Annotated in this window: 53 protein-coding genes, 2 pseudogenes and 1 riboswitch (2 of these 56 running past the window's edge); of the genes and pseudogenes, 22 read left to right on the forward strand and 33 right to left on the reverse strand. The window is 62.9% G+C overall.

From position 1 onward, the window contains the following. Both RCH09_RS02950 and RCH09_RS02955 read left to right on the forward strand, forming a co-directional pair. Positions 1–476 carry the 3' portion of a DUF1800 domain-containing protein gene (locus RCH09_RS02950; RefSeq protein WP_326939541.1) on the forward strand. 1,096 nt of this gene lie to the left of the window's left edge, so 476 of the gene's 1,572 nt are visible here — the last part of the coding sequence; its start codon lies off the left edge, out of view; the stop codon is at positions 474–476. A gap of 25 nt (positions 477–501) precedes the next feature. After that, positions 502–1,737, forward strand: coding sequence for a DUF1501 domain-containing protein (locus RCH09_RS02955; RefSeq protein WP_326939542.1), 1,236 nt, complete (start codon positions 502–504; stop codon positions 1,735–1,737). A gap of 5 nt (positions 1,738–1,742) precedes the next feature. On the opposite strand, the gene RCH09_RS02960 is transcribed toward RCH09_RS02955, so the two are convergent. The 3 genes from RCH09_RS02960 to ompR are packed head-to-tail and all read right to left on the reverse strand — an operon-like array spanning position 1,743 to position 4,453. Then, positions 1,743–2,318, reverse strand: coding sequence for an MSMEG_1061 family FMN-dependent PPOX-type flavoprotein (locus RCH09_RS02960; protein ID WP_326939543.1), 576 nt, complete (start codon positions 2,316–2,318; stop codon positions 1,743–1,745). 10 nt (positions 2,319–2,328) lie between these two features. Beyond that, positions 2,329–3,732 carry an ATP-binding protein gene (locus RCH09_RS02965; RefSeq protein ID WP_326939544.1) on the reverse strand — a complete coding sequence of 468 codons (1,404 nt, stop codon included), beginning with the start codon at positions 3,730–3,732 and terminating at the stop codon, positions 2,329–2,331. Continuing rightward, positions 3,701–4,453 (reverse strand): osmolarity response regulator transcription factor OmpR, encoded by a 753-nt coding sequence (gene ompR / locus RCH09_RS02970; protein WP_326939545.1) that lies wholly within the window; start codon positions 4,451–4,453, stop codon positions 3,701–3,703. Before ompR ends, RCH09_RS02965 begins: the two co-directional genes overlap by 32 nt. Before the next feature lie 160 nt (positions 4,454–4,613). On the opposite strand from ompR, the gene RCH09_RS02975 reads away from it, so the two are divergent. Beyond that, a complete protein-coding gene (locus RCH09_RS02975) occupies positions 4,614–4,916 on the forward strand; it encodes a hypothetical protein (protein ID WP_326939546.1) in 303 nt (100 codons plus the stop codon). Positions 4,917–4,934: 18 nt separating this feature from the next. Here the strand turns inward: RCH09_RS02975 and arfB are convergent, their stop codons facing one another. The 11 genes from arfB to dapC all read right to left on the reverse strand — a co-directional run bounded on the left by arfB (position 4,935) and on the right by dapC (position 15,415). After that, a complete protein-coding gene (arfB, locus tag RCH09_RS02980; RefSeq protein WP_326939547.1) occupies positions 4,935–5,351 on the reverse strand; it encodes an alternative ribosome rescue aminoacyl-tRNA hydrolase ArfB in 417 nt (138 codons plus the stop codon). 18 nt (positions 5,352–5,369) lie between these two features. Beyond that, positions 5,370–5,666, reverse strand: a complete 297-nt coding sequence (locus RCH09_RS02985) for a Dabb family protein (protein ID WP_326939548.1) — start codon at positions 5,664–5,666, stop codon at positions 5,370–5,372. 19 nt (positions 5,667–5,685) lie between these two features. Beyond that, on the reverse strand, positions 5,686–6,510 hold the full coding sequence (locus RCH09_RS02990) for a Rossmann-like and DUF2520 domain-containing protein (RefSeq protein ID WP_326939549.1): 825 nt from the start codon (positions 6,508–6,510) through the stop codon (positions 5,686–5,688). A 77-nt stretch (positions 6,511–6,587) separates the two neighbouring features. Next, positions 6,588–7,640 carry a CaiB/BaiF CoA transferase family protein gene (locus tag RCH09_RS02995; protein ID WP_326939550.1) on the reverse strand — a complete coding sequence of 351 codons (1,053 nt, stop codon included), beginning with the start codon at positions 7,638–7,640 and terminating at the stop codon, positions 6,588–6,590. Next, positions 7,641–9,626, reverse strand: coding sequence for an ATP-binding cassette domain-containing protein (locus RCH09_RS03000; RefSeq protein WP_442784994.1), 1,986 nt, complete (start codon positions 9,624–9,626; stop codon positions 7,641–7,643). Between the two features lie 97 nt (positions 9,627–9,723). Continuing rightward, positions 9,724–10,602: a 50S ribosomal protein L3 N(5)-glutamine methyltransferase gene (gene prmB, locus RCH09_RS03005; protein ID WP_326939551.1), complete on the reverse strand. Its 879-nt coding sequence runs from the start codon at positions 10,600–10,602 to the stop codon at positions 9,724–9,726. 93 nt (positions 10,603–10,695) lie between these two features. Then, positions 10,696–11,823: a succinyl-diaminopimelate desuccinylase gene (gene dapE, locus RCH09_RS03010; RefSeq protein WP_326939552.1), complete on the reverse strand. Its 1,128-nt coding sequence runs from the start codon at positions 11,821–11,823 to the stop codon at positions 10,696–10,698. Positions 11,824–11,827: 4 nt separating this feature from the next. Next, positions 11,828–12,181: an ArsC family reductase gene (locus RCH09_RS03015; RefSeq protein WP_326939553.1), complete on the reverse strand. Its 354-nt coding sequence runs from the start codon at positions 12,179–12,181 to the stop codon at positions 11,828–11,830. Positions 12,182–12,193: 12 nt separating this feature from the next. Continuing rightward, positions 12,194–13,330: a PilT/PilU family type 4a pilus ATPase gene (locus RCH09_RS03020; protein WP_326939554.1), complete on the reverse strand. Its 1,137-nt coding sequence runs from the start codon at positions 13,328–13,330 to the stop codon at positions 12,194–12,196. Positions 13,331–13,355: 25 nt separating this feature from the next. Then, complete coding sequence (gene dapD / locus RCH09_RS03025) at positions 13,356–14,180, reverse strand: 2,3,4,5-tetrahydropyridine-2,6-dicarboxylate N-succinyltransferase (protein ID WP_326939555.1); 825 nt, start codon at positions 14,178–14,180, stop codon at positions 13,356–13,358. A 32-nt stretch (positions 14,181–14,212) separates the two neighbouring features. Next, positions 14,213–15,415 carry a succinyldiaminopimelate transaminase gene (dapC, locus tag RCH09_RS03030; RefSeq protein ID WP_326939556.1) on the reverse strand — a complete coding sequence of 401 codons (1,203 nt, stop codon included), beginning with the start codon at positions 15,413–15,415 and terminating at the stop codon, positions 14,213–14,215. Positions 15,416–15,580: 165 nt separating this feature from the next. Here dapC and smc point away from each other — a divergent pair, with 165 nt between their 5' ends. From smc to RCH09_RS03045, 3 genes and pseudogenes are all read left to right on the forward strand, one after another. Then, positions 15,581–19,111, forward strand: coding sequence for a chromosome segregation protein SMC (gene smc, locus RCH09_RS03035; protein WP_326939557.1), 3,531 nt, complete (start codon positions 15,581–15,583; stop codon positions 19,109–19,111). Positions 19,112–19,214: 103 nt separating this feature from the next. Further along, positions 19,215–19,511 (forward strand): annotated as a pseudogene (locus RCH09_RS03040) (PsiF family protein); the annotation flags it as partial. A 60-nt stretch (positions 19,512–19,571) separates the two neighbouring features. Beyond that, positions 19,572–19,664: pseudogene (locus tag RCH09_RS03045) on the forward strand (PsiF family protein); the annotation flags it as partial. A 3-nt stretch (positions 19,665–19,667) separates the two neighbouring features. On the opposite strand, the gene RCH09_RS03050 reads toward RCH09_RS03045, so the two are convergent. Beyond that, positions 19,668–20,873 carry a hypothetical protein gene (locus tag RCH09_RS03050; protein ID WP_326939558.1) on the reverse strand — a complete coding sequence of 402 codons (1,206 nt, stop codon included), beginning with the start codon at positions 20,871–20,873 and terminating at the stop codon, positions 19,668–19,670. Between the two features lie 277 nt (positions 20,874–21,150). Here RCH09_RS03050 and RCH09_RS03055 point away from each other — a divergent pair, with 277 nt between their 5' ends. Continuing rightward, on the forward strand, positions 21,151–22,017 hold the full coding sequence (locus tag RCH09_RS03055) for a transglutaminase-like domain-containing protein (protein WP_326939559.1): 867 nt from the start codon (positions 21,151–21,153) through the stop codon (positions 22,015–22,017). A gap of 2 nt (positions 22,018–22,019) precedes the next feature. Here RCH09_RS03055 and RCH09_RS03060 read toward each other — a convergent pair whose 3' ends face one another. After that, entirely contained in the window at positions 22,020–24,146 is a 2,127-nt protein-coding gene (locus tag RCH09_RS03060) for a DUF1631 family protein (protein WP_326939560.1), read from the reverse strand. Positions 24,147–24,346: 200 nt separating this feature from the next. Here RCH09_RS03060 and pnuC point away from each other — a divergent pair, with 200 nt between their 5' ends. Beyond that, a complete protein-coding gene (gene pnuC / locus RCH09_RS03065; RefSeq protein ID WP_326939561.1) occupies positions 24,347–24,931 on the forward strand; it encodes a nicotinamide riboside transporter PnuC in 585 nt (194 codons plus the stop codon). Continuing rightward, positions 24,928–25,473: an ATP-binding protein gene (locus tag RCH09_RS03070; RefSeq protein WP_326939562.1), complete on the forward strand. Its 546-nt coding sequence runs from the start codon at positions 24,928–24,930 to the stop codon at positions 25,471–25,473. Before pnuC ends, RCH09_RS03070 begins: the two co-directional genes overlap by 4 nt. Here RCH09_RS03070 and RCH09_RS03075 read toward each other — a convergent pair. The 13 genes from RCH09_RS03075 to RCH09_RS03135 all read right to left on the reverse strand — a co-directional run bounded on the left by RCH09_RS03075 (position 25,455) and on the right by RCH09_RS03135 (position 43,113). Further along, positions 25,455–26,693 (reverse strand): di-heme oxidoredictase family protein, encoded by a 1,239-nt coding sequence (locus RCH09_RS03075; RefSeq protein ID WP_326939563.1) that lies wholly within the window; start codon positions 26,691–26,693, stop codon positions 25,455–25,457. The two genes, RCH09_RS03070 and RCH09_RS03075, sit on opposite strands and share 19 nt — an antisense overlap. Before the next feature lie 206 nt (positions 26,694–26,899). Beyond that, complete coding sequence (locus tag RCH09_RS03080; RefSeq protein WP_326939564.1) at positions 26,900–27,862, reverse strand: HAMP domain-containing sensor histidine kinase; 963 nt, start codon at positions 27,860–27,862, stop codon at positions 26,900–26,902. A gap of 168 nt (positions 27,863–28,030) precedes the next feature. After that, on the reverse strand, positions 28,031–28,321 hold the full coding sequence (locus tag RCH09_RS03085) for a hypothetical protein (RefSeq protein ID WP_326939565.1): 291 nt from the start codon (positions 28,319–28,321) through the stop codon (positions 28,031–28,033). Next, positions 28,312–29,004, reverse strand: coding sequence for a response regulator transcription factor (locus tag RCH09_RS03090; RefSeq protein ID WP_326939566.1), 693 nt, complete (start codon positions 29,002–29,004; stop codon positions 28,312–28,314). Before RCH09_RS03090 ends, RCH09_RS03085 begins: the two co-directional genes overlap by 10 nt. A 60-nt stretch (positions 29,005–29,064) precedes the next feature. After that, positions 29,065–31,209: a TonB-dependent siderophore receptor gene (locus RCH09_RS03095; RefSeq protein WP_326939567.1), complete on the reverse strand. Its 2,145-nt coding sequence runs from the start codon at positions 31,207–31,209 to the stop codon at positions 29,065–29,067. A 54-nt stretch (positions 31,210–31,263) separates the two neighbouring features. Then, positions 31,264–31,364, reverse strand: a riboswitch (TPP riboswitch). A 331-nt stretch (positions 31,365–31,695) separates the two neighbouring features. After that, on the reverse strand, positions 31,696–32,007 hold the full coding sequence (locus RCH09_RS03100) for a hypothetical protein (RefSeq protein ID WP_326939568.1): 312 nt from the start codon (positions 32,005–32,007) through the stop codon (positions 31,696–31,698). Positions 32,008–32,150: 143 nt separating this feature from the next. Continuing rightward, positions 32,151–33,227, reverse strand: coding sequence for a transporter (locus RCH09_RS03105; protein WP_326939569.1), 1,077 nt, complete (start codon positions 33,225–33,227; stop codon positions 32,151–32,153). Continuing rightward, the gene (locus RCH09_RS03110) at positions 33,224–33,829 is read right to left on the reverse strand and encodes a C39 family peptidase (RefSeq protein ID WP_326939570.1); all 606 of its coding nucleotides are present in this window, start codon (positions 33,827–33,829) and stop codon (positions 33,224–33,226) included. Before RCH09_RS03110 ends, RCH09_RS03105 begins: the two co-directional genes overlap by 4 nt. 9 nt (positions 33,830–33,838) lie before the next feature. After that, the gene (locus tag RCH09_RS03115) at positions 33,839–35,884 is read right to left on the reverse strand and encodes a tetratricopeptide repeat protein (protein ID WP_326939571.1); all 2,046 of its coding nucleotides are present in this window, start codon (positions 35,882–35,884) and stop codon (positions 33,839–33,841) included. Positions 35,885–36,073: 189 nt separating this feature from the next. Then, entirely contained in the window at positions 36,074–36,790 is a 717-nt protein-coding gene (locus RCH09_RS03120; protein WP_326939572.1) for a Crp/Fnr family transcriptional regulator, read from the reverse strand. A gap of 24 nt (positions 36,791–36,814) precedes the next feature. Then, positions 36,815–37,228 carry a hypothetical protein gene (locus tag RCH09_RS03125; RefSeq protein WP_326939573.1) on the reverse strand — a complete coding sequence of 138 codons (414 nt, stop codon included), beginning with the start codon at positions 37,226–37,228 and terminating at the stop codon, positions 36,815–36,817. A 47-nt stretch (positions 37,229–37,275) separates the two neighbouring features. Continuing rightward, on the reverse strand, positions 37,276–40,578 hold the full coding sequence (locus RCH09_RS03130) for a TonB-dependent receptor domain-containing protein (protein WP_326939574.1): 3,303 nt from the start codon (positions 40,576–40,578) through the stop codon (positions 37,276–37,278). Between the two features lie 285 nt (positions 40,579–40,863). Then, positions 40,864–43,113, reverse strand: coding sequence for an adenylate/guanylate cyclase domain-containing protein (locus RCH09_RS03135; protein ID WP_326939575.1), 2,250 nt, complete (start codon positions 43,111–43,113; stop codon positions 40,864–40,866). Between the two features lie 269 nt (positions 43,114–43,382). Here RCH09_RS03135 and RCH09_RS03140 point away from each other — a divergent pair, with 269 nt between their 5' ends. Both RCH09_RS03140 and RCH09_RS03145 read left to right on the forward strand, forming a co-directional pair. After that, the gene (locus RCH09_RS03140) at positions 43,383–44,090 is read left to right on the forward strand and encodes a phosphatase PAP2 family protein (RefSeq protein ID WP_326939576.1); all 708 of its coding nucleotides are present in this window, start codon (positions 43,383–43,385) and stop codon (positions 44,088–44,090) included. Positions 44,091–44,238: 148 nt separating this feature from the next. Beyond that, the gene (locus RCH09_RS03145; protein ID WP_326939577.1) at positions 44,239–44,775 is read left to right on the forward strand and encodes a DUF2058 domain-containing protein; all 537 of its coding nucleotides are present in this window, start codon (positions 44,239–44,241) and stop codon (positions 44,773–44,775) included. Positions 44,776–44,831: 56 nt separating this feature from the next. Here RCH09_RS03145 and RCH09_RS03150 read toward each other — a convergent pair whose 3' ends face one another. Beyond that, the gene (locus RCH09_RS03150; protein ID WP_326939578.1) at positions 44,832–45,179 is read right to left on the reverse strand and encodes a carboxymuconolactone decarboxylase family protein; all 348 of its coding nucleotides are present in this window, start codon (positions 45,177–45,179) and stop codon (positions 44,832–44,834) included. Between the two features lie 376 nt (positions 45,180–45,555). Between RCH09_RS03150 and RCH09_RS03155 the strand changes: the two genes are divergently transcribed. Both RCH09_RS03155 and RCH09_RS03160 read left to right on the forward strand, forming a co-directional pair. Further along, positions 45,556–46,443: an MBL fold metallo-hydrolase gene (locus RCH09_RS03155; RefSeq protein ID WP_326939579.1), complete on the forward strand. Its 888-nt coding sequence runs from the start codon at positions 45,556–45,558 to the stop codon at positions 46,441–46,443. A 59-nt stretch (positions 46,444–46,502) separates the two neighbouring features. Further along, on the forward strand, positions 46,503–46,703 hold the full coding sequence (locus RCH09_RS03160) for a YgaP family membrane protein (protein ID WP_326939580.1): 201 nt from the start codon (positions 46,503–46,505) through the stop codon (positions 46,701–46,703). A 44-nt stretch (positions 46,704–46,747) separates the two neighbouring features. On the opposite strand, the gene RCH09_RS03165 is transcribed toward RCH09_RS03160, so the two are convergent. Further along, complete coding sequence (locus RCH09_RS03165) at positions 46,748–47,965, reverse strand: sigma-54 interaction domain-containing protein (protein ID WP_442784996.1); 1,218 nt, start codon at positions 47,963–47,965, stop codon at positions 46,748–46,750. A gap of 318 nt (positions 47,966–48,283) precedes the next feature. Between RCH09_RS03165 and RCH09_RS03170 the strand changes: the two genes are divergently transcribed. From RCH09_RS03170 to RCH09_RS03205, 8 genes are all read left to right on the forward strand, one after another. Continuing rightward, positions 48,284–49,168 (forward strand): MBL fold metallo-hydrolase, encoded by an 885-nt coding sequence (locus RCH09_RS03170; protein ID WP_326939582.1) that lies wholly within the window; start codon positions 48,284–48,286, stop codon positions 49,166–49,168. A gap of 41 nt (positions 49,169–49,209) precedes the next feature. Next, positions 49,210–50,880 (forward strand): TIGR01244 family sulfur transferase, encoded by a 1,671-nt coding sequence (locus RCH09_RS03175; RefSeq protein ID WP_326939583.1) that lies wholly within the window; start codon positions 49,210–49,212, stop codon positions 50,878–50,880. Between the two features lie 63 nt (positions 50,881–50,943). Beyond that, positions 50,944–51,375, forward strand: coding sequence for a YeeE/YedE family protein (locus tag RCH09_RS03180; RefSeq protein WP_326939608.1), 432 nt, complete (start codon positions 50,944–50,946; stop codon positions 51,373–51,375). A 10-nt stretch (positions 51,376–51,385) separates the two neighbouring features. Then, the gene (locus RCH09_RS03185) at positions 51,386–51,820 is read left to right on the forward strand and encodes a YeeE/YedE family protein (RefSeq protein ID WP_326939584.1); all 435 of its coding nucleotides are present in this window, start codon (positions 51,386–51,388) and stop codon (positions 51,818–51,820) included. A gap of 28 nt (positions 51,821–51,848) precedes the next feature. Beyond that, positions 51,849–52,646, forward strand: a complete 798-nt coding sequence (locus RCH09_RS03190) for a sulfite exporter TauE/SafE family protein (RefSeq protein ID WP_326939585.1) — start codon at positions 51,849–51,851, stop codon at positions 52,644–52,646. A gap of 102 nt (positions 52,647–52,748) precedes the next feature. Then, entirely contained in the window at positions 52,749–53,336 is a 588-nt protein-coding gene (locus tag RCH09_RS03195) for an RBBP9/YdeN family alpha/beta hydrolase (RefSeq protein ID WP_326939586.1), read from the forward strand. 45 nt (positions 53,337–53,381) lie between these two features. After that, positions 53,382–54,236, forward strand: a complete 855-nt coding sequence (locus tag RCH09_RS03200) for an NAD(P)-dependent oxidoreductase (RefSeq protein ID WP_326939587.1) — start codon at positions 53,382–53,384, stop codon at positions 54,234–54,236. A gap of 42 nt (positions 54,237–54,278) precedes the next feature. Continuing rightward, positions 54,279–54,662 (forward strand): tautomerase family protein, encoded by a 384-nt coding sequence (locus RCH09_RS03205; RefSeq protein WP_326939588.1) that lies wholly within the window; start codon positions 54,279–54,281, stop codon positions 54,660–54,662. 215 nt (positions 54,663–54,877) lie between these two features. On the opposite strand, the gene RCH09_RS03210 is transcribed toward RCH09_RS03205, so the two are convergent. Further along, complete coding sequence (locus RCH09_RS03210; RefSeq protein ID WP_326939589.1) at positions 54,878–55,387, reverse strand: nuclear transport factor 2 family protein; 510 nt, start codon at positions 55,385–55,387, stop codon at positions 54,878–54,880. Positions 55,388–55,392: 5 nt separating this feature from the next. After that, entirely contained in the window at positions 55,393–56,133 is a 741-nt protein-coding gene (locus RCH09_RS03215) for a glucose 1-dehydrogenase (RefSeq protein WP_326939590.1), read from the reverse strand. 148 nt (positions 56,134–56,281) lie between these two features. On the opposite strand from RCH09_RS03215, the gene RCH09_RS03220 reads away from it, so the two are divergent. Beyond that, positions 56,282–56,434, forward strand: partial view of a TetR/AcrR family transcriptional regulator gene (locus tag RCH09_RS03220; protein ID WP_326939591.1) — the 5' end (the start) only. It continues 384 nt past the right edge of the window; 153 of the gene's 537 nt are visible here — the first part of the coding sequence; it begins with the start codon at positions 56,282–56,284; its stop codon lies off the right edge, out of view.

A 56,434-nucleotide genomic window follows, 5' to 3' on the forward strand; every position in this document is an offset into this window, starting at 1 on the left:
TGGTCGGCGCCAAGTTCAAGACGCCGTATCAATATGTGGTGTCCAGCGCGCGCGCCGCCAATCTGAATGTCGTCAACGTGCGACCGTTGCTGGGCACACTGTCCCAGCTTGGTATGCCGTTGTATGGCTGCCAGACGCCGGACGGGTACAAGAACACCGAGGCGGCCTGGCTCAATCCGGACGCGTTGACACGGCGCATCAATTTTGCCACGGCGTTGGCATCGGGACGCCTGCCGTTGGCCAAGCCGACCGATGCCGACGATGCGCCCGATATGGGCAAGCAAAAGCTGGAACGGGCCACCGAGCCGCAGCGCGGCGACAACAATCGCTGGACTAGTGCGCCGGTCGACGCGACGCTGTTGCTGACAACGCTGGGCCCGGCGATTTCGACGCGCACCCGCGATACCGTCGCTGGCAACCAGAGCGGCATCCGCGCCGCCTTGCTGCTCGGCAGCCCTGATTTCATGCGCCACTGAACGGCACCATTTCGAGGAGATGAACATGCAACGTCGCGACTTCATGCAGGTGCTGGCAGTGGGAGCGGGTGGCCTGATATTGCCCGGGTCGAATGCCTGGGCGGTGACGCGCGCAGCGTCGGACAGTCAACGCAAACTGATCGTCATCATGCTGCGCGGCGCGGTCGATGGCCTCAGTGTGGTGGCGCCGTATGGTGACGCCAATTACGCGCGCCTGCGGCCGAACATCGCGATTGCGCGTCCCGGCCAGGAGAATGGCTTGCTGGACCTGGATGGCTACTTCGGGATGCATCCGGCGCTGCGTCCGTTGCAGGATCTTTGGCAGCAACAGCGGTTGGCCTTTGTCCATGCGAGTGGTTCGCCTGACGCAACACGTTCGCATTTCGATGCGCAGGATTATCTGGAGTCTGGTACGCCGGGCCGCAAGGGCACGCAGGATGGCTGGATGAACCGGCTGCTGGCCGCGTTGCCCGGCCCTGCTGTCCCAACCCGGGCGATCAGCATCGGGCCAGTCATGCCGCGCATTCTGAGCGGCCACGTCAGCGCGATCAACATTGCTTCTGGTGCGGCAGCGGGACGACCGACCTTGCTGGACCGTCCGCAGGTGGCGGGCGCTTTCGATCAGCTTTATGGCGGCAACGACAAGTACGCCAGCATTTATCACGAAGCCCAGACCGCGCACAAGGAAATGATGTCGTCACTGGACGAGGAGAACAAGGTTGCCGATGGCGGCGCGCCGCTGCCGAACGGCTTTCCGGCGGATGCCGCGCGACTGGCCTCGCTGATGAAAAACGACGGTCGCATCCAGTTCGCTTTTGTCGCGCTGGGCGGATGGGACACGCACGCCAACCAGGGCAACGGTACCGGGCAGCTGGCCAATCGACTGGCACCGCTGGGGCAGGGACTGGCGACCCTTGCGCAGCGGCTGGGGCCGGTGTTCGATGACACCACCATCGTGGCCATGTCGGAGTTTGGTCGCACCGCGCGGCAGAACGGCAATAACGGCACTGACCACGGGCATGGCAATGTGATGTGGGTGCTGGGCGGCAAGGTTGCCGGCGGCAAAGTCTATGGCGATTGGCAAGGCCTGGGTGAGGCGCAGTTGCATGAGGGTCGCGACGTGCCGGTGTCGACCGATTTTCGCGCCGTGTTGGCGCAGATCAGCGAGCGGCATTTGAAACTGTCGGACAAGCAGCTGCAACTGGTGTTTCCGGACCTGCCGCCGCGCCGGTTGGCGGCGGAGTTGATCCGCGCAGGCTGAGTCGACTAGCGCCCGGCGCTGCAGCCGACGGCCTGGTCGAGCCCGTCGGTGTGGGCATCGAGCGCCGCGCCAGCCGCGCGGGTCGGATCGGCCTGCCATAACCCGGCCCGCAACACCGCGCGCGAGCATTGCGTGAACGCTTGCGCAACGGTCACGATCAACACGCTGCGCGGCAGTACGCCATCGACTGCGAATTGCTGCAGCAAGGCCGGATCGTTGTTGATGCGTGCGTGTCCGTTGACGCGCAAACATTCGTTGACGCCCGGGACCAGGAACAGCAAGCCGACTTGCGGATTCTCGATGACGTTGCGCAAACTGTCGATCCGGTTATTGCCGCGCCGATCCGGAAACATCAGCGTGCGCTGGTCGACGATCGTGACAAAGCCCGGTTGGTCACCGCGTGGCGAGCAGTCCATCCCGGCGCTGCCGGCGCTGGCAAACAACATGAATGGCGACGCGCCGATGAAACGCTGACTGGCCTCATCGAGGTAATCGCGTTCCTTGCGTTGCGCGTCCTCGCTGGGTTGCTGGTACAGCGCATTGAGCGCCGCCAGCGTGGATATGACATGGTCGTGTGGCATCGCGCTCCGTTCAGGCTGCAGGCAGATTGATTTCGACGATCAGGCCGCCGTCATGGCGGTTGCGTAAATGCAGGCTGCCGCCGTGGCGCTTGATGACCCGCTCCACGATCGCCAGTCCGAGACCTGCGCCGTTGGCCTGTCCGCGTGCGGTATCGAGTCGCGTGAAGGGGCGACGCAACCGGTCCATTTCATGAGCAGGAATGCCATCTCCGTGATCACCGACTTCGATCACCACTTCACCTTTTTCGATACAGCAAACCAGGTCAACGTCGGTGACTTCGCTGCCATTGGTTTTTCCGTAGCGACGCGCGTTCTCGATCAGGTTGTTGATCACGCGCTTGAGCTCGACCGGATTGCCCATCACCGCAACGTGTTCATCAAGGTGGGGTGTGATGCGCACGTCAGGCAGGCGCTCCGCGTCCTGCGCGGCCTGATGCAACATGAGCGTGACGTCGATGCGCTTGAAGCTGGCGACATCGGTCGGCTTGGCGTAATCGAGGAACTGCCCGATGATGTCATTCATCTGCCCGAGGTCCGATTGCATGCCGTGGCGGGCGTCGTCGGGCAGCCGGGCCATCTCGACTTCGAGCAGCATGCGCGAGATCGGCGTGCGCAGATCGTGCGAGATGCCGGCGAGGATGACGGCGCGGTCGGATTCGATGCGGTTCAGGTCTTCCACCATCTGGTTGAAGCTCTGATTGGCTTCGCGGATTTCGAGCGGCCCGCGCTCCGGCAATGGATCGAGCTGGCCGCCCTTGGCAATCGCGCGTGCTGCCGCAGTCAGGCGTGCCAGCGGCTGGTTGATCAGGCGCGAAATGAAGACTGCACCGACCAGCGCCAGCAACAACGTCACTGCGGCCCAACCGAGCCACTGAATTCCGGCGGAACGGTCGAGCCGATCCCGATCCAGCATCAGCCAGTAATCATCGTCGTCGATCTTGAAGCTGACCCAGAATCCGGCAATATCATTGACCTTGCGGGCGAAGCGCGTATCGACGCCGAGCTTGCTCTTGATGCGTTCCTGCAGCAGCGGCGTCAAGGCGGTGTCGCGCGGTGTCTCGACGATATCGGTATCTTCCAGCGGATAGACGCGGATGCCTTCGTTGCTCGCCAGATCAAACAGCAACTCGCTGCGCAGATCCGGCGCCGAATGCGTCAGCGCCGCACGCGTGATGGTGACGACGGAAATGATTTGATTGGCAAGCTGCTCGGCGCGCGGTGTGCGGTCAACCAGACGCACGCTGGTGATCCAGGCCGCCATGCTGATCGTGATCAGCGATGCCAGCAGGACGAAGGTGCGCCAGAACAGGCCGCTCTTGAACCAGGCGAGTCGACCCGCCCCGTTGACGTTATGCGAAAAGGAGCCGGCGGCGTCGCTCAGTTCAGCGCGGCTGGCCTTCAGGAATAAAAACATAGCCAAGCCCCCAGACAGTTTGAATGTAGAGCGGGCTGGAAGGATCCGGCTCGATGAGTTTTCGCAAACGGGAAATCTGGACGTCCAGACTGCGGTCATAGACCTCGTATTCCCGGCCACGCGCCAGCTCCATGAGTTTTTCGCGTGACAGCGGTTGGCGCGCATGGCGCGCAAATACCTTGAGAACGGAAAACTCACCGGTCGTCAGTGGCACGCTGACGCCGCTTTTCTTGAGCGTACGCGTGCCGAGATCGAGTACGAATTCGCCGAATTCGAAAGATTGCGGACGTTCCGATGGCGCGCCTGGCAATTCGTCGGGCTGTTTGCGCCGCAGTACCGCAGTGATGCGGGCCACCAGTTCGCGCGGATTGAATGGCTTGGGCAGGTAATCGTCCGCCCCCATTTCCAGACCAACGATGCGGTCGACATCCTCGGCCTTGGCGGTCAGCATGATGATTGGTGTCAGATCGCCGGCGCCCCGCAGGCGGCGGCAAATCGACAGGCCGTCTTCGCCCGGCAGCATCAGATCCAGCACCAGCAAGTCATATCGTTCGCGCAGCCAGAGCTTGTTCATGGTCTGGGCGTTTTCGGCGGTGACGACATTGAATCCCTGTTCTGCCAGGTACCGGCGCAGCAGGTCGCGCAGGCGGATATCGTCATCGACAACAAGAATTTTTGGCTGATGGGCGTTGGGTGTAACGGGGGATGGTGTGGTATTCATGGCTGTATGGTAACGTCAGAAATCCGTTGCGTAACGCCTTGATTCAGGGCATTACAAAATATTACATACTTTACGGCTTTGCTCTGATGGTGATGGGGAAAGCGGCATAAACTTCAGCCTCAATCCGGATTGTCTTGCGGATAGCTTCAAGGATAGTCAAATGAACGCCGCTGTCAAAATCTCGTCACTTGGTTTGATTCTTCTGCTTGGAAGTGCGGCAGTGCTGGGCAATGATCGCGACGAGCGTTTGTTGCGCCGCGAAGCCCGCATCGAGCAGCGTCAACAGGCCCAGCCGGACAACCGTGGACGGCAGCAGGAAGCGCGTCCGGACGTCAGGCCGGAACCGCAGAATGTCCCACAACAGGCTGACCCGTCCAAACGGAATGGCCGCATGAGTCCGGACGAGCGGCGCGCCTTGCGCCGCCAGATTGATCAGGCCGGGCACGACATCTACAAGCGCTGACATTCATCCGATTCTTTTTCATTCCCGCACCTTGCCGCGCAGTGCCTTGATCGCGCCGCGACCGGTCTTGGCGTCGACGCGGGCGCGCTGGGAACTGCGGGTTGGTCGCGTCGGTCGACGCAGCTCCGGCACCTCCAGCGCACTCTGAATAATTTCCTGTAAACGTCGTAACGCCTCGGCCTTGCTTTGTTGCTGGCTGCGCCCGTGTTGCGCCTTGATGATCAGGACGCCCTCACGCGTAATGCGTTGATCGTGCATCGCCAGCAGCCGCTCCCGGCAAAATTCCGGCAACGACGAGGCGGCGATGTCGAAGCGTAAATGGATCGCGGTCGCGACCTTGTTCACGTTTTGTCCGCCCGGCCCCTGGGCACGAATCGCAGTCAGTTCGATTTCGTCCAGGGGCAGGCTGATGGCGTCGTTAATCTCGAGATTCATTTTCTGCAGTTCAAATAATCAATTTGTGTCGTACACCTGCACCCGCGCAAACAGCGCACCGAAGCGCGCCACGAAGGCCAGATGGCTGGGATCGATTTGATAGGCGTCGTGAGCAGCCTGGTCGTCAAACAGCAGCGTCAAGCCAAAGCTGAAACTGCGATCAACCACCGGTTCGTCGGTCGCCGCCGGTTGTCCGACATGCCCTTGCCGAATCGATGGGATATCAAGCAAACCAAGCAGCGCCGCCTGACATCCCGCACGTTGCTGGGGCGTTGCTTCTTGCGTCAGCCAGAAATACACGGAATGCACAAACATAATTCACCTTGGAAATAGATTATTCGCGCGCGCCGGCCAGCCGGACGGTTGCAGCAGCGAGTTGGTCGTAAAGCCTGCCGTAGGCGGCATCCCAATGCGCGATTGCTTGCTGCTGTCGGGCCACTGTCTCCATGTCGCCACGTGCGATCGGACCGGTCAGGGCCGCCGCCGGACCAAGCCGCACCGCATTGTCGACGCTTTCTCGCGCCAGCGGCGCAATCAATTGCATTGCGATGTCCGGTGGAATTCCCGCTGCCACATAAGCCTGTTGCGCCACCGCCAGCGTGGTCACCAGATAGTTGGAGGCGAACACGGCGGCCGCGTGATACAGCGATTTCGAGGCAAGCGCGATCGGTAGCGGCCGGGCGCCGATGGCTTCGAGCAGCGGCAGCAATGTCGCGAGCGCCGCGGTATCGCCTTCGACCCCGAAAAAAGTGCCGGAAAATGTGGCGCAGACCCGTTCCGGATCGGCAAAGCTGCGCACCGGATGCAGGCTGGCGACAGCTGCACCGAGCGCGGCGGCGGCGCGCAACTGATCGGAACCGAGCGCGCCGCTGCAATGGAACACGATGCTGTTCTGGTCGATCTGGCCGCTGCCGGAGAGGCGCGCACAACACGCGGCAATCTGGTCGTCCGGTACCGCCAGCAAGAACAGCGAGGCGGCGCCAATGGCATCAAACTCATGCACCGGATTGCCCGCGCCGATGAACGCCACTGCCTGCCGCGCCGTGCCGTCTGACCGCGTGAGCACGTCGGCAATCTGCAGCAGACCGCTGCGGCGCCATAGATGGGCCAATGTCTTGCCGACGCGTCCGGCGCCGATGATGCAAAGGGAGGTAGTCAAGCGGGTTTCCACAACAAGTTGAAAACCAGCAGTGTAGCGCGGCGATCATTGCTGCTGCGCGGTGCTATGGAATTGCGTCAGTCCGAAAAAATGATCGCATTGCCGGGCAGCGGCAAGCGATGCGTGCCGGCCAGCGTCGAGGCCAGCGCCTCGTCGGCGCGCAGCACCGGTGACACGCAGCAGTCAATGCCGGCAAATTTTTCCGTCCAGGCGCGCAGGTCATTCTGTGCAAACAGCTGCTGCACGGCGGCGATCTGCGCAAGCGCCGCCGTGCCGCCAACCGGCTGGCCAAGCGCCCAGTGGTCGGTGGCCCAGTCCGGCCGGTTGACCGCAACACAAAACGCTTTCCAGAATTTCAGTTCGAGCGCACCAAGCGCCATGAAACGGTGGTCGCTGGTGCGGTAGACGTTGTAGCAGGCGACACCGCCGGTGAGCAGGTCCCTGCCGGGCGCGGCCGGTTTGCCGAAGTTCTTCACTGCGACCAGCGGCATGACATTGTTGGCCATGACCGCGTGCGTCATCGACACATCGACGTGCCGGCCGGCGCCGCCCATCTTCACCGCCAGCAGCGCGGCCAGCACGCCCTGAACCGCGGTTTGCGCACCGCCCAGCAGGTCGGCAATCTGCAGGTTGGGCAACGCTGGCGTGCCATCTGCGTTGGCGTTCTGTTCCAGCATGCCGGCGCTGGCAAGATAATTGATGTCATGGCCCGCCATCGGCGCCATCGGGCCGCTCTGGCCGTAGCCGGAGATCGAGCACATGACCAGGTGCGGATTGCACTGCTTGAGGACGGTCCAATCCAGTTGCAGGCGCTGCATCACACCGGGCCGGTAGCTTTCGATGACCACATCGGCGTGCGCGACCATCTGCAGAAAGCGTTCGCGTTGCGCGCCGTCCTTCAGATCCAGCCGCAACAACTGCTTGCCGCGATTGACCAGCTGAAAAAACTGCGACAGCTGATCCGGAAACGGCCCCATGGTGCGGGCCGGGTCACCCGCGCCAGGTTCTTCGATCTTGATGACCTCTGCGCCCATGTCCGACAATTGCAGTGTCGCCATCGGGCCCGGCAACAACCGGGTCAGGTCGAGAACGCGAATGCCGCGCAGCGGCTGGTCGGCCGGGCTGTCCACTCAGACCACTTGTTCCAGCGCTTCCTGCTGTTCGATCCACTCGGCTTCCAGCGTCGCGATTTCCTTGGCATAGAAGCTCTGGTCGGTCAGCAGGGTTTTCAATTCCTTCTTGTGCGCGGCTTCGTATATTTCCGGATTCGCCAGACGCTCGTCAACCACTGCCTTTTGCGCCGACCGCTTGGCCATCTGCTCTTCGATTTTCTTCAGCTTGTTTTCGATCGGCTTCTTGCGTGCGGCCAGCTTCTGGCGGTCTTCCGCATCGGCGCGTTTCTGGTCTTTCTTGTCCACCACGACTGCCGCCGGCGCTACCGTGCTGGACGACTTGGTCTTGACCGTCGGCAGGGCAGTGCCGATCGCATTGGTTTTGGTCGCCAGCTTGGTCTTGAACAGCCAATCCTTGTAATCGTCGAGGTCGCCGTCGAACGGTTGCAACTGGCCATCGGCGACGATGATGAATTCATCGGTGGTGGCGCGCAGCAGATGGCGATCATGTGAGACCACGACGAGCGTGCCCTCGAATTGCGCCAGCGCCATGGTCAGCGCTTCCCGTGTTTCCAGGTCCAGATGGTTGGTTGGTTCATCCAGCAGCAGCAGGTTGGGGCGCTGCCAGACAATCAACGCCAGGGCCAGTCGGGCTTTTTCGCCGCCGGAGAATGGGGCGATCTTCGCCGTCACCATCGGACCGTTGAAGTTGAAGCTGCCGAGGAAGTTGCGCAATTCCTGTTCGCGCACACCTGGCGCGATATGGCCCAGATGCCACAGCGGTGATTCTTCGTGGCGCAGCATTTCGACTTGATGCTGGGCGAAGTAGCCGATGGCCAGTCCCTTGCCGAACTGACTGTCACCGGACAACGGGGCGAGTTCGCCGGCAATGGTCTTGATCAGGGTAGATTTGCCGGCGCCGTTGACGCCCAGCAGGCCGATGCGCTGGCCGATCTGCAGCGAGAAGTTGATACCCGAGACAATCGTTTTTTCGACCACCGAGTGATCGGTTTCATTTTCGATGCGATAGCCGGCGTAGACATCTTCCATCGTCAGCAGCGGGTTCGGTGCACTGGCCGGCTCGCGGAACTCAAACGAGAATTCGGCGGCCGCGCGCAGCGGCGCCAGCTCTTCCATCTTCGCCAGCGCCTTCATCCGGCTCTGGGCCTGGCGTGCCTTGCTGGCCTGGGCCTTGAAGCGGTTGATGAACGACTCCAGATGCGAACGCTGACGCTGTTGTTTCTCCAGCGTGCCGGCGGCCAGGATCATTTGCGCGGCGCGCTGGCGTTCGAACGAACTGTAATTGCCGGAGTAGCGTTTCAGTTTGCGTTCGTCGATATGCACGATCACGTTGACGACGCCGTCGAGGAAGTCGCGATCATGCGAAATGATGATCAGCGTACCGGCGTAGCGCTTGAGCCAGTCTTCCAGCCAGATGATGGCATCCAGATCCAGATGGTTGGTCGGTTCATCGAGCAGCAGCAGATCGGACGGGCACATCAGTGCCTGGGCCAAATTCAGCCGCATGCGCCAGCCGCCGGAAAAGCTCGCCACCGGTTGCGTCATCTGCGCCATCGAAAAGCCCAGCCCGGTCAGCAGCTGCTCGCCACGCGAGCGCACCGTGTAGGCATCCGCATCGGCCAGGGCGCTGTACAGGTCGCCAATCAGCAAGCCATTGGCCGACGTATCCGGTTCGCTTTCCAGAAAGGCCAGTTCATCTTCCAGCCGACGCAGGGTGACGTCGCCATCGATGGCATATTCGAGCGCGGCGCGATCCAGTGCCGGCGTCTCCTGTGCGACATACGCCATGCGCCATTTGCTGGGGAAATCGATGCTGCCCAGATCGGCATGCAGCTCACCGCGCAACAGGCCGAACAGGCTGGATTTGCCGGCGCCATTGGCCCCGATCAGGCCGATCTTGTCGCCGGGATTGAGGGTGAGGTCGACATTGTCGAGCAACGGCTTGATGCCGCGCATCATGGAAACTTGCTGGAAACGAATCATGGTTGTTGCACTTGCGGGAGCGTCGCAACGCTCCCCTTTCTTGGGTTCGGAGAAGGGAAATTCAGGGCGCGAGTATAAGCCATGTTGCAGCGCAACCTTAGAGTTGTTCGGCGCCGACCAGAAACACCATGTCGTCGCCCGCGCTGGTGCTCATCCAGGTCAGCTCCAGGCGGGGGAACGCGGCTTCCGCAAAAGCCCGTTCATTGCCGATCTCGACCACCAGCACGCCCTTGTCGGTCAGCCGCTCACGGGCGCCGGCGACGATGCCGCGTACCAGCGCCATGCCGTCGTCGCCGCCGGCCAGCGCCAGCGTTGGCTCATGCAGGTATTCCGCCGGCAGTTTCTCCATTGATGCACTGTTGACGTAGGGCGGATTGGTGATGATCAGATCGAATTTGGTGGCCGGCACGTTGGCATACAGGTCGGATTCGATCAGCGTGATGCGGTCCTGCAGCTGGTATTCGTCGACATTGCGTCGCGCCACCGCCAAGGCATCGGCCGAGATATCGGTCGCCACCACGTGGGCGTTCGGGAAGGCATCGGCCAGCATGATGGCCAGGCAGCCGGAACCGGTGCACAACTCGAGGATATTCAGCACGGCCATCGGGTCGCTGACCCACGGCGAAAACTGGTCGGGGATCAGTTCGGCAATGAACGAGCGTGGCACCAGCACGCGCTCATCGACATAAAAATGATAGCCGCCGAGCCAGGCCTGATGCGTGATGTACGCTGCTGGCAGGCGCTCGAAGGTGCGATGCTCGATCATCTTCAGCACCTCGGCGATTTCTTCCGGCAGCAGGCGTGCATCGAGGAACGGATCGAGTTTATCGAGCGGCAGATGCAGCGTGTGCAGGATCAGGTAGGCGGCTTCGTCGAAGGCGCTGCTGCTGCCATGGCCGAAGAACAGCTTGGCCGTATTGAAGCGGGTCACCGTGTAGCGCAACAGGTCGCGTACGGTAGAAAAGGAATTGTTCATGATGGCGAGCTCGCAGGAAAATGAAGTGTAAAAGCGTGGAATGCAAAAGCGCTGCCGGAGCAGCGCGTCGGTGCCGCAGAAGCAGTCGACCGGTCAGGTCAACAGGTTCTCAAGCGTGCGACGGTAAATGTTTTTTAGCGGATCGATGTAGCGTACTTCGATGTGTTCATCAATCTTGTGAATGCTGCCATTCGGTGGGCCGACTTCGATGACCTGCGGGCAAATGCGTGCGATGAAGCGGCCATCCGAGGTGCCGCCGGTGGTCGACAGTTCGGTGTCAAGCCCGGTCTCGCTCTTGATCGCGGCGCAGATGGCATCGCTGAGCGTGCCGCGCGGGGTCAGGAACGGCAAGCCGCTGATGGTCCACTTCAAGGTGTATTCGAGGCCGTGCCGGTTGAGGATCACATGCACCCGATCCTGCAAATCCTCGACCGTGCTGGCGGTCGAAAAGCGAAAGTTAAAATCGATCACCAGTTCGCCCGGAATCACGTTCGAGGCGCCGGTGCCGCCGTGGATGTTCGAGATCTGCCATGAGGTCGGCAAATAGTATTCGTTGGCTTCGTCCCACTGCTCGGCGACCAGTTCGGCCAGCGCAGGCGCCGCCACATGAATCGGATTGCGTGCCAGTTGCGGATAGGCGATATGTCCCTGCACGCCCTTGACGACCAGCTTGCCGGACATCGAGCCGCGCCGGCCGTTCTTGATCATGTCGCCCATTTCGTTGGCCGAAGTCGGTTCGCCGACGATGCAGTAATCGAGCTGTTCGCCGCGCGCCTTGAGCATGTCGCACATGATCACGGTGCCGTCGATGGCCGGCCCTTCCTCATCGCTGGTCAGCAGGAAGGCGATCGATCCGGCGTGATTGGCGTGCGCCGCAAGGAATTCCTCGACGGCCACCACCATGGCGGCAATCGAGGTTTTCATGTCGGCGGCGCCGCGTCCGAACAGTTTGCCGTCGCGATGGGTCGGCGTGAACGGGTCGGAGGTCCATTGATCGAGCGGGCCGGTCGGCACCACGTCGGTATGGCCGGCGAAGACCAGCAACGGCTGCGCGGTGCCCCGGCGCGCCCACAGGTTGGTGACATTGCCCGACTCGACCGTTTCGCAGACGAAGCCGAGCGGTTCCAGCAGCCCGATCAGATGCGACTGGCAGCCGTTGTCCTGCGGGGTGACCGACGACAGTGCGATCAGGTGTTCGGCCAGCGCCAGCGTTTTGCTCATGACATCATTTCTTGAAAATCGATTGATAAACGTCGACGGAAAATCCGACCACGGTGTGCGCGGGCGTCACCAGCACCGGCCGCTTGATCACTGACGGCGCTTCCAGCATCAGTGCGATGGCGCTGGCGTCATCGGTGACGGCGGCCTTGCGCGCATCGCTCAGCGCGCGCCAGGTCGTGCCCTTGCGATTGATCAGGGTTTCCCACGTGACCCGGGTCAGCCATTGCCGGATCACTTCCGGGTCGAGGCCAGCCTTCTTTACGTCATGAAACTGGAACGGTTGTTGCTGTTCTGCGAGCCAGGTGCGGGCCTTCTTGACTTGATCACAATTCGGAATGCCATACATCGTCGTACTCATGCGCAGCGTGCCTCAACTGTTGAACGTGAACTCGGTAAAGGTCGCGCCTTCGTCGACTTCCGGCTTGGGCTCTTCGCGGCGGCCCTTGCTGGCGTCGTCATTGTTGATCAGCCAGAACAGATTGCTGGCCGAGTCAGCGTGCGCCATCGCCTCTTCCTGCGTGACCTTGCCTTCACGGATCAATTGCAGCAGCGCCTGCTCGAACGTTTGCGATCCGGGCGACATGCTTTTTTCAATCGCTTCCTTGATCTGCCCGATTTCGCCCTGTTCGATCAGGTCGGCCACATGCCGTGTATTGAGCAGCACTTCCACCGCCGGCATGCGGCCGCCATCGGTTGACGGAATCAGCCGTTGCGACACGATTGCACTGACGGTCGAGGCCAAGTCCTGCAGCAGCGCAGGGCGGTTTTCAATCGGGAAGAAGCCGATGATCCGGTTCAGCGCCCGGTAACTGTTATTCGCATGCAGCGTGGTCACCACCAGATGGCCGGACTGGGCGTAGGCCAGCGCTGCCGCCATGGTTTCACGGTCGCGGATCTCGCCGATCAGGATGCAATCGGGGGCCTGGCGCAGGGCGTTCTTCAGGGCCACATTCATGTCTTCGGTGTCGACCCCGACCTCGCGCTGGTTGACGATCGATTTCTTGTTGCGGAACAGGAATTCGATCGGGTCTTCCAGCGTCAGGATGTGGCCCGGCATCGTCGCATTGCGATGATCCAGCATGGCGGCGATGGTGGTGGACTTGCCCGACCCGGTGGCGCCGACGACCAGCATCAGGCCGCGCTTGGCGGTGATCAGTTCGGTCAGGATCGGCGGCACATTCAGGCTGGCCAGTTCGGGAATCGCATACGGGATATAGCGCAGCACCGCCGAGACCGTGCCGCGCTGGCGGAACGCCGACAGCCGGAAGCTGCCGACGCCGGTGACCGGAATGCCGAGATTGAGCTCGTTGTCGCGTTCCAGTTCCTGCATCCGGTTGGCCGGCACCACTTCGCCGAGCAGCGCCAGGATGTAAGCCTGATCCATTTTCTGCTGATTGATCGGCAGCAGCGCGCCATTGATCTTCAGATGAATGGGGGAGTTCACGGCGAGGAACATGTCCGAGGCGCCCTTGTCTTTCATCAACGCAAATAACCGATCCATTGCCATGCTGTTCTCCCCCGAGCAGATTAAATTAGTCGCGCAGTAATTCGTTGATACCCGTTTTGGCCCGGGTTTTCGCGTCGACACGTTTGACAATCACCGCACAGTACAGGCTGTGCGAACCATCGGCCGACGGCAGATTGCCGGAGACCACCACCGAACCGGACGGAATCCTGCCGTAGCTGACTTCGCCAGTGGCGCGGTCATAGATTTTGGTCGACTGGCCGATGTACACGCCCATCGAAATCACCGAGTTTTCTTCGACGATCACGCCTTCGACGATTTCCGAGCGCGCGCCGATGAAGCAGTTGTCTTCGATGATGGTCGGATTGGCCTGCATCGGTTCGAGCACGCCGCCAATGCCGACGCCGCCGGACAGGTGCACGTTCTTGCCGATCTGGGCGCACGAACCGACCGTGGCCCAGGCATCGACCATGGTGCCTTCATCGACATACGCGCCGATGTTGACGAACGATGGCATCAGGATCACGTTCTTGCCGAGAAAACTGCCGCGCCGCGCCACCGCAGGCGGAACCACACGGTAGCCGCCAGCGGCGAAATCGGCGGCGGTGAAATTGGCGAACTTGGTTGGCACCTTGTCGTAGAACTGCATGTGCTCGCCGGACGGCATGCAGACATTGTCTTCCAGCCGGAACGACAGCAGCACGGCTTTCTTGACCCACTGGTTGACCACCCATGCGCCGCTGTCTTTCTGGGCCACGCGCAGGCTGCCGTCATTGAGCTGGTCAAGAACGTGCGCGACGGCTTCGCGGATGGCGGCGGGGGCCGAATTGGGTGACAGGCTGGCACGGTCTTCCCATGCCTGGTCGATGATCTGTTGGAGCGCTTGGGTCATGGTGTTGGTGATCTCAATGTGAAAAAAGTCGGTCAGGCCAGGCTGCGGGTGAAGGCGACGATGCGGTTGGCCGCCTCCAGACATTCGGCCACTTCAGCGACCAATGCCATGCGAATCATGTTGCGACCGGGATTGCTCCCATGCGCATCGCGCGCAAGGTAGCTTCCAGGCAACACCGTAACATTATATTCGGCATACAGGCGTCGGGCGAAGTCGGTATCGGAGAGTGTTGCAAGCCGGTCAACCCGCGCCCACAGATAGAAGCCGGCGTCGGGCAGGGCCACGTCCAGCACTTCCTGCAGCAGCGGCGTGACCTGCCTGAATTTATCGAGGTATTTGGCGCGGTTGGCGACGACGTGGGCTTCGTCGTTCCACGCTGCGATCGATGCCGATTGCACCGACGGGCTCATGGCGCCGCCGTGGTAGGTGCGGTACAGCAGGAATTTCTTCATGATGGCGGCATCGCCAGCGACGAAGCCCGAACGCAGGCCGGGCACGTTGGACCGCTTCGACAGGCTGGAAAAGGCGATCAGCCGCGCATAGTCGCCGCGCCCCAGTGCCTGGGCCGCCTGCAATGCCCCCAGCGGCGCTTCCGGCTTGAAATAGATTTCGGAATAACACTCGTCGGCCGCAATCACGAAGCCATATTGCTCGGACAGGTCGAACAACCGTTTCCAGTCATCCAGCCCAAGCACGGAACCGGTTGGGTTGCCGGGGGTGCACAGATACAGCAACTGCACGCGCTGCCAGACCTCCGCCGGCACGCTGGCATAGTCGATCGCAAAGTTGCGCGCCGGGTCGGCATTGACGAAATACGGGGTGGCGCCAGCCAGCAGGGCTGCGCCTTCATAGATTTGATAGAACGGATTCGGGCAGATCACCAGTGCGTCGGCGCGCGGATCGATGACGGTTTGCGCCAGCGCGAACAAGGCTTCGCGCGAGCCATTGACCGGCAGGATCTGGGTCGCGGGATCGAGCGGCGGCAAGCCGTAGCGCCGTTCCAGCCAGGCCGCGATGGTCTTGCGCAAGGCGTCGCTGCCGATCGTACTGGGGTAGCTGGCCAGGCCATTGAGGTGCTCGGCTAGCGCTTCCTTGATGAAGGGCGGGGTCGGATGCTTTGGCTCGCCGATGCCGAGACTGATCGGACTGAATGCGGGATTGGGCACGACATCGGCAAACAACGCGCGCAGTTTTTCGAAAGGATAGGGTTGCAGCTGGTTCAGAAGTGGATTCACGGGCGGTCGCAAGAGGGAAAAGACGGCGCAAAAGAAGGCCCATTATACCGTCGCGACGCTGCCGCACGGACAGTCATTGCGGCAAATGGGCGAATCGGCGATGCTATGATGCTCCAACGATTTGCGGGCGCGGTGGCGCCCCCCTCACATAGGATTGTCGAACACGTGCGCCTGACCTCCATCAAACTTTCCGGTTTCAAATCCTTTGTCGATCCAACCAATTTCCAGGTGCCGGGCCAGCTGGTCGGCGTCGTCGGACCCAATGGCTGCGGCAAATCGAACATCATCGATGCCGTGCGCTGGGTGCTGGGCGAATCGAAAGCCTCGGAATTGCGCGGCGAATCGATGCAGGATGTGATCTTCAACGGGACGACCCACCGCAAGCCCGCCGGCCGCGCCTCGGTCGAACTGGTGTTTGACAATGGCGAAGGCAAGGCCTCGGGCCAGTGGGGCCAATATGCGGAAATCGCCGTCAAGCGCACCCTCACGCGCGATGGCACCTCGACCTACTACATCAACAACCAGGCGGTGCGGCGGCGCGATATCCAAGATATTTTCATGGGCACCGGCCTCGGCCCGCGCGCCTACGCGATCATTGGCCAGGGCATGATTTCGCGCATCATCGAAGCGCGCCCGGAAGAGCTGCGCATCTTCCTCGAAGAAGCCGCCGGCGTCTCCAAGTACAAGGAACGGCGTCGCGAGACCGAAAACCGCCTGCACGACACGCGCGACAATCTGTTGCGGGTCGAGGATATCCTGCGCGAACTCAATGCCAATCTGGAAAAGCTGCAGGCGCAGGCCGCCGTGGCGACCAAATTCCGCGACCTGCAGGCCGATCAGGAAGAAAAGCAGAAACTGCTGTGGCTGCTGCGCAAGAACGAAGCCAAGGCCGAACAGGACAAGTTTTTCCGCGATATCGAAAAGGCGCAAACCGAACTCGAAGGCGAAACCGCCAAGCTGCGCCACGTCGAAACCGAACTCGAACACATGCGCCAGGCGCATTACAGTGCCGGCGACCGCCTGCATCAGGCGCAAGGGCACCTGTACCAGACCAATTCCGAGATCGGCAGCCTCGAAGCGCAAATCCGGTTCGTCATCGAATCGCGCAGCCGGCTGCAGTCGCAGCTTAATTCGCTGACGGCGCAACGTGACCAGTGGCAGCGTCAGGGGTCGCAGTTTCAGGAAGACCTGGCCGAGGCCGAATTGCAGCTCGAAGAGCAGGGCGCGCGCGTCGAACAGTCGCAGCAAACGCTGCAACAACATGGCGAGCGGGTGCCGGCGCTGGAGCAGGCCTGGCGCGAAGCGCAACTGAAAACCACCGAGTCGCGCGCGCGCATCATGCAAGTCCAGCAGCAGATCGAACTCGAAGCTGCGCATCAGCGCAACGCCTCGAACATCCTGAATGGCCTGGCGGTGCGGCGCGAGCGTCTGGCGCAGGAAAAAAGCGGCCTCGCGCTGCCCGACGATGCGCATCTGACCAATCTGACGCTGCAGCTGGAAGAAAAGCAGGCGGTGCTCGAAGAAGTGACCATGCAGCTGGAGCAGGCGCAACAGCAACAGCCGCAGGTGGACGAAGAGCGCAGCAATGCGCAGTCGCAGCTCAATGCCGAGACTGCCACCAACGCCAGGCTGGAAGCGCGGCTCGGCGCCCTGAAGCAATTGCAGGAAAGCGTGCAAAGCCAGGGCAAGGTGCAACCCTGGCTGAACAAGCACGAGCTGGCTGGCTTGCCGCGGCTGTGGCAGAAGCTGCATATCGACGACGGCTGGGAAACCGCGCTGGAGTCGGTGCTGCGCGAGCGCACGGCGGCGCTGGAATTGTCGAACCTGGATTGGTCGAAGGGCTTTTTCAGCGATGCGCCGCCGGCCAGGCTGGCGCTGTTCTCGCCGAACGCGGCGACCATTCCAGTCCCTGCCGCGAGCATCCCGGGCCTGCGCCCGCTGGTCGATCTGTTGCAACTGAACGATCCCGGTTTGCGCAATCTGATGCAGGACTGGCTGGTCAACATCTTCGTTGCCGACGACGTCGATACTGCCTTTGCGGAACGCAACCTGCTGCCGGCCGGCGGCTACTTCATCACCAGACAGGGCCATTTGATCGGCAAGTCCAGCGTCCGGTTTTACGCCGCCGATTCCGAGCAGGACGGCATGCTGGCGCGCCAACAGGAAATCGACAACATCAGCAAGCAATTGCGCGCGCAACAGTTGCTGGCCGACGAAGCACGCAGCCGCTCGGTACGCGCCGAAGCCGCGTTCACGCAGGGCGCGCAACGCTTGCAGGAAGTCCGTCAACGCGTCGCCAGCCTGACCCAGGCCGTGCATGCACTGCAGATCGATGTGATGAAACTGTCCGAGGTGCAGGCGCGCTTCAACCAGCGCAGCACGCAAATCAGCAGTGACCTGGCCGAAATCGCCGAGCAGGAAGGCGAGCAGCAGCAAGCCCGCGCCGAGTCCGAAGCGCGCTTCGAACAACTCGATGCCGAACTGGCCGAGCGGCAGGAAACGCACGAGGACGGCCAGACCGATTTCCTCAGCAAGGAACAGCAATTGAATGACGCGCGCCAGCGGTTGCGCGAGCTGGAGCGCGCTGCGCAGGAAACCGGATTTGCCGAAAAAACCCAGCGCAGCAAGATCGACGAGCTCAAGCGCAGCATTGCCACCGCGCAGGAGCAGGCGGCGCAATTGTTCGCCAACATGCAACAGGGACATCTGGAGCTGGAGAGCCTGGACGACCAGACCGCGCAGGCCGGATTGCAAAGCCTGCTCGACAAGCGCACCGATCAGGAACGCGCGCTGGCCGATGCGCGCCATGAACTCGATCAGTTATCGCAAAAACTGCGCTTGCACGAAGAGGCCCGCATGCAATCCGAGCGCAGCCTGCAGCCGCAGCGCGACCGGATCATGGAATTGCAGCTGAAGGAACAGGCCGCGCGCCTGAACCAGGAACAGTTTGCCCAGGCGTTGATTGATGTGCAGGCCGACGAAGTTGCGCTGGCAGGCAAGCTGCACGATGACATGCGGCCGTCGTATCTGCAGGGTGAGGTCACGCGCCTGACCAATGCAATCACAGCGCTGGGTGCGGTCAATCTGGCCGCGCTGGAGGAACTGGCGACGGCTTCCGAGCGCAAGAATTTTCTCGATGCGCAGTTTGCCGACCTGACCGAAGCGATCAACACGCTGCAGGATGCAATCCACAAGATTGACAAGGAAACCCGCGCCTTGCTGCAGGAAACCTTCGACAAGGTCAACCTGCATTTCGCCGAGCTGTTCCCGATCCTGTTCGGCGGCGGACAGGCCCGCCTGACCATGACCGGCGACGAGATCCTCGACTCCGGCGTGCAGGTGATGGCACAGCCGCCTGGCAAGAAAAACGCCACCATCCATTTGTTGTCCGGCGGCGAAAAAGCGCTGACCGCGACCGCGCTGGTGTTCTCGATGTTCCAGCTCAATCCGGCGCCGTTCTGCCTGCTCGATGAGGTCGATGCGCCGCTTGACGATGCCAACACCGAGCGCTTTTGCAACATGGTCAAGCGCATGTCGGCGCATACCCAGTTCCTGTTCATCTCGCACAACAAGATCGCCATGGAAATGGCGCAGCAACTGATTGGCGTGACGATGCAGGAGCAGGGCGTGTCGCGGATTGTCGCCGTCGACATGGAGTCGGCCGCCAGCTTTGCCGGGGACGCGCAGGCCGCTTGACGATTGTGTTGCAGGTTTTTGCTGCAAACGCAGGATTTCGTGATGTAATTCGAACAACCGTAATCAGTCCCGGCGGTTGTCCCCTCACACACTGGAGAACATCATGAAACGCCTTCTTGCCATCCTGCTGCTTGCCGCACCGTTTTGCCTGCACTCGGCGTCGGCCGCGACTGAACAGCAATCCAAAATGAAAACCTGCAACGCCGACGCCAAGGACAAAAAAGGCGACGAGCGCAAGGCCTTCATGAAAGACTGCCTGAGCGCCAAAGCCCCCGCAGCGGCCGATGCCGCCGCCGCGCCGACCACGCAACAAAACAAGATGAAGACCTGCAATGCCGACGCCGCCGGTAAAAAAGGCGACGAACGCAAGGCCTTCATGAAAGAATGCCTGAGCAACAAACCGGCCGCTGCCGCCGCCCCCGCTGCTGCTCCTGCTGCCGCTGCACCGATGTCACAGCAGGACAAGATGAAGAGCTGTAACGTCGATGCCAAGGACAAGAAAGGCGACGAGCGCAAGGCCTTCATGAAAGAGTGCCTGAAAAAAGCGGCCTGACGCTTATTGCCCCGGCACGGCGGATGCCGGCTCCATGCCGGTGTTCGCCGGCCGAAATCCAAGCTGCTGCGACGCGATCCTTGCCAGCAGCAACGCATCGCGATCCGCAATCCCCAGCTCCGCCGCGGCCTTTTCATGGGGCCCCAGAGCGAGCGGATCGATGCCGGTGATGGCGCCAAACTGCACCAGCGCGGCAAGGTAGGAACCATATTTGCTGGCGTGCAGCCGGTCATCCCACCACAGATCCATCAAGTCGTCTGCCTGGCGCTTGGCCGCCGCACCATTGGCGTCGTAGAAGCCGGTGTTGCGGACCAGATTCTGGTCCAGCGCGCGCTGGAACGCATCACCCACTGGCAGCACCCTCAGCAAGCGTGGATTGGCGGCAAGGTCGGCCTCAAGGGCATCGCGCAAGTCCTGCGTCATGGCCGCAAGACTCGGGTAATACGGCGTCGTCATTGCGCCGGCCGGGTCCGCCTTCGGGCGGCCATCGACGCTGCTGCGATCCGGCTGGGCGGGCCGGTGCGCGAACACCATGTCGGGACGCGCCCAGGTTTGCGTCAGATAGATGCGTGCCTTTGGGTTGGCGTTCGGATTGGCGGGAATGGCATGCGTGCGTCGGCATTGCCGGGCCGATTCGCCGGTGGCCTTGCATGCCGCCTCGCTGCCGTACAGCGCCGTCTCGCTGAAACTCCTGGCGGCGCCGTCGTGAATGAATTGTTCGAAGGCATTGATGGTGGCGCGCGACTGCAGCGGATTGGCGTTTTTGCCGCGTCCGCCCGGCAACGCGCCGTCACTTTGCTCCTGCAGCACGACGATATCCCACACCTGCGAGGCAACGTTGCCGCGCAAATCCCAGTCGGCGTTGGCGCTGTTGAGGAAGTGTGCGCGCAGGGAGGCGGCGTTGCGGGTCGACAGCGCGACATCGTAGTCAAGGCCCATTTCGCTGGTGAATTTTTTGAAGATGCCCGGCACGCCACCCCATGGATGCGGCTCCCACGGATTGGTCCCGGCCGGATTGATGCGGTAGAACGCGGCGGTCAGGTCATGCACATTGGCGGCGTTATAGCGCATGACCGGATCGACCCGGCCGAACGTGTAGCTGTTGCCAACAAACAGAATCCGGATCGGCGCGCTGCTGGCAAGCTGGCTGCATGCCAGTGCGGCGATGGTGACGGCGGCGCGCAGGATGTGGCGGGTGCGGTTTCTCAAGGCGTTCTCCGTGACTTGGCATGAATGACTGGCGGGCGAGCCGACTCCGCGTGGTGCGAATCGATTGGCGTCAGGGGGAGGTGCAGGCCGGTTTGATTTTACGGGATATCGATCAATTCGCCATCGCTGCGGATGGCGGCGGCTGACCGCACGCAAGCGGTGGTTCGACAGCGCACAGATTTCGGCTCAATGCCGCGCAATACTTGCTAAGATGCGTACGCCCGCAACACACCGACGCCCGGTGTGTAGCGCCCACTTCCCCCACCGAAAACACGCAATGATCCGGTTGAATTTTTCCGTTGAACTGAACTACCAGATCCTCGATGACGGCAGTGATTTCATCTTCAATTTCCATGCCGCGACAACGCCCCACCAGAGCGTCGTCAGCGAGCAATTGCAACTGAATCAGGATGTGCCGCAGTCGATGTACACCGCGCCCGAATCCGGCTCGCGCTTCCTGCGCCTGCGCGCCGGCAATGGTCCGCTGACGGTACGCTACGAAGCCACCGTCGACATCGCGCATTACATTGCCGCGCCGGCCGATCTGCAGGAAATGTCGATCGCCGGTGTGCCCTCGGCCGCATTGCCGTATATCTATCCAAGCCGTTATTGCCAGTCGGATCGCCTGTACACGCTGGCCGGCCACGAGTTCGGCAACCTGCCGCGCGGCTATCAGCGGGTGCTGGCGATCCAGAACTGGATTCGGCAGCGCACGGTATTTGTGTCGGGCAGCACCAATTCCAGCACGTCGGCGGTCGATACCGTGATCGAACAGGTCGGGGTGTGCCGCGATTTTGCCCACCTGATGGTGGCGTTGTGCCGCGCCAGCAACCTGCCGGCACGATTTGTCACCGGGATCGATTACGGTCTCGACCAGACCATTCGGCCGACCGATTTTCATGCGTACGTGGAAGTGCTGCTCAGTGGCCGCTGGTATCTGTTCGATCCGAGCGGGGTGTCGCCGCCAATGGGGCTGGTGCGCCTGGGTACCGGGCGCGATGCTGCCGATGTGTCATTTGCGACCGTGTTCGGGGCGGTGCACTCGGCCTTGCCGGTATTGCGTATCGATGCGATTGAAGATGCCGCGATTGGGCTGGTGACGCCGGTGCATACGGCGGCCGCGTTATCGTCCGCCGCAGCCTGAGATTACTGTTCTGCGGTTTCCGGTTCGAGTTGTTCCATCGCCTTGGCCAGGGCACGATGGACCATCCCGTCAAGCTGCAATACCCGCGCCGACTGTTCGCGCAACTGCCGCGCCAGATCGTCCGACGACAGGGAAAATGCTTCCTGGCGCTGGCTGGTCGAAAAAATGTACAGCGTACGCAACGGGCTGACCCAGGCCAGCTTGACCTTTTTCGACGCGCCGTCTTGCTGATCGAATTCCAGCCAGGCGCCGCGCTGCAGGCAGTCGACTTCCTCGACGAATTGATCCGGTTCCGGTTCGGCCACGACCTCGGCCTGTTCGCGCGCCTTGATTTCGAGACGGCGTTCGGCCGCTTTCTTGGCAACTTCGACGGCGATCTCGATCTGGCGCTCGGCTGACAGCTCCAGTGGTGCGCGCACGATCGAGGCATGGCACTCGGCCAGATCGGCAAAGAATTGCAAGCGGTCGGCATCGTCCCACTTGATCACGTTGAGCCACTTGTTGAGCATGGTCAGGATGGTCGGCAGGCGCGTGATCAATTCCTTGCGATGCTGTGGCGTGATCTTCGGTTTGATGCTCCACAGCAGATCGTCCATGGTCTGGATGGCGCTGTTGAGCACCTCCGGTTTTTCGTCCTTGATGGTGTGGGCCAGCGTCAGTACTGGCACCCAGCGGCTTTCAAGGAAGGCTTCGACAAACGGCACGACTTCGCCGGTACCGATCCGCACGGCCACGTCCTGCTTGGCCGATTTGGTGGCGAAACGGATCTTTTCGACCTGCAGCGCTTGCGTGATTGGCGCCTGCAGCGCGGTAGAGACGGCGCTTTCTTCCTGATGGATGTAGCTTTCGAGATCGTCGACCGCCTGCGAAATGCCGTTGCCGGCCTGCTCGGGATCATGCTGGCGAACCCGCTCGACGGTACGCTTGAGCGTCTGGAACAGCGGATCGTCAACGCCCTTGGCCTTGTCCCAGCCGACGCTGGAGCGTGTCAGCAGGTCGATGAGCTTGCGGGCCGGGTGCGACTCGGTATAGAAAAATTCCTTGTCGACCAGTGCCGCCTTGAGCACCGGGACCTGCAGGATGCCGATCAGGTCCTTGACCTCATGCGGGATGTGCTGGTCCTGGAACACGGTCTCGAAAATCTGGCTGAGCAGGTCGATGGTGGTTTCGTCGATGCGGCTCATCGAGCCTTGCGGCATCTGCGCCTTGATCTGCGCCAGCTGCGTGAGGCCCGGATGGCGCGGCTCAGGCAGGCCGTGCTGCAACTGCGTCAGGAACGAGAACAGCTTGGCGCTGGCCGGATTGGCCGGCATGGTGTATTCGCCATGCTGGCTGTGCGCGGCTTCCTCGGGATTGCCCAGTACCCGGCGCAATTGCTGTCGCAGTGCGGTTTCGTTGGCTTCCTTGGTGGCGGCGCTGAGATTGCCGTCGGACTTGCGAATGCGGTAGGCGCTGACCAGTTCCGGCAAGACGCCGCGATCCACCAGTTCGTCATTGAGTGTCTTGAATACGGGCGGCAGCGCCAGGAATACCTCGGGGCGCAGCAGCGGCAGGATCATCCCGTGCGATTCGGTATCGGGATCGAATTCGACCCATGCGGCATTGATCGCACCCAGGAAGGTCTCGGGACGGAACGGGTTTTGCGCCACGCTGATGCTGTCGCGGTCCAGCAGATGGGCGATCCGGATGTTCAGGGCCGCCAGCGCATCGGCGTTTTCAATCTCGAACAGGCGTGCGGTGGTGCCCAGCATGACGCGGTTGTCCATTTCGGAGAACGGCACCAGCGAGAGGGCGCCTTCACGACGGGTGGCAGTGCGTTCGCTGCCGTGTTCCAGCACATTGAGTTCGTACAGCAGGGCCTGCTCGATATGCGCCACGGCGACGTGGTAAAAGGCGTAGCGGTTGTTGCGCAGCAGGTTGGAGGCATTGAAACTGGCGTTGGCTTCCTTGGCGTCGCCGCTGACTTCCGACATCGCCATCAGCGCATCCGACAGGCGGGTCGAGAATGCAGCAAATTCGGCGTTGACCAGCTTCATCGCGGCGGTGATCATGTTGCGCAGCACGTCACCCTGCGGCGCGAAGCCCAAGGGACGCTCTGGATGCGGCAAGTGATCGAGATGGGAAACCATGATCATTCAGTCCCAACTTGGCGTTGATTGAATCGGTCGACAGCGGTAACGAAAGTGTTGAATCAATTATTGCACTAAATTCCGACTATTGCCACGTGGAAATAAAAATAATTTTCAGGGTGCGATGTTGTTGATTCATCAATTGCTTGCTCGAACAGCTTGTCGCCTATACTGGCGCGTTCCATTTTTCTTCAGGTTGCATGAACGACCCCATTCTGTTGTTTGGCTTTACCACCGCGCCGCTTGAGTTGATCTCATTCGTGCTGTCAATCATTACCGTCGTCCTCACGATTCGCCAGAATGCGTGGGCATGGCTGTTTACGATCATTTCGTCGACCACCTATGCCGTGGTTTTCCTGGAAGCGAAGCTGTACGGCGATACCGGTTTGCAGGCGCTGTTCATCCTCGTCTCGGTGTGGGGTTGGTACCAATGGCTGTATGGCGGCGACGACCACTCGACGCTGCCGGTGTCGCGGCTGTCGCGCCGCGGCCTGGCCATGTCGGCGCTGCTCTGGCTGGCCGGATTCGCCGTATTGTCGCTGTTCCTGAAGCACTGGACGGATACCGACGTGCCGTACATGGACGGGTTCCTGACCGCCGGCAGCCTGCTCGGCCAGTTGCTCCTGTCACGCAAGAAGCTGGAGAACTGGCATGTCTGGATTGCCGTGGACGTGCTGTACGTCGGCCTGTACGTCTACAAGGGCCTGGTGCTCACGGCATTGTTGTATGGCCTGTTTGTGATCATGGCCATCATCGGCCTGCGTGCCTGGCGCCGCACCGCATGACGACCCGCACGGTCGCCATCGTAGGTGCCGAATCGACCGGCAAATCGACCCTCGCCGAAGGACTGGCCGACCACTTCGGCACCTTCTGGGTGCCGGAATACCTGCGTGAATTCGTCGAAGTGCAGCAACGCACGCCACACGAAGAGGACCAGTATCCGATCGCCTGCGAGCAGGTCGCCCGCGAAGATGCCGCCGCCGGCCACTGCACCGGCTGGCTGTTTTGCGATACCACGCCGATGATGACGGCCATCTACAGCGCCCATTATTTCGGCCGGGTCGATGCGCCGCTGGCAGCGCTGGCCGCGCGGCGCCGGTATGCCTTTACCGTGGTGACTGCGCCTGACGGACCGTGGATTGCCGACGGCCTGCAGCGTGAATCCGCCGCCGTGCGGCAGCAGATCCATCAACAGGTTCTCGATGCACTGGCCGCGCGCCAGAGCGCGTTTGTGCTGGTGCGCGGCACCCTGTCGGAACGCATCGACCAGGTTGCACGCGCATTGCTTGCACAAGCCAGTGGCATCGATCAGATGCCGTTCAAATAGTCGAGCAGCTGTTGTCGTTGCGCCGGCTTGAGCGCCTTGAAGCGGTTGGCCGAGGCCGTGGCTTCGCCGGCATGCGCGCTGATCGCATCGGCAACGGTGGCGGCGCGGCCGTCATGCAAGAACCGCGGACGCATCCGTAGCCCCCACAGCGGCGCGGTGCGCATCTCGTTGCCCTTGGCGACGCCTTGCTCGATGCCGTCGCCGAGCGATCCCATATCGTGCAGCAGCAGATCCGAGAACAATGGCACCGGTTGGTGCGACAGGGCGGCAATCGGATTGGGACCGGTGAACATCACCGGCATGTGGCAGGCCGTGCACTGCATTTGCTGGAACAGGTTGCCACCGGCCAGTGCCGAGGCCGTCATCCGCACCGGTGGCGGCGGCGCCAGAAAGCGCATGAAGTCGGCCGCATGGTCGATGTCACCCTTGCCGGTGGCGGGATCGACCGCATCCTCGACGTCCGGCACCAGATCATATTTTGCCAGCAGCGCCTGATTGCCATTCGGTGCATTTTCGGTCGGGAAGAAGCGGCTGGTCACACCCATTTCATTCAGGTAGGCGTCGCCGGCAAATGCCAACAGCGTGGCTTGCTGCAGTTTCCAGCCAAAGCGTCCGACCCGTGTCTTGCCGGTCGTGACATCGGTCACGGTCGAGACCCTGCCGTGCACGCCATCGGGCTGCCGGCGCTGCGCATTGAGCAGGATGTCACCGTCCGGAATCGCCTCGATCAAGCCGGCGCCGAACAGTGGCGTGGCGACGCGCTGGGCTATCACATTGGCTTGCGCCGGTATTTTTTCCTGCGCCTCGGGGGCGATCGTAAAGCGCTGCAACAAGGAGCCGCCGAGTGCCTCGAACGGATCGAATTTGCCGTTGGACACGCGGCCGAAGCGTGTCACGGTGACCGCACTGGCGCCGCCGGTGGCGCCGGCCGAATGGCACACCACGCAGGAGCTGTCGTTGAAGATCGGGCCGAGGCCGCCTTCGGGTGTTTCGACCGCCTCGAATTCTTCACGGCCATCGTTGAACGCCTGCAGGTTGGTGGCGTCAAGGCCGCTGAGCGGGTCGCCGAATTGTGCGCCGGCGCCCGGCACCGGACGTTGCGGTGGTTTGGCTGGTTTGAGTTTGTGACGATGATGGAAGCTGCTCGAACCGATTTGAGCAATGCTCGTTCCGGCCAATGCTGCGATCGCGGCGGCGACGATGGTGTGGGACAGTTTCATGCTTTGCAGTCTCCTGAGTGGAATACATCGCAATGGCAAACGCAGCACCGGACGGACTGCGCGATGAGGTCACCATGGAGGAGCCGCTTGACCGGACGGTGCGACGATGCGACAGCCCTTCCACAGCAACCCGGTAATCTGACTGGGTCGCTACCTTCTTTGTGGAATTATCGGGGTGTTGGTTCGCCGCGAAAATGACATCTTCGTCATTCACGCAAAAGTCGCAGCCTGAGCCGGACCTGGTCGTCGGGGCTGTCGTCGAGCAGGACCTCGCCGCCGTGGGCGCGGGCGATCTCGCGGGCCAGGCTCAGGCCCAGCCCGGTTCCATCGACCTGGCGTTGATGGGCGCCATCGCCGCGAAAGAAGCGGTCGAAAAAGTGCCGGCGCGTATTGGCGTCAATGGGCTCGGTAGCGTTGGCAAAGACGATCTCGACCGCCATCGGCGCCGCGCGCGCCGTGACTGTGATCCAGCCGCCGGGACGGCAGTAACGAACAGCGTTGCTGATCAGATTGTTGAGCAACTGGCGCAACAGGATCGCGTCGGCCGCGACGATCAGATCGGGTGCGATGATGCCTGACAACTCCTGTTCATTGGTCAGCAGGTGTGCATCCTCCAGCAGTGCTTCAAGCAGCGCGGACACGTCCACCGGAGCGCGGCGCAACACCAGCTGGCCGGCATCGGCCTGCGACAACAGCAGGAGCTTGCGGGTGATCTGGGTCAGTCGCGCGACTTCCTCCTGCATCCCGGCCAGATCGGCCTGCTGCGTGCCTTGGCCGGCATGCTGCATGGCCAGCTCGATACGCCCCTGCAGGATCGTCAGCGGGGTTTTCAGTTCGTGCGCGGCGTCAGCCGAAAAACGGGTCGCCTGGTGGAAGCTGGTGTCGAGCCGACTGAGCATGGTGTTGTAAGCCTCGATCAATTCGCCAAACTCCTGATCTTCACCGTGGCCGGACAGTCGCTGATCGAGCGCAGCGCCGGTCATTGCTTTCATGGCCTCGCGCAACCGGTTCAGCGGCCGCATCGTCAGACTCGCCATCAACCATGCGCCCAGCGCCGTCAACAGCAGCGCCAGGGGAATTACCCATGTCATGGCATGGCTGACCACCGTCTGTAACTCGGCGGCGGGCGCCGCCAGGTCGGCGGCCACCACGCTGCGTCCAAATGGCATCGTGACCATTGCCGCGTGCCAGTGTTTGCCGCGACTGGCGAGCGTGCTCACATTGCACCGGCCCGGCGGTGGCGGTGGCCAGGCGCCAGCGCCGGGTGACGGTGGTGGCGGTGGCCGGTCCTGCGGCAGCGCTTGCCACGGCAGCGCCGCCAGATCGATCCCGTCATCCTAATTCTGTGCCTGCCTGGCGTCCTCGACCGGTCCGTCCAGCAGCAGCATCAGCTGGGCGGGCGTGGTCAGGCGCAATTTGTTGAGCAGGTCCACTTCCAGCTCGGCCATGTCGCCCCGCTGCACTGGCTGCATGGTCAGATGCCGGGCTTCGAGGCAGAGCCGCTCGTCGAGCCGATCAATCATCGACTTGTGCAGGATTGACCAACCCAGCAGCAACACGGCCGCCAGCACGGTGGTCACAATCAGCGCGGCGATCCCGAACAGGCGTGCGCGAAAGCTCAGGCGCATGCCTGGCTCCGAAAGCGGTAACCGGCGCCGCGCACGGCCTCGATAGCGGCACCGGCATTCGGGTCGTGATCCGCCAGGTCCTGCATCTTGTTGCGGATACGACGAATGCAGACATCGACGACATTGGTGCTGGGATCGAAATCGTAGCCCCACACATGTTCGAGTATCTGGCCGCGTGTGAACAACTGGCCGGGCGAGCGCATCAGATAGGCCAGCAGGCTGAATTCGCGCGCGGTCAGTTCGCAGCTGCGACCATGATTGCTGAGCTGGCGCGAGATGCAGTCGAGTTTCAAGGCGCCGACGGCCAGGGTCTCCGGGCGCGTGCCGGTGCGCCGCAGCAGCGCCTGCATGCGCGCGACAAGCTCTTCGACGAAGAAGGGTTTGGCCAGATAGTCGTCGGCGCCCAGATCAAAGCCGCTGATGCGGTCGCCCAGTTCATTGCGGGCCGTCAGCAGAATTACCGGTGTGGTCACGCCGGCAGCACGCCATTCCTGCAGTACTGACAGGCCATCGCGACCCGGCAGCATGACGTCGAGCACGATGATATCGACATCAGCGCGCAGCCCCAGCGCATGACCGGCGTGGCCGTTGGCGCAGTGGGTGACGTGGAAGCCGCGCCGGGTCAGCCCGGTGCAGACAAAGTCGGCGATCTTTTGCTCGTCCTCGATCAACAACACCTTCATCGGCCCCCCCCCCCGGCGCGTGACGTTGCCCGCTGACGATGTTACCGCGCCCGCGCGACTTCAGAAATCGAATTGCGCCGAGATCTTGAAGGTGCGTGGTGCGCCTGGCAGCAGATACCCGCCCAGCGCCGACGAGGCGTCGGCCCAATAGAACTTGTCGAGCACATTGTCGACATTGGCGCGTAGCGTGGTCGCAACACCTGCCGTGGCGACCACGTAGCGCACGCCCAGATTGAACAGCTGGTACGACGGCACGTCGACACGCCGGATGCTGTCGGGACTGAACACCTTGCTGGATGAATAACTCCAGCCGCCATTGAGTGCCGGACCATTCAGCTGCGGCAGCGCATAGTCGAGATTGAGGGCCGACTTGAACGCCGGCACATTGGTGATGCGCTGGTCGGTCTGCAGCGGATCGTCGGTGTTGCGCTGGCGCGCCTGCAACGCGGTGGCCGCCAGCGTCACGCGCAGGGCGCGTCCGATCTTGCCATTGGCCGCCAGCTCCAGGCCACGATGCACCGCATCGCCATTGCGCACGTAGGTGAAGTTGCTGTCGGTGTATTCGAGCGGTTTGGTGATCTGGAACAGCGCCGCCGACAGTTGCCACGACTCGTCCAGGGCGGCCTTGATGCCCAGCTCCTGCTGGCGCGATTTGCCCGGATCCAGAATCTGGTTGGCATTGGTCGTCAAGAGCGGCGCGACCCCGCCGTGTTCGAGTCCCTGCGACCAGCTGCCATACACGCTCCAGCCCGGCGTCGGCGTGACAACCAGCGCCACCGACGGCAGCAGATAGTCGCGCTCGAACGCGCTGGCCGATTGCACCCGCTCGATGTGCGTGTGGCGCACGCCGGCATGCAGGCTGACCTGATCGGACAAGGCCAGGATGTCCTGCACGAACACCGAACGCTCGTCGCCCTTGCGCTGCAACAGCACCGGTCCGGTCGAGATCGTCGAGGCCGGCACCGTGACCGGCTGGTAGATATTGCTGGTGCCATTGGCCATCGAGCCGGCGCAGTCGACCGTGCCATAGACGCAATCGCCGAATTCGTCGCGGCGGCGCAGGGTGTCGAGGCCGAGGGTCAGCGCATGCCGCACCGTGCCGGTGGCGAACTGGCCTTGCAGCAGCGCCTGCGTTGCGAACAGCGTCTTGACTTCACCGGTGCTCTGGTAGTCATACACGTCGTAGTCGCCATTGGCACAAAAGCCCGGAAACAGACCGGCCGAGGCGCAGCCATACGGAAAGGCGGCGAAGTCATCGCGCTTCAATTGATGCCGGTTGGCGGCGAACGTGCTGCTCCATGCGGCATTCCACTGGTAGCTCAGGCGCAAGCCGATATTGGTGTTGTCGGTCACGACTGGCTTGCTCCACGGCTGGTTGTTGAGCAGCGTCCGTGCCGAGATGCCGGTGGGCAGATCGGTGCCGCCCAGCAGTTGATAGCCGGGCGCGGTGATCTGCGACTTGTGTTGCGTGTCGAGGTCGAGCTGCAGCAGTGCCTGCGGCGTGATGCGCCAGTCGAAGGCGCCCGAGACGAACTGCCGCTCGCCATTGGCGCCCTTGACATACGAGCGCAATTGCTCCGCAGCGGCATTGATGCGGTAACCGAAACGGGTGTCGTCGAAGCGGCCGCCCAGATCGACCGCGCCGTACAGCGTGCCGCGCTCGCTGGCTTCCAGCAGCACTGAACGCAGCGGCTTGCTGGTAGGTCGCTTGGTGATGAAATCGATCAGCCCGCCGGGTGTCGAGATGCCGGCCTGCAGCCCGGAAAGCCCCTTCAGGATCTCGACCCGCTCCTTGTTTTCAAACGGGATCGAGGCATCCGATGCAATCGGCAAACCATCCTTGCGATAGCTCGATGCATTGTCGAGCGGGAAGCCCCGAATCGAGAATTGTTCGGCGTAGCCGACCGCGTTGTAGGCCGCGTTCAGGCTGGCATCAAGCCGGGAGACGTCGGCCACATGGCGAATCTGCAAATCCTGCAGTTGCTGCTGGTCGATCACCGTCAGCGCGGCGGGCGTTTGCAACACCGGCGCGGCCTCGAATCCGCCCACCCGCGCGCTGCCGTTGCCGGCGCGCAACAGCGGTTCCGACACGATCACCTGCGGCAGGATCTGGTCGGCGGTTTGTGCGTGCGCCAGTGACGGCAGTGCGAAGGCTTGGGCAATCAGCAGGGAAAGCGGGGTCAGGCAAAAACGGGATACCGGCATCATTGACTCATTCAGTGGTGGAAACACTGGTGGCAACGAAGGAGCGGTCAAAGAGGTGTGGGCTTTGCGCTTCCCTTCGCTGGCATTATCCAGATCAGGTTCGAAGGGTTTGTCTCACCCGAAAGTTGTGGCTTCCAGGACCCCTAGCTGGGGCGGATGGTAGCACGGACGGTGCGCAATAAAACATGACGAAGTGTGGCCGGCGTAACTTGACCATGAAATACCCGAGTCGCGCAGCTGGAACGCAAGCTGCGGCATGCCCGCGAGCATGAGGAATGGGAGTGTTCTATCAATCCAGGGCCGTAGCGACGATGCAGACGTGACGTGAGATTGGCAACGACCGCACCGGAGAAGCATGCCTGGCCGCTGGCTGGGGTACCCGGTTGGCGTCTGCATGCCGTCCGAATCGAATTCGAGGTCAGGACCCGGATCGGGTACCCCATTGCCTGATCTGGCGCAAAACCGGATCAGGCAGGCTGATGCTTTTTACTTGCGAACGACAATGCCGCCCAGAGTGGTGGCGCCAAGTGTGGTCGCGCCCAGTGTGGTCGCACCCAGCGTCCTGGCCCGGACCGTGGTGGCGCCGAGTGTGGTCGCCCCCAGGGTTGTCGCGCCGAGCGTGGTAGCGCCGAGCGTGGTTGCCTTCACCGTGGTGGCGGCAAAGGTGGTTGCGCTGAAGGTGCCGACGCTGCCGGCGGTGACGCGATCGAGGTGGGCGTCGTTCAGTGACACGGGTGCTGCGTGTGCCGCCGAGGCGAGTGCACCAAGGACCAGGGTTGGGATCAGGATGGATTTCATGTCGACTACTCCTTTAGGGTTGAATGAACAGGTGATGTGGGCATCGCAATGACGCCGTGTGACACCCACGGGACGTAGTATTGTTTGGCGCTGCGATGCCGGTCTGTGGCAATCCTCACAGGATCCGCAATTGCACAGCGGCGCTACTTGAACAGCTCGAAGCGCAACGGCACGGTCACATTGATCACGTAGTCGGGGGTGTTGCGGGTCAGCCCGATACCGGTCGATACCGACAGCAGCGTGCGCTTGCCGATCATGGTCGTCGCACCCAGCGTCAGCATGCTGCTGACCTGGTCGGAACCCGCCACGGCGACGCCGTTGACGCGGGTTTTTCGTGCAAATATCTGATCGATTCCCATGCTCATCGAGGTGTCCGGACTGGTGGCAAGCAGTGCCGCCAGCGACAGGCCGAGCTGGTCGCCGGGCTTGAGCGCGCCGTTGCGGAAGGTGGATTCCCACGACAGGTTGCCGGTAAATACGATCGGATCCTGGCGTTTGAGCGCGGTCAGTTCGGCGCGGATTTTGCGGAAGCCGTCGCCGATGTCGATGTTCTCGCTGCTCGCCTTGCCGTTGCCGGCGGTCCAGCCGACGCGTCCGATCAGGTCCGGCCGCCAGCCCTGTTCACGCAGCAGTGTCCTGGCAACGCCCAGCGTGACATCGCCGACTGTCGCGCTGCCGCTGCGGCTCTCGCGTGACGCCGTGAAGTCAACCGGCTCGACCAGCGATTGCCGGATCACCCGATAGGGCAGCGTGAACTCCAGTTGCGCGTCGAAGGGCAGGCCGAAGCGCGCCGACAGTGTGGCGGTAACGTCATTGCGGCGCAGTTCGGTGCTGCCGAGGCCGAGCTGCCCGTCCTGCGTGACCAGGGTGGCGCTCTGCTGATGGCGGCGCGCGTAACTTGCACCAAGCTGCAGTTCGGCCTCGCCAGGCGGCAGTAGCAACGCGCCGGACTGGGTCAGCGTGCGTTCCAGCGCGCGCTCGGCAGCCAGTGCATCGACTGCGAACAGGCCGCTGGCGTTGGTGGCTGGTTCGGCTGGCGGCGGCGCTTGCGCTGGCTGCCGGTCGCCTTCGAGCTGGCGGATTCGTTCCTGCAACGTCTGGATCAACTGGTCGCGTTGCGTGAGTTGCTCGCGCAGGGTTGCCTGGTCGTCGGCGTGCGCAGCGGTGCTGGCCGCGATGAGCAGCGCAAGGGCGGCCCAGTCGCAGCGCACCCGCGTCATGGCGGCAACGCCAGCAGATCGTTGGACGCGGGCCGACCGTCGCGCCGCCGGACCAGGAAACCAATGCGGCCCAGTTCCGGAAAATCGATCCACGCCTGCAGGAAATCGTCGATCGCCATGCTGCGATTGCCCCAGGCCGGATCGGCCAGCACGGCACGCTGATTGACGCTGCCGCGAAAGATCACGAAGTGGTTATAGCCGTGCAGGTTGACCGGCACCATCAGCAGCGCATTCTGCAGCAGATCGTCCCAGCCAAGATTGCCAAAGCCGAGGCCGTCATAGCCGCGCGACTGCACGTAGCGTTTCAGATCAAGCAGTGAAAATCCTTCGCGGCGTCGAATCAGGCCGGGGTCATCAATGTATTCGCTGCGTCGCATCAGGCCGGTGGCCACGTCGCGCTCGGTGACCGGCTCGCCATGCTGAAAACGCAGCAGCGTGGCCAGCGCCGCGGCGCCGCAGCTCAGATCGAAATGCTGGACGATGACATGCTGCTGGCGCAGTTCCAGCAGCGATGTGACGACACGCGGCGCGGCCGCGAAGGCTGGCTGCAGGCACAGCAGCGCGCCGGGCAGCGCGCGCCAGAGAGAAGTGAAGGTCGCCATCGGCAGGCACTAGCGCATTTTCAGGCCCTTGCCATACAACAGCGTGACGTTGATGCGCCGGTCTTCGTAGGCGTCGTTGAAGGCAAAGCGGTCGGTTTCATGAAACAGCGTCGAGTTAAAGATGACGCAGCGATTTTCGCGGTACGGCACCCGGATCGAGCGGGCCCCGGAGGCGCTGAGAAAACGCCGGATCTGTGCTTCATCGCCGTTGTATTTCTGGAAGCTCCAGTCGCGCGGCGCCTCAGCATCCCAGATGACCAGGCCGCCACGCTCCGGGTCGAGGCAGGCCTGTTCGCGGGTGATCCAGAAGTTCACGTTCACGGCGGCGAAATCGGCATGCACGTTGATGCCCTTCATCGTGCTGTCGTACTTGAACGCCCATGCCTGTTCGAGCAGATTGCGGTCGAAAATGGCGGGGAAGGCGATCCGCAATTCTTCCGCGATCTGCAGGATCAGGGGCGAGGCAAAGCCATCCTTGAGGGTCGCGCCGAGATAGCCGTTCGGGTACTCCTTCTTCCATACCGTGGCTTCCAGGCAGAAATTGCGAATCGCTTCCAGCGCTGCTGGCGACAGGAAATCGTCGACCCACACCACCTCCGGCCTCGACTCCAGGTAGGCGCGTTCGAGCTGTGCGACATCAAGCTGCGGATTCAGGCACGGCCCGCTGATCGCGACCGGCGCCGGGATATGCACCAGCCTGTTATACGACGGCGCGATGCCGGCTGCGGTGCTGGCGTCAAGCGACAGGGCGCCGGCGTGCACCCCGGCTGCCGGCAAAGCGTCGAGCGCCGCGGCATAGGCGGCAAACCCGGGCGCGAGCAAGCCGCGTTGCCGCAGCAGCGCCATCTGCTCGCGGTCATGCTTGAGGCGATACACCGGCATCGCAACGGCGCCGGCGAGCGGACGGCCATGGTTCTGGTTCAGTTCGGCGGCCTTGCCCAACAGGGCCAGCGCCTCCTCGAAGCGCTGCTGATGGATGCGCACCATCGCAAAGTTGGAGTACACGTCGGCATCCTCGGGGCTGCGCAGGACGGCCTGGGCAAAGCACTGCGCGGCCTGTTCGTCATCGCCCCGCTCATGCAGTGCAATGCTCAGATTGGCAAACGCGTGCGGGTGCGCCGGATTCAGCGCAGTGGCCTGGCGGAAGGCGGCGATTGCCTTGTCGTGCGCGCCCTGTTCGAGCAGCACGACGCCCAGATTGGAGCAGGCGTCGGCGCAGTCCGGTTCCAGGTCAAGGGCGCGCTGGTAGGCGGCGACGGCTTCGTCCTGTTGCCCCAGATCCTGCAACGCCACCCCCATGCTCAGATAGTTGTCGCTGGTTTCCATGCCCAGACTGATCGCCGTGCGGCAGGCAGCAGCGGCGTCGGCAGGGCGGCCCAGCGCCATCATCACGCGGCCCAGATCGGCATGCGCCTCGGCATATCCCGGCCTGAGAACGGTTGCCACCCGCAGCGCGCCGGCGGCATCGTCGAGTCGTCCCAGTTGATTGAAACAGGCGCCCAGATTGGCGTGGGCTTCGGCGTAGTTGGGTTGCAATGCCAGGGCGTGTCGCAAGGACTCGATCGCTTCCTCCGGCCGTCCCAGCAGGCGCAGGATGACGCCCAGATTGGCATGCGCTTCGGTCATGCGCGGCTTGAGCCGGATCGCATGCTGCAGCGCCTCGATTGCGTCGCTGGAGCGACCGCATTCCTGCAGCAGTACGCCGAGATTGGACCAGATCTGCGCGTCGTCCGAGCGCAGCGCCACCGCGCGACGCAAGGCGCCGATGGCGTCGTCGCGCTGGCCCAGTTGCTGCAGCGCGAGCCCCAGCATGACGTGCATTTCAGGCCACTCCGGTTGCAGCGCGATGGCGCGTGAGTAGGCCGTCACGGCACCGGCCAGGTTGCCGGTCTGCTGCAAGGCCATGCCCAGCTCGGCCTGGGCCTGGGCGTCTTCGCAGTCGAGCCCGGGCTCGATCAGTGGCATCGCCTGGAATGCAGCGACGAGATCGGTTGCGGCAGCGCCTGTGGCGGCGTTGCCGGACCGGACGGGAAGTTCTGCGAGGGATGTGTTCATGTTCATGGTGGCACCTTTCGAATCGGATCGGCCTGCGTCAATGGGATCGCCGGTGCTGCCACCGCGCGCTGAAAACATCGGCGAGCGGACGGGTTTGCCGGTGAATTGCCAGCACAAGCATAGGCAAGCCGGCCGACTGAATCTGTGAGAAAACGCACGTGATCGGCATTTGGCGTGATCGTATGCGAGCTACCAGCCGCGCGCCTCCTGCACCATCCGCCGCAGCCGCGCCAGATCCAGAATCACGATGCGGTGTTCTTCGCGCCGGATCAGGTCGGCGCGCACCAGCTCGTTCAGTTCGCGGGTGACCGCTTCGCGATGCGTGCTGATCATGTTGGCCAGATCGATGTGGGTGGGCGCTGGCGTGATGGTGGCCTGGTTCGGGCCGGTCATCTGGTCCTGTGCCAGCCGCAATAGCGCGGCATGGATCCGGTTGCGCACCGCCAGCGTGCTGAAATCGAAGACCCGCTCGGTGAGCCGGCGCACCTGGCCGGCCAGCCGGCGCAGGATCGCCACGGCAATCTGGTGGTTGGCATGGATCAGTTCGCGGAAAGCCGCTGCCGGCATCGCTGCCAGTAGCGCATCCGTGCGCGCCACCCCGGTAGCCGAGCGGCGCTGGCCGTCGATCGCGGCCAGTTCACCGAACATCTCGCCGGCGCACAGATCGCCGAGGATGACCTCGTGCCCCGACCGGGAATAATGGGTCAGCCGGATGGTGCCCTGAACGATAAAGAAGACGCTGTCGCCGCCATCCTGATAACGCAGCACCACGTCGCCGGCAGCCGCATTGCGCCATTGACAGCGCTGTCCGATTTCTTCCAGATCGCGCGCCGGCAAGGCGCGAAATTCCGTAATCACGGCCAGCAGCGAACTGGCCGGCGTGTGTCGCTTCGCTTGTGTCAGCATGACGGCTCCCGGTACTGGTTTGGCTCAGGGGCAGGATTCCATCCACAGTTTCCTGGCGCTGCCCCCAACAAAGATCACGCAAAACGGATTGCGCCTGCCGGCGATGATGGTGAAGGGTTCGATCTCGAACAGGTCCATGGTCAATTTTTCCCGCGCCGGATCAATGAAGCGAAACGCACTCTTCGGCTCTTCCGGCACGAACGGCACGACGTTGCCATTGACATCGATGGCGAGCAGGTAAGCGACATTTTTCACGCCGAGCCGGTCGGCCGTTTGTTTGCTGAAGGTCATCGGTTGTGACGGCAGTTCGGCGTTCTTGCGCGCCGGCTGGGTCTCCGTGTCGGCTGCCGCGGCGAGCGCGCCGGTCAGTGCGAGACAAATGCCGGCGCAAATCCGGCGAGGGGTGGGGTGGAGGAACAGGCTGCGGATCGACATCATGAGGAAACTCCATCGGTGGGTTAAAAAGGGGGCGGCGGTAGCGTGGCCTAAAAGGCGACGGTGAACTGGATGACCAGACTGCGGGCCGGAATGAAGGGCGGGCTTTGCTGGGCCGGGGTGCGAAAGTTGGCATCCTGATAGCGGAATTTCCGGTCCAGCAAATTCCGGCCTTCGACCGTGATCGTGCCCCTGCGCGCCGGCAGGCGCTGGCCGAGCGCCGCATTGAGCAGGGTGAATCGGTCCGCATTGGCGTCCGCGCTCGGGTCGCTGAACGTGTCGACGCGCTGGCGCACGGCGGTGGCGCCGATGCGGCCGAACAACCCGTCCGGATGAAAGTAGCGCACCCCGATCGTGGCGGTATCGGTGCGGATCGCGCTCGGACCGGACAGGAACAGCGCTTGCCGTTCGAAGCGTTCGGCGCGCGCCTCGCCAGACAGCGTCCAGCGCGCCGACAGCTGCCAGCCGAGCGACAGCCGCAGCGCTTTCTCGCGCTGGGTTTCGGTGTCGGCGAGCAGGTTGTCGGCCAGGATCGGCAGGAACAATCGGCGGCGCGAGGCTTCCAGCTGCAGGTTGAGGTCCGGCGCAGCTTGCAGATCGAGGGCGATGGCGTCGCGTCGCGCCCGGCTGCCATTGCCCTCGTCGAAGAACTGGTTGAAACCGCTCACTTCGGTCGGCTCGATGGTTTGCTGCACATACAGCGCCGGCTTGACGGTCTGGAAGGTGGCGGCCCGCAGCATCAGGCGCGGATTGAGTTGCCACTGCAGGCCGAGTTTCGGATTCCATTTCTGCTGCCGGAAATCGGCTTCGGCATAGTCGTCGACGCTGGCGCCAAGCGTGCCGACGACGTCGGCGGACAGGCGCACTCGCGCATAGCCATAGGCATTCCAGCGGCTGCGCCGGAATGCGTTCGGCGCGCCAAACAGATTTTCCTGCACGTCAAAATGGTAGTAGCCGGCGCCAGCGACCAGATTCACATTCTCCAGGCGCAACTGCTGCTGCGCCTCCAGCTGATAGCCCTGGTCCTTTGACGCGAGTGCCGTGGCGCCGTCGGCGTCGAAGCGCTGATGTTCGTCGGCGCTGGTATGGATCAGCGACAACAGCGTATCGGCGCGGGTCGAGCCGGCCCAGTGCGCGCCAAGGCGGGCCGTGGTTTGATCCAGCGTGCGCCGGTACGCCTCGGAATAACGGCCCGGCACACTGTCGAGTGCGATGTCGCCATGGTCGGTGGCGCGATGGCTCAGCTCGGCCTGCAGATTCAGGCGCGGCGTCAGGGCGAACTGGACAAACGCATCGCCGATGGTGTGGCGGATGTCGTTGTTGATGCGAAATCCATCGGTGTCGTAGTGAAAGCCGCCGACGCTCCACGATAGCCGATCCTGCACGCCCGACAGCACCGCTTCGGCACTGCGGGTGCCCTGGGTACCGGCGACCGCCGAGGCGATCAACTGCGTCGCGTTGCGTTCGAACAGCGGATTGAATTCGTTGAAGGCGGGCGCCACCGGCCCGTTCAGGCCCGGTGTGTTGACGCTGGAAAAGGCCAGTTTGGGTTGCACCGGATTGATGTTCAGCGGTTGCAGCAACTGCGCTTGCAGCCGCTCGCTGACACTGGCGATTTCATGCCGCTCCAGCCGCGAGTAGGCGTCCGACAGGAAATGGTGACCGGAATAGCTGGATGCGTCGGCCGCCAGCGATTGCGTCGCTTCGCTCACCGCAAAGCGGTCAAAGGCCAGGTCGTCGTAGATCTTGGCGAGGCCCGCGAGACGGCTGGCGCGGTCCGAATCGAGCAGCAATTGCGAGCGATACACGGCGCGGTTCTGGTTCAGGGCGATCGATTGTTCGAGATCGGCGAGCGCTTCGACCGGCCGGTTCTCGCTCTGTTTGCGTACGGCGTCGTACAGCCACGGCGTCGGGTCGCCCGGATCGATGGTCTTGGCAAGTTGCAACTGGGTGGCGGCCAGGCTGTCGCGCTTTTCCTCGAAATAGGCCTTGCCGAGATAACTGCGCACCAGCGCATCGAGTGGATCGAGGCTGGCCGCGATAACGATGTCGGTACGGCCGCCGGGCAGGTCGCCGGTGCGGATTTTTGCCAGGCCCAGGCCAAGGCGCGGCAGCGGATCGGCCTGGTCGAGCGCGATGGCGCGTTCGAAGGCGGTGATGGCCGGTGCGGTCTGCATCTGCGTCAGGTGCGCGAAGCCCAGCACGGTTTGGGTCTTGGCCAGCTGTGGATCGAGCCGGGTTGCCGTGCCTGCCGACTGCAACGCCGCATCCAGATCGCCGTGCGCCATGTCCAGTTCCGCCAGGCGGGCCCACGCCAGCGCGTTGTTTGGTGCCACGCGAATCGCACTGCGGGCACTGTCGCGTGCCGCGTCGATCCTGAAGTCGGCCTGCTCGACATAACTTTGCGCCAGCCAGGCGGCGGCCGATTGCGCATCGCTGGCGGTGGCCCTGCGCGCGAAATCCGCTGCCGCCGCCTTGTCGTTCCGGACCAGCGCAATGACGGCTTTCAAGGCGTTGGCACGACTGTTGAATGGATTGGCGGACAACACGCGGTCGAGTTCGCGCCCGGCCTCGTCGTGGCGACCGACAGAGAGCAATTCGCCGGCCTGGACGATGCGCCCGTCGGCATCGGGTTTGTCATCGGCGCCGCTGTTGGCAAGCGCTTGCAGGTCGGTCCGGCGATCCAGCACGGCCGGGTAATACAGCGCCCACTGGACCGCGTCAGTCGGCCGGATCGTGAGGTTTTTTTTCGGCGCCTGGCCGGTGGCGGCGACCCCCGCTTCGCCGCCGCCCAGCACGATCCGGCCATACGGATTGTCGAGCGCAACCCGACCCTCGACCACCGCGATCGTGGCGGCGCCGGCGTCGAGGCTGATGGCGAATTCGGTGCCTTCGATGTTGGCGTTGACGAATGGTGTCTTGACCCGGAATGGTTGCGGCGTCCGGGTAATGACATGGATGGCGCCGAGCAGCAAGTCAATCAGCGCGTGCTGGCGGTCCTCCAGGGAACTGATCATGACGGTGGTCTTCTGGTTCAGGCGCAGCATGGTTTCGTTTGGCAGCAGCAACGCCGCGCGGCTGGAAGCACCCACCCGAACCACATCCTGCGCACACAGCGCCATGCCGCTGCCGGCCGCTTGCCATTGGCCCGGTTGCGGCCGCCACAGCTCGACATTGCCCTGCAACGAGACCAGCCGGGCAAGCACCGGCGTGCAGGGCTCGGCGGCGAATGCGGCATGAGAGCACAACACGACGCCGAGGAGGATCGGCGCCATCCAGCGCACGCCGTGGCGAGGTCGACCCGACAGGTTGGCGTCAATGAACAATCCGATGCGCAAGTGGAGGTGGTTCATCTTAGGCAGGATTTACGGAACTTCCAGTTCGAATGTGGGATGAATCGACAGGAATAATTGGTTATCCCGGATTGCCGGAATGGGAGCGCGAGCGCTTCCTGCGCCCATTGCGTGCGTTCAGCGAATGCACAGTAGCGACGCGCGTGCCGTGTTGGTCTTTATTGGTCGCGTAAGGCAATGCCTTGCAGCGTTTTTCGTTTAACGCCGCAATGCCGTGCCTTTTTGATCACAGCGCCATGAAAATTTTTCAAGCCGGGATACCTGTCGCTGCGTCCATTCGAAGCGCTATTTCTCGTCGATGCGTATCACAGCATTCCACGGCTGCGGCGGTACAGCGGTGATATTTCGCACACATTGGTGCAAATAAAAGGACGACGGGCCGTCGTCGGGCCTGACCTGCAGGATCGCCGTAAAGGCCTGCGCGGCTTGCGGCCAGTGTTGCTGGCGGAATCGGTCGAGCGCCGCGGCGAAGGCGTCACACAGCCAGCTTTCCTGCCACGACTGCTGGTCGCGCCGCGCACGGATCTCGACTACCGTGACCGGGCGGGATTTCCCCGGCAGCAGAAATGCACCCAGCGGACGCAGCACGAACTCGTCCAGCCCGTCGACCACCGCTTGCGATGCCAGCACCCGGGTGCCGAGCTGCCGGTTGAGGCACTCGATGCGCGATGCGGTGTTGACGGTGTCGCCCACGGCGCGATATTCGTAATGCTGGCCGGCGCCAACGTTGCCCAATGTCAGCGGGCCACAGTCGAGCCCGATGCGGGTGGCCAGGACCGGACTGGTGGCATCGGCCTGGCGCAGCTTGCCAAGCGCGATGTCGATGTCCAGTGCGGCGTTGCAGGCGTGGGCGCGCAGATGCCGCTCCGAGTCATGGCCGGTCCAGAGCGCCAGCATGGCATCGCCCTTGACGTCCGAGACGATGCCGCCACGTGCCGCCACCGGTGCAAACAGGGTGGCGTAATACCGGTTCATCAGCGCGGTGAGTGCGAGCGGCTCCATGGTTTCGGCCAGGCTGGTGTAACCGGCGGCATCGGTGGCCAGGCAGACGCCGTGACAGGACCGGCTGGCGGCCTGCAGGGAGCGCGTCTCGCTGGCGAGTTGCTCCACCATGGCCGGCGGGACGAAGTGGCTGAAGGCGTGCCGGATTTTGTCACGCTGGCGGCTGGCGCCCAGATAGCGCAGCACGGCGGCGCTCGACAGCGCCAGTGGCACTTGCAGCAACAAGGGTGTCAATAGCGGTAGCCATAATTGACCGCGTGCGAACAGCACCCAGGCGGCGGCCAGATAACCCGTGCCGGCCAGCGCGACCGCAAGCGCTGCATGCGACACGCGCCAGCACCGACACACTAGCGCCAGCAGGAAGCCCCAGCCGAACAGCAGGAGCAACCGCGGGATGGGATCGAGCGGGCGCACTGCGGTGTCATCAAGCAGATTGGCAAATGCGGTGGCGCCGATCTCAACGCCGCTGAGCTGCCAGCCGTCGTCGCGCGAAAACACCGTGTGGTAATCGTCGCGGATACGATCCTGCTCGTTGGCCGAGGCGGCGGAATAGCCAACGAATACCGCCTTGCCACGCAAGCCGCCGGGCGGCCAGCCCAGGCCTTGCACCGCGCGGTCATATGGAATGGTGGTGATGGTGCGCGGCGGGCCGTAGAAATTCAGATGCCTCGCATCCGGCCCGGCATACAGCGCCAGCAGCGCACGCAGCGTGGCCGCGCTGCGCGCATCGATGGTGGCGTCGTGTGCGAGGTCTTGCCGCAACCGATCGATCAATTGCGGATTGGCGTACAGGTGGCGGCGTAATTGCAGCATCAGGCCATCGAGATTGCCGCCACGACGGATGTCCTCCGCACTGGATGGCAAGGTCGCCGCGAAGGCCGGATCGCGCCGTTGCAGGCACTGTCTGAGCAGGGAATAGTGCGGCAATGCGTGGGCCTGCAGCGCCAATGACGGCAAGCTCGGACTGGCGCCGGCATCGGCCTTGAAAAACCAGGCGGCGTTGACCCGTTCTTCGCGTGGCAGGGGCAACGCCGCGCTGCCCAGTGCCGCCTGCAGCAGCTGCGCAACCGGTAGCACCGCGCGCTCCAGCGCGGCCCAGCCGACGCTATCGCCACCGGTGCCGGTGACGACGAGCTGCTCCTGCAGCAACGATTCCACCAGCAATACATTGCCGGCCGCCCGCATTGCCCCGGCCAGCGCCGCGTCTTGTGATGGCGCCGCGGCATCGTGGTCGAACAGCAAGTCAAAGGCGATGGTCGAGGCGCCGGCCTGCAGCAGCTGGTGGATCAACTGCGCGTGCAGCCGACGCGGCCATTGCGCCGGCCTGGCCGGCAAGCCGAGCCGGCTGGCCGATTCGCCGTCGATGGCAATGATCACCACATCGACCGGCGCCGGCAGCGCGCCGCGCCAGCCGAACAGCCAGGCCAGTCCGTGTGTCTGTTCCAGCGCATCGACGACCGGCAGCATCCCGATCAACATGCCCGACAAACCCAATGTCAGGGCGAACAGAATTTCCTTGTACTGGATTGGCATGGCGCGAGGACTGCGGCGGCGGGATGACGCGTACTCCGCGCGCGGGTCAGGCAATTTTCGTGGCTAGCATTGTACTTGTCTCACCATGCCGATTGCAGCGGACCTGGGCGCGTACGGGCAGGCGTTCGGTAGGCAACAGATCAAATTCCGACATGCAACCAAGATGCAGCCTCGCAATGCGATGACGTTGCATTCAGCACGGCACTGCGCGTTCGCGCGATCGTCCGGACGGTCATGACGACAACAACACTGACCAAGGCTAAGCAGGCATGTGGGACAACCATTTCAATCTCGTAATCATCAACTGGCTCGGCCAGTTCAATGGCGCGTCCGCGTCGTTCAATCAGCTCATGCAGTACGTGGAAGGCGCGCACCTGTTCAAGGGCTTGCCGGTCATGGGCGTGCTCTGGTTTTTCTGGTTCCGCGATACCGACCCGAAGTCCGACACGCGCCGGCGCATTATTGCCACCCTGGTTGGTTGCTTCGTGGCGGTATGCATCGCCCGCGTGGTCAATAACCTGGCGCCCTTCCAGCCAAGACCGTTCGCCAATGCGGCGCTGGCGTACCACAACTACGTCGGCCTGGGGCCGCGCGAAAGCCAGTCGCTGTTCGACTGGAACTCATTTCCGAGCGACCATGCCGCGCTGTTCTTCAGTCTCGCAATGGGCATTTTCTTCATCTCGCGCGGCTTCGGCGCGTTCGTCTTCCTGTATGTATTCGTGGTGATCGCGATGCCGCGGGTGTATCTCGGGTTGCATTACCCCACCGATATCGTCGCCGGCGCCGCGCTCGGCATGGCGTCGGTCGCGCTGTGCGCCAGCAGGGCTGCACTTCGTTCGGTCGGTGATCGATGCATGCGGCTATTGCAGCAATACCCGGCGGCGTTTCAGACGGTGCTGTTCATCGTCAGTGTCGAGATCAGCATGATGTTCAGCGATGTCCGACGCTTCCTCACGATGCTGAAATATTTTCTGTGAGGGCGATCGCGCGTGGCGCGTCGTTTCCCACCGCGCGCAAATCCTGAAACTCGCGCGCCGGGGCGCCGGCAGGTTTGCTATGCTGCTGCCTTGCGATTGGTCCGCAGCGCTTTCCGGTGCGGCCGATCCGATTTCTGGAGCAATCAACATGGCCTCTTTGCAGGAGCAATTTTTAAAAGCCGGCCTGGTCGACAAGAACAAGGTCAAAGTCGCTCATCAGGACAAGAGCAAGCAGCAAAAGGCCGAACGCCGCAGCGGCACGCAGTCGGTCGATGAAGCGCGCGTGGCGGCACTCGACACACAACGCAAGAACGCCGAGCGGGCGCGCGAAATGAATGCGCAGCGCGATGCGGCAGCGACCCAGAAGGCGGTGCTGGCGCAAATTGCGCAGATGGTGCAAAAGAACCGGCAAAGCAAGGGCGCCGGCGAGCTCGCCTACAACTTCACCCATGCCAACAAGATCGAACGGATGTATGTCTCGGCCGCAGTGCAGGGGCATCTGATCGCTGGCCGCCTGGTGATCGTGTGCCAGGGTGGCGTCACCGAACTGGTGCCGCGCATCATTGCCGACAAGATCGCCGAGCGCGACGCCAGCATGGTAGTGCGCACCAGCAAGGCCGTCGCCGAGGTGGATGCCGATGATCCGTATGCCGCGTTCCAGATTCCGGACGACCTGATCTGGTAACGCATGCCGCTGGCCGGTTCAGCGCGGGCCGGAACGCGCCCGCCTGACCGGGTGCGCTATCCGGAAAACGTGTCGAACGCTTTCAGCGCATGGGTGGCATACATCATGGACGGGCCGCCGCCCATGTAGACGGCGGTCCCCAGCACCTCCTCGACTTCGGCGCGGGTAGTGCCCAGTTTCACCAGCGTCTGCACGTGAAAGCCGATGCAATCGTCGCAGCGGCAGGCTACCGATATGCCGAGCGCTACCAGTTCGCGGGTCTTCTTGTCGAGCGCGCCCTCGCGCGTCCCGGCGATCGCCAGCTGGCTGAACGCCGCCATCAGCTCCGGCTGCGACTGGCGCAGGCCACGCATTCCATCGGCCACCTCCTTGGTGAGTTCCTTGTAGTCTGGAATCCCGCTCATGTTCGCTCCCCCCTGTCAGGCAAATCAAAAAACAATCCCGCGTAGCCGACTCCGGCATTGCGGTGGTCACGTCAATCAGCACAAGTTGTGCCAGCGGTGGAGCAGGTGACGCAAGCGCCGGAACGTGGCGGCCGTTGCGGCTGGGTCGTGCGTTTGCATCGGTCACTCATGCGGCAAGACTGCCAACCGTGGCAGAACGGACTGTCGCTGGCAGTAACGTCACTGCCAAGTCCACGCCGCGCCGCGCACGTGTTGCAGAAAAAATCGTTATAAATCAATTCGCTATTTTTGTGCGGCCAGAATGACCGTGCTGGTACGGTTATTGCGAACGATGGGCAGTGAAACGCAACCCAGTGCCATTTTTCGGAGACAGGCCATGACGATTCCATCCAGACTGCAGGTCGAAGGTTTTTTCGATCCCGATACATGGACCGTCAGTTACCTCGTCATCGATCCGGCCACCCGGCAATGCGCGCTGATCGACAGCGTGCTGGATTACGATCCCAAATCCGGTCGCACGACGACGACGTCGGCAGACAAACTGATTGCGCGGGTGCGCGAAACAAACGCCGAGGTCCAGTGGATTCTCGAGACCCATGCCCATGCCGATCACCTGTCGGCCGCGCCATACCTGCAGCAACAACTCGGCGGGAAAATCGGCATTGGCAAGCACATCACCGCCGTGCAGCAAGTGTTCGGCAAGCTGTTCAATGCCAGTGACGATTTCAATCGGGACGGCAGCCAGTTCGATCATCTGTTCGATGACGAGGAAGTCTTCCGGATTGGTTCGGTGCCATGCCGGGCGCTGCATACGCCGGGCCATACACCCGCCTGCATGACCTACGTGGCCGGCGAGGGTGACGACATCGCTGCCTTTGTTGGCGACACGCTGTTCATGCCCGACTACGGTACGGCCCGATGTGATTTTCCAGGTGGCGACGCACGCACGCTGTTTCATTCGATTAACGTGGTATTGAGCCTGCCGGCCCATGCCCGGCTCTACATGTGTCACGACTATTTGCCGGGTGGACGCGAGGTGCAGTTTGTCAGCACCGTGGCAGAACAGCGCGCCCAGAACATCCACGTGCGCAACGGCATTACCGAAGAAGCTTTTGTCGCCATGCGCACCGCGCGCGACGCCACGCTGGACATGCCGACGCTGATCCTGCCCGCGGTGCAGGTGAACATGCGCGCCGGCCATTTTCCCGAGCCGGAAGCCAATGGCGTGCGCTACCTGAAGATTCCGTTAAACGTGTTGGGTTGAGTCGCAACCGGTGGCTTCCGGCTTGTCCCGGCCTGAATTTCAACAACCAAGGAGATAGCATGAACAAGAACGTCGGTGGTATTGATCGCGTAGCCCGCATCCTGCTCGGAATCATTGTCTTGAGCTTGTATTTTGTACTCGAAGGCAATCTGCGCTGGTGGGCGCTGGTTGGCTTCGTGCCCTTGATGACGGGCCTGATCGGCTGGTGCCCGGCTTACGTGCCGTTCGGCATCAAGACGTGCGGGATGCGGCGCAGCTAAGTCAGCAACCTGCCATGGTCAGCAGTTGAGCCGTGGCGCCGCCGTCAAGCCAGGCCTTGCTGTTTCAGGCGACGGTACAGGGTGCGTTCGCTCACGCCCAGGCTCGCGGCCAGTTCGCTGCGGGTGCCTTTGAACGTCGCCAGCGTGTGGGCCAGCGGCGCACCCGTCACTGGTGCTGTTGCCAGCGCCGCCGGGGTTGCGGGAAGATGCAGTTCCCGGATCACGCCATCGTCGGCAAACAGCCGCGCACGCTCCAGCACGTTGCGCAGTTCGCGGATATTGCCGGGCCAGTCGCGCCGCTGCAATTGCACCATCGCCTGCGGCTCGATGCTCAGCTTGCGCCTGCCCGCGGAGCTGCGCTGCAGGAAGGAATTGACCAGCAACGCGATGTCTTCGACCCGTTCGCGCAACGGCGGCAGCATGATCGGGAACGCGCTGATGCGGTAGTACAGGTCCTGGCGGAAGTCGCCCCGCGCCATCATTGTTTCGAGCGGCTTGTGGGTCGCTGCCACCAACCGGAAATCCGCGTGCAGCGTATCAATGCTGCCGACCCGGCGATAGGTGCCGGACTCGATCAGGCGCAGCAGCTTGACCTGCATTGCCAGTGGCACATCACCGATTTCGTCAAGGAACAGGGTGCCGCCTTGCGCGGTCTCGACCAGGCCGGGCTTGCGCACCGTGGCGCCGGTAAAGGCGCCTTTCTCATGGCCGAACAATTCGCTTTCGAACAGCGTTTCGGTCAGTCCCGAGCAATCGACGACGACGAACGGGCCGCTGGCGCGCTCGCTCGCTTCATGCACGGCGCGGGCAAACAATTCCTTGCCGGTGCCGGACTCTCCCAGCAGCAGCACCGGCAGCGTCGACGGCGCAACCCGTTGCAGTGCCGACAGGGCGGCATTGAAGGCGGGTGAGCGGCCGACCAGACCCTCGGCGCTCGGATGCGCCGAGACGCTGCGTACCACCGCCAGCCGTTCCACATAGGCGGTGATGGCGCCGCCTGCATCAAGAATCGGACGCAGTTCGACATCGACATGCTCCGGACCGCGCGGCGTATGGTGGATATGCAGTACGCGGTCGGGGCCGCGCAATTCCTGCGCTTTTTTCATCGGACAATGCTCGCCGGCCTGGTCGCACGGCACCTCGTAATGATGCGACACGCGATAGCATTTCTGGCCGATGGTGGGTTTGCCAACGATCGCGAACTGGCGTTGATAGGCCGTGTTGGCGGCCAGGATGTTGTAGTCGGGATCGAGCACGATCATCGGGTGCGGCTCGTGTTCAAGGTACGAGACCAGCGACTGCACTTGCGCGGCGCGCTCGGCGGGAATAACTGGTTGGGTTGGCACACGGTCTCCTTGGAATGCAACCACTCTGTCGCAGCACTGCCAACACTGTCAAGGAAAACTGCCAATGGCAGTGGGTCGACCAGGCGGCGCGGTGCGGCAGCTCTCTCGGCATGGAAAAAACTGCGCCAAATCAAGCACCTGCGGGCCGTCCCAGTAACCAGTTCAGTTGGCATGCTTATTGCGGTTAGCCAAGACACACCTGTATCAACAGGCCTCCACTATCCGGAAACGACCATGACACGCACTGCATCACTTCACGTCGAAGGCTTTTTCGATCCTGTCACAGGGACCGTCAGTTATCTGGCGCTGGATACGTGCACCGGTGAATGCGCCCTGATCGACAGCGTCCTCGACTACGACGGCAGTTCTGGCCGAACCACCACCCATTCCGCCGACAAGTTGATCGCGCGCGTGGGCGAGTTGGGCGCCACCGTTCGCTGGCTGCTGGAAACCCATGTGCATGCCGATCATTTGTCGGCCGCACCGTATCTCAAGGAGCGACTCGGCGGCCAGATCGGCATTGGCCAGCAGATCACGACAGTCCAGCAAGTGTTCGGCACGCTGTTCAATACCGGTCGCGAGATGGCGCGCGATGGCAGCCAGTTCGACCGGCTGTTCGCCGACGGTGACACCTTTGCCCTGGGCGGCCTGGCCATCCGCGCCATCCACACGCCTGGCCATACGCCGGCCTGCATGACATACGTTATCGACCACGGAGACGAGACCGCCGCGTTTGTCGGCGATACCCTGTTCATGCCCGACTACGGCACGGCGCGTTGCGACTTTCCGGGAGGCGACGCCGCCACGCTGTTCCGCTCGATCGCCAGAGTCTTGAGCTTGCCCGACAACAGCAGGCTGTACATGTGCCATGACTACCTGCCGGGAGGACGAACACTGCAGTTCGTCAGTACCGTGGCCGAGCAGCGCGCCGATAATATCCATGTGCGCGCCGGCATCAGCGAAGCCGGGTTCGTCGCAATGCGCACGGCGCGCGACGCCACGCTGGCAATGCCGACGCTGCTGCTGCCATCGGTGCAGGTGAACATGCGTGCCGGTCATTTGCCGCAACCTGAAGACAACGGTACGCGCTACTTGAAGATTCCCCTCAATGTCGCTTGAGGCGGCGCTCGGGCCAACCATAAAAACCAACGGAGACTTCCATGGACATTCGGCAACTCAGTCCCGCCATTTCCGTATCGCCGCAGATCCTGCCATCCGAGCTGGTCACCCTGCGGCAGGCCGGCTTTCGCGCCATCATTTGCAATCGTCCCGATGGCGAAGGCGCTGACCAGCCACTGTTCGCCGAAATTGCCCGCGCGGCCCAGGAAGCCGGCATCGAGGCGCATTACCTGCCGGCCGAATCCGGCAAGGTCAGCGACGAGCAGGGCGTCGCATTCGGCGCCTTGCTGGCCAGCGTGCCCAAGCCGGCGCTGGCCTTTTGCCGCACCGGCATGCGCTCGACCACCATGTGGGCCTTGTCGGAATCCGGCAAGCTGCCGCTGCCGCAGATTATCTTCGCCGCGCAACAGGCCGGATTCGACATGAAAGGGGTGGTGCGCCGTATCGCCAACCATGGCCGCACGCCGGTCGAAGTGGCCGAGGCCGAACATGCCGTGGTGATCATTGGCGGCGGCGCGGCCGGGATCGCTACTGCGGCGAGCATGCTGGCGCGCAGTCCGGGGCTGGATATCGCCATCATCGATCCGGCTGACGTGCACTATTACCAGCCGGGCTGGACGCTGGTCGGCTGCGGCGTCTTCGATGCCGCCAGCACTGCGCACACGATGGCGTCGACCATCCCGCACGGTGTGCACTGGATCAAGTCGGCCGTGGCAGCGTTCGAACCGGAGCGCAATGCCGTGATTCTCGATGGCTGCCGCGTGGTGAAGTACCAGCAGTTGGTGGTGTGCCCGGGTTTGAAGCTGAACTGGCAGAGTATCGAGGGCCTGTCGGAGACGCTCGGACGCAATGGCGTGACCTCGAATTACCTGTACCACCTGGCGCCGTACACCTGGAAACTGGTGCAGGAGCTGCGCAAGGGCAGGGCGATCTTTACCCAGCCGCCGATGCCGATCAAATGTGCCGGTGCGCCGCAGAAAGCGATGTATCTATCCGCCGATCACTGGAAGCGCGAAGGCGTGCTCGACCAGATCGATATCGCGTTCTGCAACGCCGGCGCAGTGCTGTTTGGCGTCGCCGCATACGTGCCGGCGCTGATGCAATACATCGAGGCGTATGGCATCCAGCTCAACTTCGGGCATACGCTGACGCGCGTCGACGGCGCCGCCAGGACCGCCACCTTCAACCGTGCCAGCGCCGATGGCAGCATCGAATCGATAACGCGCGAATTCGATCTGTTGCATGTGGTGCCGCCACAAATTGCGCCGGATTTCATTCGCGTCAGTCCGCTGGCCGATGCGGCCGGATGGATCGATATCGACCCGGCCACGTTACGCCACAAGACCTTCAGCAATATCCACGCGCTCGGCGACGCCGGCAATTCCGGCAATGCCAAGACTGCTGCCGCGGCGCGCAAGCAGGCGCCGGTGGTCGCCCACAATGTGCTGGCGGCGATGGGCAAAGTGAAGGGGAGTGCGCATTACGACGGCTATGGCTCGTGCCCGCTGACGGTTGAACGCGGAAAAATCGTGCTGGCCGAATTCACTTACGGCGGCAAGCTGGCGCCGAGCTTTCCGGGCTGGCTGATCGATGGTACCAAGCCATCGCGACTGGCGTGGCTTCTCAAGGAGCGCATTTTGCCGCCGCTGTACTGGCGCGGCATGCTCAAGGGGCGCGAGTGGCTGGCCAGGCCGGAGCTGGCGGATCTGTAATGGTAGCGGCAGCGCATCGTTGATGCCGCTGCCGCAATGTGAAGCACGATTATCTGGAGTGACATCATGATCGACTGGAATCACTTTACCCCCTGGACATCATTGGCCGGCGGCGCATTGATCGGGCTGGCGGCGGCCTTGTTCATCTTGTTCAATGGCAGGATCGCCGGCATCAGTGGCATTCTCGGCGGCCTGCTGGAATGGCCCAAGGGTGACATCGCCTGGCGCGTGGCGTTCCTGCTCGGCATGGTTGCCGCACCCTTGATTTACGGGATGGTGGCGCAGCTGCCGACGGTGCAGATCGAGGCCGACACCCCGACCCTGATCGTGGCCGGACTGCTGGTCGGCATTGGCACCCGCTACGGTTCCGGCTGCACCAGCGGACACGGTGTGTGCGGCCTGTCGCGCCTGTCGCCGCGTTCGCTGGTGGCCACGCTGGCCTTCATGCTGGGCGGATTCGCCACGGTATTCGTCGTCCGTCACGTTCTCGCTTAAGGAAACCATCATGCAAGTACTGTTCGCTTTGATCGTCGGTCTGGTTTTCGGCATCGGCCTGATCGTCTCGGGAATGACCGATCCCGCCAAGGTGCTCGGCTTCCTCGACCTGGCCGGTCGCTGGGACCCGTCGCTTGGCATGGTCATGGGTGGCGCGATCCTCGTTGGCAGCGTCGCGTTTCGTGTTGCGGGTCGCCGTCCGCGCGCACTGCTGGGTGGTCCGATGCGGCTGCCGACGGCTTCCCACATCGACCGCCGGCTGGTGCTTGGTGGCCTCGTGTTCGGCGCGGGTTGGGGGCTGGCGGGCTACTGCCCCGGTCCGGCACTGGCCTCGTTGCTCAGTGGCAGTCCCAAGCCGCTGATTTTCGGCGCAGCGATGCTGGTTGGGATGGTGATCTTCGCGCTGCTTGAGCGCCTGCCCTCCCGTCGCAAGCAAGGCGCGTGAGTCATGCCGCCGTGTCCATAGGATACCCATGTTGATCGCATCGACGCTTGGCCTGGTGGTCGGCGTGATTCTGGCGCTGACCGGCGCTGGCGGCGGCATTCTGGCCGTTCCGCTGCTGGTGTTCGGCTTGCAGATGAGCGTGGCGCAAGCCGGGCCGATCGGCCTGCTGGCGGTCGGCATGGCCGCCGCCCTGGGCGCCTTCCTGGGTCTGCGTGAAGGCATCGTGCGTTACCGCGCTGCGCTGCTGATTGCGGCGGCCGGCACGTTGCTGTCGCCGCTGGGACTGTGGATTGCGCACCGCATCGACAACCGCTGGCTCAGCGTGCTGTTCGCCGCCATTCTGCTGCTGGTCGCCTTCAAGACCTTCCGCCAGGCCAGTGGCGGTGCGCTGGCGACGCAACCTGCGCGCAGCATGCAGCCCTGCATGCGCGACCCGGGCAGCGGTCGTTTCATCTGGACCAGCAGTTGCGCGCGCGCGCTGGCCCTGTCGGGCGCCATCGCCGGGTTGATGTCCGGCTTGCTGGGCGTAGGCGGCGGTTTTGTGATGGTCCCCGCGCTGCAGCGCTACACCAACCTGGTGATCCAGTCGATCGTGGCGACCTCGCTGGCCGTCATCGCGCTGGTATCGCTCAGCGGTGTCGTTGCCAGCGCACTTAGCGGCGGCATGGCCTGGGCGGTAGCACTGCCGTTCTCGGCAGGCGCGCTGGTCGGCATGATGGCAGGTCGCATGGTGTCGGCGCGCCTGGCCGGACCGCACCTGCAGATTGCCTTTGCCGCCGTCGCAGGCACGGTCGCGCTCGGCATGCTGGCGCGGGCGCTGGGGTGACTCCACTGCAGTGCCGCAGGCATTCCTTTCGGCGCGGCAGGGGCTGCCATGCGGTCCGGCGATCGCGGCTACACTGGCGACTTCTCTCCCGGAGTCCATTCCATGACGCACCCCATTTTGATCGTCCCCGGCATCGGCAACTCAGGCCCCGGGCATTGGCAAAGCCTTTGGCAGGCGCGTTTGCCAAGGGCCGAACGGCTGCAGGTGCCGGATTGGGATCGCGTCGCGTGTGACGACTGGGTGGCGGCACTGGCGCGCCACGTGCAGGCACTCGGCGCCGACACCACGATCGTGGCGCACAGCCTCGGTTGCCTGACGGTCGCGCACTGGGCCGCGCGCTACGGCGTCAAGATCCGTGGCGCCTTGCTGGTGGCCGTGCCCGATCCGGCCGCGGCTGCATTTCCCACCACGGAGACCTCGGGCTTTACACCGGTGCCGACGCAACGTTTGCCATTTCCCGCTATTGTGGTGTCCAGCACGAACGACCCGTATGGCAGCATCGGCTACGCGCGTGGTTGCGCCGAACAGTGGGGCAGTCCATTGGTCGATATCGGACCGCGCGGGCACGTCAATGCTGACAGCGGTCTGGGCGACTGGCCCGCAGGGTTGGCGTTGCTCGAACAGCTGTTGTCCGGAGCTGAGCCCGAACAGGGGTCGTCCGCAGACCGGCGCCCAGCATCACCGATTTGATTTTTCCTTCTACCGAATCACCCATTTTTGAAAAGGACTATTCCCATGGCCACTATCGCATTTCTCGGTACCGGATTGCTTGGATCCGCTTTTGCCGAAGCCGCTGCAAAACGCGGTGACGTTGTCACTGCATGGAACCGTTCGGCCGCCAAGGCGCAGGCACTGACTGCCTTTGGCGTGAAGGTTGCCGCCGATCCGGCCGCCGCAGTCCATGGCGCCAGCCGGGTGCATCTGGTCCTGAAGGACGATGCCGTGGTCGAGGAAGTGATCGCAGCGGCGCGGTCGGGATTATCCGCCGAGGCGATCCTGATCGATCACAGCACGACGTTGCCGGCGCTGACAGCGATCCGCGCGGAGAAAATGCGCGCGGCAGGGCTGAAGTATCTGCACTGCCCGGTCTTCATGGGGCCGCCCGCAGCGCGCAATGCGCAGGGCGCGATGATGGTGGCCGGTCCGAAAGCACTTTATGACATGGTCGTCGACGACCTCGCAAAGATGACCGGCAAAGTCCAGTACATGGGCGAGCGCAGCGATCTGGCGGCAGCCAACAAGCTGCTGGGCAATGCCATGATCATTGGTCTGGTCGGGGTCATGGCCGATGTCCTGACGCTGGCGCAGGCCAGTGACGTCGATGCAATCGATGCCATCGGATTGCTCTCGTTGCTCGATCTGAACGCGATGGTCAAGGGGCGCGGCATGAACATGGCGAAGGGCGATTTCACGGCGAGCTTCGAACTGAGCATGGCGCGCAAGGACGTTGGCCTGATGCTGCAGACCACCGGCTCCCGTCCGATGGCGACCCTGCCGGCGGTCGCGGCGCGCATGGACAAGCTGATCGAACAGGGCCACGGCGCCGAGGATGCCAGCGTGCTTGGCGTGGACGCCGTCGCGCGCGCTTGACGCACCGGCAGTCTGCCGCGATCACTTTATGGAGAGCACATCATGCCACTCGTTCGTATTGATATTCCCGCAGCCACTTCCGCAGACGACCAGAGCGCGCTCGCCGATGCTGTCCACGGCGCGCTGGTGGCGACCTTCAACGTGCCGCTGCCAGATCGCTTCCTGACCATCAACCGGCGGGCGCCCGGCACCATGATTTGCTCCGACGAGTTTCTCGGCATCCGGCACACGGACCAGGTGGTGTTCATCGAGATCAATTGTTCGTTCGGCCGTTCGGTCGACATGAAGAAGAATTTCTATGCGCGCACTGCGGCCGACATTGCCGCCACGACCTCGTTCAAGGCAGAGGATGTGATTATCAATTTGATCGAGACGGCGCGCGAGAACTGGTCGTTCGGGAATGGGCTGGCCCAGTACGCGCAGTAGGGTGGATGCGCTGGCGAAAACCCGGTGACGTCACTGCAATGTGGAGAGGGTGCGGGATCGGCTTGCGTCACGTGCGCTCCCGCACCCAATCTTATGCACACAATCTGTGGATAACCTTGTGCATAAGGCACGGCTGGGTTGCCTCGCCCCAATAACCGCGCCAGTCTCCGGCGCTGCCAATCAAACAGGCATGCCTGTCACAGCAGCCCGCGAGGTCATCCATGCGCTGCGGCGACAACCTCGCCCGCCGGCGCATTTCCATCGAACAGCTTGACGCGATAGCTCCGACGCGAGAAGCGCCAGCGCCGATCGGCGCCGCGCACCAAGTCGTCGGTATAGGTCGCAAGAATGTTCATGCCATCGGCGCCGCCCAGCAAGGCGCGCTGGTCGGGCTTGATATGACCGATCTCGTTCAAGGTCCAGCGCGCCTGTGCGGTGTCGTCGGTGATGTGCAGGATGACCCCGGCGTGGGTCATCTGCACGAACAGCGACATGGCCTCGACCGCCCGCTGGGCCTCAATCAGAATGGCATCGATGCCAACCGTGGTCAGATTCACCGGCGCGCCGAGCTCCCATGTGGCATCGGCAGTCCAGCATTCCCGCCAGGTCGGCCAGTCGCGCTGGTTTACTGCATCGGTGTAGCGTTCGGTGAGCGATCGAATGGCAATGTCGTCGTCGCGTTGTTGCCGGGTGGCCATTTCCGGCGCGTAGCGGGTAGGCGTCATGGTGCTCAAATCGTTGCGCCGCCGTTGACGAGCAGGTGCTGGCCGGTCATCCAGCGCGCGTCGTCACTGACCAGGAACGCCACCACGCCAGCAATGTCATCGGGATGACCAATGCGGTTGAATGGCGACTGTGCGGCAGCCTCGGCCTGCAGCGCCGCTGGCGCATTCTCGAACATGCCCGGTGAGGTCGGGCCTGGCGCGACCGAATTGACCGTGATGCCACGTGCACCCAGTTCCTTTGCGAGCACTTCGGTGTACATGCGCGGAACGATTTTGCTGGCGGCGTAGATTGCGGTATTTGCCAACGGAAAATAGGTGGTGGAGGACGACACATTCACAATGCGGCCGTCCGGCCCGAGCCGCTTTGCCGCTTCCTTTGCAACAAACAGCGGCGCCTTGGCATTGAGCGCGAAGACCCGGTCCCAATCTGCTTCATCGACTTCGTCGAGCGGCTTCAGCACGCCGATGCCGGCATTGTTGACGAGAATGTCGAGCCGTCCGAAAGCGCGCTCGGTTTCTTCAAACAGCCTGGCGATGTCGGCAGCCTTGGTGACGTCAGCCTGGACCGCGATGGCGCGCCCCCCCGCGCTGGTAATCTCTGCGACGATCGACTCTGCTGCGGCGGCATTGCTGGCGTAATTGATGACGACGGCCGCGCCATCGCGCGCCAATCGTCGGGCGATGGCGGCGCCGATGCCGTGGCTGGAACCTGTGATGACTGCGACTTTCTGATCGAATTTTTTCATGGAAATCTCCGGTGGGCAAGACTGATAAACTGAGGGGTAACAATCGGTCGTCGTTCGTATAACGTCGTTAAGTTTTTAATATAACACGGTTATACTGAGCGCGTTTACATTTGAGAGGAACCGGTTCTTGGTCAAGCACGAACAATCCATGAAAGAGCGCATCCTGTCGGCCGCACTGGTGCTGTTGCGCGAACAGGGTGCGGATGCTGCGTCGGCGCGCGCGATCTGCGAGCGGGTCGGCATCAAGGCGCCGACGATCTACCATCACTTTGGCAGCCTCGGCGGGCTGCATCAGGCTGTG

Origin of the sequence: Actimicrobium sp. GrIS 1.19 (assembly GCF_035984655.1) — a bacterium.
GTDB lineage: Bacteria > Pseudomonadota > Gammaproteobacteria > Burkholderiales > Burkholderiaceae_D > Actimicrobium.

Coding starts and splice junctions, on each gene's coding strand:
- RCH09_RS03120 (WP_326939572.1), bottom strand. CDS start 36,790: ATGCTGACACAAGCGAAGCGACACACGCCGGCCAGTTCGCTGCTGGCC.
- RCH09_RS03085 (WP_326939565.1), bottom strand. CDS start 28,321: ATGCGCCTGAGCTTTCGCGCACGCCTGTTCGGGATCGCCGCGCTGATT.
- RCH09_RS03150 (WP_326939578.1), bottom strand. CDS start 45,179: ATGAGCGGGATTCCAGACTACAAGGAACTCACCAAGGAGGTGGCCGAT.
- RCH09_RS03170 (WP_326939582.1), top strand. CDS start 48,284: ATGACACGCACTGCATCACTTCACGTCGAAGGCTTTTTCGATCCTGTC.
- RCH09_RS03015 (WP_326939553.1), bottom strand. CDS start 12,181: ATGAGTACGACGATGTATGGCATTCCGAATTGTGATCAAGTCAAGAAG.
- RCH09_RS03165 (WP_442784996.1), bottom strand. CDS start 47,965: ATGATCGTGCTCGATCCCGACTACAACATCCTGGCCGCCAACACGGCC.
- prmB (WP_326939551.1), bottom strand. CDS start 10,602: ATGAACAATTCCTTTTCTACCGTACGCGACCTGTTGCGCTACACGGTG.
- RCH09_RS03215 (WP_326939590.1), bottom strand. CDS start 56,133: ATGAAAAAATTCGATCAGAAAGTCGCAGTCATCACAGGTTCCAGCCAC.
- RCH09_RS03070 (WP_326939562.1), top strand. CDS start 24,928: ATGACGACCCGCACGGTCGCCATCGTAGGTGCCGAATCGACCGGCAAA.
- RCH09_RS03205 (WP_326939588.1), top strand. CDS start 54,279: ATGCCACTCGTTCGTATTGATATTCCCGCAGCCACTTCCGCAGACGAC.
- RCH09_RS03110 (WP_326939570.1), bottom strand. CDS start 33,829: ATGGCGACCTTCACTTCTCTCTGGCGCGCGCTGCCCGGCGCGCTGCTG.
- RCH09_RS03210 (WP_326939589.1), bottom strand. CDS start 55,387: ATGACGCCTACCCGCTACGCGCCGGAAATGGCCACCCGGCAACAACGC.
- RCH09_RS03130 (WP_326939574.1), bottom strand. CDS start 40,578: ATGAACCACCTCCACTTGCGCATCGGATTGTTCATTGACGCCAACCTG.
- RCH09_RS03145 (WP_326939577.1), top strand. CDS start 44,239: ATGGCCTCTTTGCAGGAGCAATTTTTAAAAGCCGGCCTGGTCGACAAG.
- dapE (WP_326939552.1), bottom strand. CDS start 11,823: ATGAGCAAAACGCTGGCGCTGGCCGAACACCTGATCGCACTGTCGTCG.
- RCH09_RS03090 (WP_326939566.1), bottom strand. CDS start 29,004: ATGAAGGTGTTGTTGATCGAGGACGAGCAAAAGATCGCCGACTTTGTC.
- RCH09_RS03020 (WP_326939554.1), bottom strand. CDS start 13,330: ATGGCAATGGATCGGTTATTTGCGTTGATGAAAGACAAGGGCGCCTCG.
- pnuC (WP_326939561.1), top strand. CDS start 24,347: ATGAACGACCCCATTCTGTTGTTTGGCTTTACCACCGCGCCGCTTGAG.
- RCH09_RS03060 (WP_326939560.1), bottom strand. CDS start 24,146: ATGGTTTCCCATCTCGATCACTTGCCGCATCCAGAGCGTCCCTTGGGC.
- RCH09_RS03200 (WP_326939587.1), top strand. CDS start 53,382: ATGGCCACTATCGCATTTCTCGGTACCGGATTGCTTGGATCCGCTTTT.
- RCH09_RS02975 (WP_326939546.1), top strand. CDS start 4,614: ATGAACGCCGCTGTCAAAATCTCGTCACTTGGTTTGATTCTTCTGCTT.
- RCH09_RS03105 (WP_326939569.1), bottom strand. CDS start 33,227: ATGACGCGGGTGCGCTGCGACTGGGCCGCCCTTGCGCTGCTCATCGCG.
- RCH09_RS03190 (WP_326939585.1), top strand. CDS start 51,849: ATGTTGATCGCATCGACGCTTGGCCTGGTGGTCGGCGTGATTCTGGCG.
- RCH09_RS03140 (WP_326939576.1), top strand. CDS start 43,383: ATGTGGGACAACCATTTCAATCTCGTAATCATCAACTGGCTCGGCCAG.
- RCH09_RS03185 (WP_326939584.1), top strand. CDS start 51,386: ATGCAAGTACTGTTCGCTTTGATCGTCGGTCTGGTTTTCGGCATCGGC.
- RCH09_RS02985 (WP_326939548.1), bottom strand. CDS start 5,666: ATGTTTGTGCATTCCGTGTATTTCTGGCTGACGCAAGAAGCAACGCCC.
- RCH09_RS03135 (WP_326939575.1), bottom strand. CDS start 43,113: ATGCCAATCCAGTACAAGGAAATTCTGTTCGCCCTGACATTGGGTTTG.
- RCH09_RS03055 (WP_326939559.1), top strand. CDS start 21,151: ATGATCCGGTTGAATTTTTCCGTTGAACTGAACTACCAGATCCTCGAT.
- RCH09_RS03125 (WP_326939573.1), bottom strand. CDS start 37,228: ATGATGTCGATCCGCAGCCTGTTCCTCCACCCCACCCCTCGCCGGATT.
- RCH09_RS03075 (WP_326939563.1), bottom strand. CDS start 26,693: ATGAAACTGTCCCACACCATCGTCGCCGCCGCGATCGCAGCATTGGCC.
- RCH09_RS03100 (WP_326939568.1), bottom strand. CDS start 32,007: ATGAAATCCATCCTGATCCCAACCCTGGTCCTTGGTGCACTCGCCTCG.
- arfB (WP_326939547.1), bottom strand. CDS start 5,351: ATGAATCTCGAGATTAACGACGCCATCAGCCTGCCCCTGGACGAAATC.
- RCH09_RS03095 (WP_326939567.1), bottom strand. CDS start 31,209: ATGCCGGTATCCCGTTTTTGCCTGACCCCGCTTTCCCTGCTGATTGCC.
- RCH09_RS02965 (WP_326939544.1), bottom strand. CDS start 3,732: ATGTTTTTATTCCTGAAGGCCAGCCGCGCTGAACTGAGCGACGCCGCC.
- RCH09_RS03080 (WP_326939564.1), bottom strand. CDS start 27,862: ATGCCATTTGGACGCAGCGTGGTGGCCGCCGACCTGGCGGCGCCCGCC.
- RCH09_RS02955 (WP_326939542.1), top strand. CDS start 502: ATGCAACGTCGCGACTTCATGCAGGTGCTGGCAGTGGGAGCGGGTGGC.
- RCH09_RS03000 (WP_442784994.1), bottom strand. CDS start 9,626: ATGATTCGTTTCCAGCAAGTTTCCATGATGCGCGGCATCAAGCCGTTG.
- RCH09_RS02960 (WP_326939543.1), bottom strand. CDS start 2,318: ATGCCACACGACCATGTCATATCCACGCTGGCGGCGCTCAATGCGCTG.
- RCH09_RS03155 (WP_326939579.1), top strand. CDS start 45,556: ATGACGATTCCATCCAGACTGCAGGTCGAAGGTTTTTTCGATCCCGAT.
- RCH09_RS03175 (WP_326939583.1), top strand. CDS start 49,210: ATGGACATTCGGCAACTCAGTCCCGCCATTTCCGTATCGCCGCAGATC.
- ompR (WP_326939545.1), bottom strand. CDS start 4,453: ATGAATACCACACCATCCCCCGTTACACCCAACGCCCATCAGCCAAAA.
- dapD (WP_326939555.1), bottom strand. CDS start 14,180: ATGACCCAAGCGCTCCAACAGATCATCGACCAGGCATGGGAAGACCGT.
- RCH09_RS03160 (WP_326939580.1), top strand. CDS start 46,503: ATGAACAAGAACGTCGGTGGTATTGATCGCGTAGCCCGCATCCTGCTC.
- RCH09_RS03115 (WP_326939571.1), bottom strand. CDS start 35,884: ATGAACACATCCCTCGCAGAACTTCCCGTCCGGTCCGGCAACGCCGCC.
- RCH09_RS03195 (WP_326939586.1), top strand. CDS start 52,749: ATGACGCACCCCATTTTGATCGTCCCCGGCATCGGCAACTCAGGCCCC.